We start from the raw sequence: 55,485 nt of genomic DNA, 5'->3' as shown, positions 1-55,485 counted from the left end.
CGGCACGCAACGGTTCCGGGGCCGCTACCCGGGCGGCCCGGCCGTCGCCGCGCTCGACGAAGGTGAATACTCCTGCGGCCGGGTCGAAGCTCAGCGTGTCGTTGCCGAACATCTCCCCGATGCGCCCGGAGAGCATCAGCTCCTCACCGACGGTGTCCACCAGCGTGCCCGCCGGATCCATCAGCCACACCCGGTCGGCCACCCGCAGGGCCAACTCCAGGTCGTGGGTGCTCAGCACCACCGCCAGCTGCTGGTCGCGGGCCAGCGCGCGCAACAGCCCGAACAGTGCGGCGCGCGAGGACACGTCCAGGAAGGCGGTCGGCTCGTCGAGGATCAGCAGACCGGGCTGTTGAGCCAAGGCCCGGGCGGTCAGGACGCGCTGGCATTCCCCGTCGGACAGTTCCACGGCCGGCCGTGCCGCCAGATGCCGGGCGCCCGTGGCCGTCAGCGCCCAGTCGATGATCTCCTCGTCGGAGGGGCGCAGCCGGGCGCCCAAACCCAGGTGCGGGATGCGCCCCAGCCCGACCAGCTCCCGCGCCGAGAGCAGGCCCGGATCGATCCGCTCGGTCAGCACCACCGCGACCCGTCGGGCCAGCTCGTCGCGGGGCAGCGCGGTCAGGTCGGTGCCGTCCAGCAGTATGCGGCCGCCGAGCGCGGGCTGCAGCCCGGCCAGGGTGCGGATCAGGGTTGACTTGCCCGCGCCGTTGGGTCCGATCAGCACGGTCAGCTCGCCGCGGCGGGCTTGGGCGGCCAGTCCGGCCGCCACTGTCACCTTCCGGCGCCGGTGCCGGTAGCCGATCGCCAGGTCGGCGAGCTCGACGGCGGGTGCCATGAGGGTTGGGTTCCTGACGGCTGGGGTCATGACGGCACCCCCGAGCCGCGGCGGGCGCGCAGCAGCACGGTGATCACCACCGGCGCACCTACCAGCGCGGTGACCGCGTTGATCGGGATGACCAGATCGCTGGCGGGCACCTGGCTGACGATGCCGCAGCCCAGCGCTGCGACCGCACCCAGCAACATCACCGCCGGGACCACCACCCGGTGATCGGAGGTGCCCACCACGATGCGGGCCATGTGCGGCACCACCAGCCCCAGGAAGGCGATCGGCCCGCAGAACGCGGTCGTCACTCCCGCCAGCAGCGACGCCGAGGCGACCGTGATCACCCGGGCCCGGTGCACGTTGATGCCCATCGTGGCGGCGTAGCTCTCGCCGAGCAGCAGGGCATTGAGCGGCCGGACCGTGACCGCCGCGGTCACCAGGCCCACGGCCACCAGCGGCAGCAGCAACCGCAGATCGGCCCAGCCGGTTCCGGCGAAGCTGCCCAGACCCCACAGCAGGTACTGCTGCACCCGCTGCGGATCGGAGTACACCATCGCCAGGCTCACCAGGGCGGTGCTGGCCGCACCTAACATCACCCCGATCAGCAGCAGCGTCGCCGCCGACCGGGTCCAGCGCGACAGCGTCAGCACCAGCGTGAGCATTGCCGCCGCACCCAGGGCCGCCGCGCTGACCTCCGCGGCACGGCCGGCGCCGGCCGCGCCGGTGCTGAAACCGGCACCCGCCGCCCCACCGAGCAGCACCACCAGCGCCACGCCGAGGCTGGCGCCGGAGCTGACTCCGAGGATGTAGGGATCGGCCAGGGTGTTGCGGAACAGGGTCTGCAGTTGCAGGCCGGCGACCCCGAGCGCGGCCCCGGCGGCCAGCGCGGTGAGCACCCGCGGCAGCCGCATGCTCGAGACGATCACCTGCCAGCGCGGATCGGAGGGTTCGGCGCCCAGCAGCACTCGCACGGTGTCGGCCACCGGAACCCGCACCGGCCCGAGCACCAGACCGAGCAGGGCCAGGATCAACACCGCGACCGCCAGCCCGGCCAGGATCAGTGCGGTACGCGCCTTCACCGCGGCACCTGCCGGAAGAACTCGAACGCCTGGTCTGGGGCCAGCTCGGGATGCAGGATCGCGACCAGGTCGCCGAGCAGCAGATCCGGTCGGGCCGTACCGCGCTCCCAATACAGGTTGCCGCCGGCGGGGGTCATCGCCTTGGTCGCCGACCACACCTGGCCGGTGCGGACCGCCGCCAGCTCGCCGTAGCGGCTGTCGCGGCCGACCGCGTCGTCGAGGGTCTTCCAGTCGTCGGTCACCAGCCACAGCGGCACGGTCCCGGCGCGGGCGTAGACCGACTCGAAATTCAGCTGGCGGTTCTCGGCGCCGGTGTCGGCCAGCCACGGGTAGGTACCGCCGGCGTCGGCCACCAGGCGCCCCGAGTAGCTGGCGCCGGTGGGCATGGACCAGCTGCCCGAATACATGGTGCCGACCAGGACGTCGACGGGCTTGGCCGACGCGGCCCGGGCGGCCAGCGCGTGATAGCGGTTGCGGATGGATTCGAAAGCCTGCCCGGCCTGGCGTTCGGTGCCGGTGAGCGCGGCGAACACCTTGATCCACTCGGCCCGGCCCAGTGGCGTGGCTTCCAGCCATTCGGCGTCGGCGACCACGGGCAGGCCGGCCTCGCGCAGCTTGGGGTAGCCGGGATCGTCCATGCCCTGGGTGACCAGCACGTCGGGACCGGCGCGCAGCACGCTCTCGATGTTGAGCTGCCCGCCCGACGCGTAGCCGACGATCTGGCCGGCGTCGATACGACTGCGGATTGCCGCGTCGGCCACGGCGGCCGGGCTCGCCACCCCGGTGACCACGTCGGCCTGGCCGAGTTCGGTGATCATCGCCAGATGGGTGGTCGAGCCCGAATAGAGGCTGTGCACCGGGACCGTGATCCGTTGGGCGTGGGCCAGCTCGCCGGTCAGCTCCGGCGCCGGCGCACCGCAGCGCACCAGCACATACGACACCGGCTTGCCACCCAGGTAGGGCCGTTTGACGGTCAGGATCTGGTGGCTGCCCCGGTATTCGATCTCGAAGTTGGTGGCCTCGGACAGCGTCGACTTGTCCGGAAAGTAGTCGGCGGCCGGGTCGAAGTCGGTGATGCAGCCGGCACGCGCATCCGGTGTGCGGGAGGCGGGTTCGCCGGAGCAGCCGGCCAACGACAGCGCCGTGGCCAGCACGGTGGCCAGTGCCAGCAACAGCGCAGGGACTACCCGCAGCGCACGGGACATGGGCGTGCATCAGCTTCCTCGGGGTACACCGCCCCGGTTCGCAGGACGCGATGACGTGAGTCTCCTGGCTCTCGGATCACTGCTCGCCTCGCCTTCCAGCCCCACTGATGCGGGCCGTGGCTGATGAGGGTCACTCCCCGATGACAGTGGCGGGACCGCGCCGGACTTCCACCGGCTTCCTCACTGTGTTGTCATCGCCTTACCGGCGACATTCTCGCATGCCGTGCTGCGTTAGGCTGGCCGCCGTCTCGTGGCGTCAGGAACCCGGTGGAAATCCGGGGCGGTTCCGCCACTGTGAGGGCCTTGCCGGCCTGTTAGCCAGATACGGCCACGAGACGTCCGACGACGAGGGGCGAGAACCCCGAGGAGGCCCCTGATGCCTGAGGCACGCCGTATCGCCTTGCTGTCCACATCCGACACCGATCTGCTGTCCGCGCGGGCCAGCGGCGCGGCCTACCGGCTGGGCAACCCGGCGCGCCACGACATCGAACCGCTGCTCGAGGGCGCCGATGTGGTGGTGCTGCGAATCCTCGGGTCGTCCGCGGAGATCGCCGACGAGCTGAAGCTGCTGCGCGCAACCGGCCTGCCGCTGGTGGTGCTCGGCGGGGAGCGATCACCCAACGCCGAGTTGATGGAGTGCTCCACGGTCCCGATCGGGCTGGCCGCCCAAGCCCACGCCTATCTCGCCGAGGGCGGACCGGCCAACCTGGCCCAGCTGCACGCGTTCCTGTGCGACACGGTGCTGCTCACCGGCGAGGGCTTCGACGAACCGGCGGTGATCCCCGAGTGGGGCTATGGGAAGCGGGAGACGGTCGAGGCGCCCGAGGCGGTTCGGGTCGGGGTGCTGTACTACCGGGCCCACGAAGTCAGCGGCAACGCCGGTTTTGCGCATGCCCTGGCCGACGCCATCGATGCCACCGGCCGGGGTGTCGGGGTGCCGATCTTCGCCGCGTCGCTCCGCAACGCCCCCGACGAACTGTTCGCCGCGCTCGGGGAGCTCGACGCGGTGGTGGTCTGCATGCTGGCGGCAGGCGGGGCGATGAACGCCACCGCCGGCGTGAGCGCCGGCGACGACGACGGCGCGTGGGACATCGAACAGATCGCCGCGCTGGACATCCCGGTGTTTCAGGGACTGTGTCTGGCCTCGTCGCGGGCGGATTGGGAGGCCAACGACGACGGCGTCACCCCGCTGGATTCGGCGACGCAGATCGCCATCCCGGAGTTCGACGGCCGGATCATCACGGTGCCGTTCTCCTTCAAGGAGATCGACGACGACGGGCTGCCGCACTACGCCGCCGACCCCGAGCGCTGCGCCCGGGTGGCCGGTGTGGCGGTGAATCACGCTGTGCTGCGCCGTATCCCGAATGCGCAGAAGCGGCTGGCGCTGGTGCTGTCGGCGTACCCCACCAAGCATTCCCGGGTCGGCAACGCCGTCGGCCTGGACACCCCGGTGTCGGCGGTGCGGCTGCTGCACCGGCTGGCCGACGAGGGTTATGACGTCGGGGACGGGTTCGGGGTGCTGGGTGTCGAGGACGAGACGCAGGCCGGGGATCGGCTGATCCACACCCTGATCGAAGCCGGCGGCCAGGACGAGGACTGGCTGTCTGCCACGCAGCTGGCCGGCGCGCAGGTGCGGGTCACCGCGCAGCAGTACGCCGAGTGGACCGCCGAGCTGCCCGACGAGCTGCGCGACGCCATGACCACGGCGTGGGGCGCGGCGCCGGGCAAGTTGTTCGTCAACGATGACGGCGAGATCGTGCTGGCGGCACTGCAGTCCGGCAACGTCGTGCTGATGATCCAGCCGCCCCGCGGGTTCGGGGAGAACCCGGTGGCGATCTACCACGACCCGGAGCTGCCGCCGAGCCATCACTACCTGGCCGCATACCGTTGGCTGGACAGGAGTTTCGGCGCGCACGCGGTGATCCATCTGGGCAAGCACGGTTCGATGGAATGGTTGCCGGGCAAGACCGCGGCGCTGTCTGCCGCCTGCGCCACCGACGCCATGATCGCCGACCTGCCGCTGATCTACCCGTTCCTGGTCAACGACCCCGGCGAGGGCGCTCAGGCCAAACGCCGGGCGCACGCCACCATCGTCGACCACCTGATCCCGCCGATGGCCCGCGCGGAGTCCTACGGGGACATCGCGCGGTTGGAGCAGCTGCTCGACGAGTACGGCAACATCGCGACGATGGACCCGGCCAAGCTGCCGGCGATCCGCGGCGAGATCTGGAATCTGATGCGGGCCGCGGAGATGCACCGCGACCTGGGGCTGGACGAGCGGCCCGAGGACGAGGAGTTCGACGACTTCCTGCTGCACGTCGACGGTTGGCTCTGTGAGATCAAGGATGCCCAGATCCGCGATGGGCTGCACGTGCTCGGTGGGGCCCCGGTCGGCCCGGAGCGGGTGAACCTGGTGCTGGCGATCCTGCGCGCCCCGCAGGTGTGGGGCGGGGTGGATCACGCGGTGCCCGGGCTGCGCGCTGCGCTGGGGCTGAAGGAGGACGCCCCGGCAGCCGTGGTGGACGAGATCGAGGGCCGCGCGCGCGAGCTGGTCGAGGCCATGGAAGCCGCCGGCTGGGAGGCCGCAGTCGCCGACACGCTGCATCCCGAACCCGAGGTGTGCCGGGTGCTGAGATTCGCTGCCACCGAGGTGGTTCCGCGCCTGGCCGGCACGGCGGCCGAGCTGGACTCGGTGCTGCACGCGCTGGCCGGTGGGTTCGTGCGGCCGGGGCCGTCCGGGTCGCCGCTGCGCGGCTTGGTCAACGTGTTGCCCACCGGACGCAACTTCTACACCGTCGACCCTCGCGCGGTGCCGTCCCGGCTGGCGTGGCAGACCGGCCAGGCGATGGCCGATTCGCTGTTGCGGCGCTACCTCGACGACACCGGCGGCTACCCGGAGTCGGTGGGCCTGTCGGTGTGGGGAACCTCGGCGATGCGCACCTCCGGGGACGATGTCGCCGAGGTGCTGGCTCTGCTCGGGGTGCGGCCCGACTGGGACGAGGCTTCCCGGCGGGTGTCGGGGCTCGAGGTCATCGCGCTCGAAGAGCTCGGCCGGCCCAGAATCGATGTGACGGTGCGGATCTCAGGCTTCTTCCGGGACGCCTTCCCACACGTGGTGACGATGCTCGACGACGCGGTGCAGATGGTGGCGGTGCTCGACGAACCCGATGAGCGCAACTTCGTGGCCGCGCACGCCCGCGCCGACCTGGCCTCCCACGGTGACCTGCGCCGGGCCACCACCCGGGTATTCGGGTCGGCGCCCGGTTCCTATGGTGCCGGGATCCTGCAGGTGATCGAATCCGGAACCTGGCGTGACGACAAGGACCTGGCCGAGGTCTACACCACCTGGGGCGGATTCGCCTACGGCCGCGGGCTGGACGGCGCCGCGGCCCCGGACGACATGCGCACTAACTACCGTCGGATCAAGGTGGCCGCCAAGAACATCGACACCCGCGAGCACGACATCGCAGATTCCGACGACTACTTCGTCTACCACGGCGGCATGATCGCGACGGTACGCGCGCTCACCGGGGCCGACCCGAAAGCCTATGTGGGCGACTCGACGTCACCGGATGCCGTCCGCACCCGCACGCTGGCCGAAGAGACCGCTCGGGTGTTTCGGGCCCGGGTGGTCAACCCGCGCTGGATCTCCGCGATGCGCCGGCACGGTTACAAGGGCGCCTTCGAACTGGCCGCCACCGTCGACTACCTGTTCGGGTTCGACGCCACCGCGGGCGTGGTGCACGACTGGATGTACGAGAAGCTGGCAGCCGAGTACGTCCTGGACCCGCAAACCCGCGAGTTCCTCGACAAGTCCAACCCGTGGGCGCTGCACGGCATCGTGGAGCGACTGCAGGAGGCCGCCGACCGGGGCCTGTGGGAGCAACCCGACCCGGCGACCCTGGCGGCGTTGCGGCAGGCTTACCTGGACGTTGAAGGCGACCTGGAGGACCGGTGATGACTGTGCGGGTCCGGATCCTCGGCGTCGGGATGGGACCCCAGCACGTCACGCCCGAGGTGGCCGACGCCCTGCGGTCGGCCGACTACGTGCTGGCCCCGGATAAGGGCGCTGATGACGGACTGCTGGCGCTGCGGCGCGACATCGTCGACACCCACGCGCCCTCGGTCCCGATCGTCACGGTCACCGACCCGCCCCGCGACCGCTCACCGGAGCTGACCGGGACGGATTATGTGCGGGCGGTGGCCGACTGGCATGCGGCCCGCGCCGCGCGCTACGCCGAGGTGCTGCGGGAGCGTGGCGGTGTGGCCGCCTTCCTGGTCTGGGGCGATCCGGCGCTGTACGACTCGACGATCCGCATCGTGGAGCAGGTGAAAGCCCTTGGGGTGGAACTGGATTGCGATGTGCTGCCCGGGATCAGCGCCCCGCATCTGCTGGCCGCCCGGCACCGGATCGTGCTGCATGAGGTGGGCCGGCCGGTGCATATCACCACCGGGCGACGGCTCGCGCAGGCCGTTGCCGCCGGGCAGGACAACATCGTCGCGATGCTCAACCCGGACGGACTCGATCTCTCCGAGGTGGCCGACTGGACCATCTGGTGGGGCGCCAACCTCGGGGCGGCGGGGGAGCGGTTGGTCAGTGGCCGGGTTTCTGACGTCGTCGACGAGATCGGGGCAGCCCGCCGTGCGGCCAAGGCCGACGCGGGCTGGGTGATGGATGTGCTGCTGGTGCGGCGGCCCTGATGGCGGGGCTGCTGATCGCCGGAACCACCAGCGACGCCGGTAAGACGGTGGTGGCCACCGGGGTGTGCCGGGCGCTGGCCCGGCGCGGCGTGCGGGTGGCGCCGTACAAGGCGCAGAACATGTCCAACAATTCGATGGTGGTCGCCGGCGCGGACGGCTCGATGGCTGAAATCGGTCGGGCGCAATGGATTCAGGCCCGCGCCGCGCGGGTCGATCCGGAGCCGGCGATGAACCCGGTGCTGCTCAAGCCCGGCAGCGACCAGCGCAGCCACGTCGTGCTGATGGGCCGGCCGTGGGGGACGCTGTCGTCGTCGAACTGGATGCAGGGGCGGCAGGAGTTGGCCCGCAGCGCGCACGAAGCCTACGACGACCTGGCCGGTCGCTACGACGTGATCGTCGCCGAGGGTGCGGGCAGCCCGACCGAGATCAATCTGCGGGCCGGTGATTACGTGAACATGGGCTTGGCGCGCCACGCCGGCCTGCCGGTGGTCGTGGTCGGTGACGTCGACCGCGGCGGGGTGTTCGCGGCGTTCTTCGGCACCGTCGCGCTGCTTTCGGCCGAGGATCAGGCATTGGTGGCGGGGTTCATGGTGAACAAGTTCCGCGGGCAGCAGCGGTTGCTGGCGCCGGGCCTGGCCGACCTGGAGCGGCTCACCGGCCGGCGGGTGTTCGGGACCCTGCCGTGGCATCCGGAGCTGTGGCTGGACTCCGAGGACGCCCTCGATCTGGACGGCAGGCGCTCGGTGCGCAGCGGGGCGCGGCGGGCCGCGGTGGTCCGGCTGCCGCGGATCAGCAACTTCACCGACCTCGACGCACTCGGATTGGAACCGGATCTGGACGTCGTGTTCGTCTCCGATCCGCGGGGGGTTTCCGACGCCGATCTGGTGGTGCTGCCCGGAACCCGTTCCACCATCAGCGATCTGGCCTGGCTGCGCTCGCGGGGGATCGATGCTGCCATCGCGGCGCACGCCGCCGCGGGCAAGCCGGTACTGGGGATCTGCGGGGGCTTCCAGATGCTGGGCCGGGTGATCCGCGATCCCGAAGGGGTCGAGGGCGCGCCCGGCGAGGTGACCGGTCTGGGCCTGCTGGATGTTGAAACATGTTTTGCCGCAGATAAAGTACTGCGGCTGACCGATGGCGGATACGAGATACACCACGGTCGGACCGCCCCGGGCGACCGTGTCGACGAGTTTCCCGGAGGTGCTCGTGCCGGTCAGGTGTTCGGCACCATGAGACATGGATATCTGGAAGACGACGCGCTGCGTGCGGCGTTTTTGCGCGGCACCCTGGGGCTGGCACCGTCGGGCGTGTCATTCCCTGCCGCCCGGGAGCGCCGACTCGACATGCTGGGTGATCTGATCGAAGAGCACCTGGACGTCGACGCCCTGCTGGAGTTGGCGCACGGCGGGCCGCCGCCGGGCCTGCCGTTTCTGGCACCGGGGGCACCGTGACGCGTCTGCTGCTGCTCGGCGGAACCGCGGAAGCGCGAGCCCTGGCCGACCGGCTGGTCGCCGCCGGTGTCGACGTCACGACCTCGCTCGCCGGCCGGGTCGCCGATCCACGGCTGCCCGTCGGAGCGGTGCGGATCGGCGGCTTCGGGGGAATCGACGGTCTGCGTGCGGCATTGGCCGACTACGACGCCGTCGTGGATGCCACCCACCCGTTCGCGACGACCATGTCGGCCAACGCGGCCGCGGCCTGCGCCGCCACCGGCCGCCCGTTGTTGCGGTTGGAGCGGACCGGCTGGGCGGAGCGGGCCGGGCCGTCCTGGCATTGGGCCGACTCACACGACCAGGCCGGGCAGATCGCGGCCCGGCTGGGCCGGCGGCCGGTGCTGACCATCGGACGTCAACAGTTGGCGGCCTACCTTCCGGCGCTGGCCGAGGCGGCGGTGCTGGCCCGCGTCGTCGAGGCGCCATCGATCACGTTGCCGCGCAACTGGACTGTGATCAGGGACCGCGGACCCTACGCGTTGCCGGGCGAACTCGCACTGCTGCGCGATCACCGCGCCGACGTCGTCGTCACCAAGGACTCCGGGGGCGAATACACCTGGCCGAAGATGGTGGCCGCCGGAGAACTCGGCCTGCCGGTGGTCATCGTGCGCCGCCCGGCCCGGCCAGCGGGCGTGACAACGGTGTACGACGTCGAACAGGCGCTGGCCTGGGTGCTAACCGGTGACTGAATAGACCTGCAGGGCGGCACCGGCAGCCAGCAGCGCGACAACCTTGACCACTTCCAGTCCGGCGTAGGCGTAGTGAGCCGTCGAGCGCTCGGCCATCCCGCCGGCCGGGGTGGCCTCCGCGGCCAGCACCGCATCCGAGCGGCGACGCAGCCTCGGCCGGACGAACAACAGTTGGGCGGTCAACACCGCCACCGCGACGCCGATCGCCGCCAGCGCCGCCGGCCCCGGGGGATCGGCGGCGACCGCGAGCACCACCACCGTCGCCAGCACGATCTCGACCGCGTTCAGGGCCCGGAACACCAGGCGGCCGATGCCCAAACCCAACGGGATGGTGATCCCCGGCGCCCGGAACTTCAACGGCGCCTCCAAGAACGAGATCGCCAGCACCATACCCATCCAGGCGAAGACCACCGCCGCTGCGAGAGCACCCATACCGCACCTCCAGAGTTATCTGTGTCCGTCGGTTGCAGGTAACGTATCTGTGTCATGCGGTAACAGACAAGAGTCTTTGGTCGGTAATCCTGGCCACACGCCGTCGGGCAGACTGGCAGGCGTGATTGTGGAACATGGAGTGCTACCCATCCGGCCGGGCAGCGAAGCCGATTTCGAAGCAGCGTTCGCCAAGGCGCGGCCGTTGATCTCCGCGCAGCCTGGATTCCTGGGGATTTCGATGTCGCGCTCGGTCGAGTCGCCGAACCTATACCTGCTGCTGGTGCAGTGGGAGAGCGTCGAGGCGCACACCGAGGGATTCCGGAAGTCGCCCGAATTCGAGCAGTGGCGAGGCCTGTTGCACGGTTTCTACGAATCCCCGCCGGTGATCGAGCACTTCGTGGGCATCGACTAGGGAGATGGTCAGCCGTGGACGCGAAGCGAACCCTGGAGTTCAACGCCCGCAACATCGCTGAGTTCCGCAGCAGTGGCGGGAAGCTGGGCGGCCGGTTCGACGGAGCGCCGGTCCTGCTGCTGACCACCATCGGGGCCAAGTCAGGGCAGCCGCGCACCAGCCCGATGATGTATCTGCCCGAGGGAGAACGGATCATCGTGTTCGCCTCCAATGAGGGCAAGGACAACCACCCGAGCTGGTACTACAACCTGCGGGCCAACCCCTCGGCGACCGTCGAGATCGGCACCGAGACCTTCCCCGTCACCGCCACCGAGGTCACCGGCGCCGAACACGACCGGCTCTACGCGATCCAGGCCGAGCGCTACCCCGGCTTCGCCGCCTACCGGGAGCGGACCGAGCGGGTCATCCCGGTCGTGGAGCTGATTCGAAGCGAAGCCTGACCGGCATCCCGGTGCTAGGTCACTTCGTCATCGGGTAGGTCGGGGTCGGTTTCTAGGAGTCCTTGGGGTTGTGGACTTTATCTGATGCAGAGCGTCACGGTGCACAGCACCTCCATGCCCACGCCAACGCTGAGGCCAGACGGCGCACGTACATGGGCTTGTTTGCGGGTTCCCACTGCCTGATTCGGTTGGGGTGAGGCGCGAACAGCAGCAACGGCGCCCCCGCAGCTTCGAGCCGTTGTGCCTGTCGGGCACTCGGCGTTGTGAACGGCCACCGCAACTCCACCGCGCCGGGATAAATCGACCGCAACGCTTTTTCGGCGTGCTTTCCCAGGCCGATCACCAAAGATGGCGACACGATATCCAGCTCATCGCGCAGGTGAGGTAGGTGGGTGGCGATCTCGCGCGCCGTCGGCGGACGGTGGTCGGGCAGATGGCAGTGGACAGCATTAGTGATGAATACGCGGTCGGGGGACAAGTCGACAGCTTCCAGGGCAGCGTCGATCAGCTTGCCCGACCCCTCGGTGAACGGCCTAGCGCCAACACATTTTGGGGCTGGGGCCTGCCCTACAAGCGCCACCGGCGAGACAACTGAGCCGTAACCCGCTACCGCCGCGGTGATGCCGGGATCGTTCGCCGAGCATTCGTCGCACGCCAAAATTCGGCGTCGCCGCGCTGCCATGCGCCGTTTGCGGCTGGCGAAGTCGGCTGAGTCAATCATGGCCACACCGTCTCCCATGACTGCATCATGGCCGATGCACACGGGTCGGCGCGTGTGTTTGCCGACGAATCGGTGGCTGACCGCATAGCTTCGCAGCCGTGGCTCGACGTGCCTACGCTCACGACGCGGTTGTTTTGATGCACCCCGGCGGCAGTCCGAACGCACCCGGAGGAGCCATCACCAAAGCGCTCTGCGGGAGCTGGGATCACCCGTCGCCGTGCGCACCTGTGGGTTGGACCGCAACTGGGGATAACGCGCCGGCGCGGTCAGTCCCGAATGTGCACCAGCCGGTAGGGGCGTTCCATGTACGTCGCGTCCGGAGCGGCGAAGCCGAACTGCTCGTACAGCCCGTGCGCGTCGGCAGTGTGCAGCGTCCACCGAAAATCCCGGCCGGGGCCCTCGTCGATCATCACCCGCAACAATCTCTTGCCGATCTCCTGGCCGCGCTGCGTACGGGCGACGTAGACGTCAGCCAGGTAGGCGAAAGCGGCGCCGTCGGAGACCGCGCGGCAGAAGCCGACCATCGCCCCGTCGTCGGCCCGGTAAGCGCCCACCACCCGCCACGCTCCGTCGAGTTGTCGGTCGAACATGGCGCGGGTGCGGTACTTCGCCCAATAGGTGTGCTCGGTGAGCTCGGCCCAGAGCCAGTCCCGGTCCACCCGCGCACCGTCCGTCGAGAAATTGACACCGTCGAGAGTCGGCACGCCTACCTCCTCATGTCCCGTATCAGACAGCACGCCACCGCAGTGAGCATGGCACCGTCGCCCACCCGCCGCGCCAGCCGTGTCGTCCGCGGAACATCGGACGGCACCGGCGCCCGACCGTAGCCCATCCGTGCCCGGTCCTCGCGCCGATTCCCGTAATAGGTGTTGACTCCACCGAGCTGCACACCCAGCGCTCCGGCGAACGCGGCCTCGACCGCCCCGGCATTGGGACTGGGATGGTGCCGGGCGTCGCGGTGCCACGCACGCAATGCGCCGGCAGGGTCGGGGCCCAATACGGCGGCCAGAACCCCGCTCAACCGGGAGGCGGGCAATCCCAGGGCGTCATCCAATCGAGCTGCGGCCCAGCCGAACCGGCTGTAGCGGGCGTTGCGGTGGCCGATCATCGCGTCCAGAGTGTTGGCGGCGCGATGCGCCACCAGGCCCGGAACCCCGGCCACCGCCCCCCACGCCAAGGATGCCACCACCGCGTCCGAGGTGTTCTCCGCCACGGATTCGACTACGGCGCGGGCGATCTCGTCCGGACCCAGCGCGACGGTGTCACGCCCGACCAGATTGCGCACCCGCGACCGCGCCGACTCGAGGTCATCTGCGGCGAGGAAGGCGTGCACCGCGTCGGCTTCGCGTTCCAGGGAGCGGCCTCCGAGCACCGCCCAGGTGGTCACGGCGGTCAACACAGTGCGCATCAACGGGTTTCGGGTGACGCGTTCGGCGGCATACGCCAGCCCGGTGGCCCCGCCGATCAACACCAGGACATGGGCGGCACCGTTCGCCCGGCTGTCGCGGTAGATCCGGTGCTCCAACGCCGTCGCGCAGGCCCCGAATCCGGCGACCGGGTGCCCTCGCCGCGGGTCACCCCAGGCGCGGTCGGCGGCGTATCCGAGCAGCAGTCCGAACGCCCGCGCCGGTATCACCGAAGCATCCGGTCAAGGGCGCACAGCAGTTGGTCGGTGACCTCCGGTGGGCGGACCGCGATCCGCACCCAGCTGTCATCCAGACCCGGAAAGGTGTCAGCGCGCCGCACCGCAATACCGTTCGCACGCAACGCTGTATGCACCCCGACGCCGACCCGGGCCAAGATATAGGGCGCTAAACCGGCGACGAACGGCACTCCGCGCGCGGCGAGAGCCTCACCCAGATTGTCGCGCCATGACGCCAGTTGCCTGGCGCGGAGCTCACTTTCGCGCACGGCCCGCTGGTCCGAGCAGGCCAGCATGGCGGCCAGCGCCGGAGCCGACACCGACCAGGGAACCTGCAGTCTCGCTGCCTCAGCGAGCAATGCGGGATCGCCGAGCAGATATCCCGCGCGAACCCCGGGAATCGACCAATGCTTGGTCAGGCTACGGCTCACCAGCAGACCCGGATGTCGCGCCCCGGAAAGGGTTTCCGGCTCACCCGGGATCGCGTCGAGGAACGCTTCGTCGACCAGCACCATCCGGCCGGGCCGCAGCAGCCGGCGCAGCGTATCGGCGGGATGCAGCACCCCGGTGGGGTTGGTCGGATTGCCGACGACGACCAGGTCGGCGTCCTCGGGCACCGCGTCGGGGTGCAGTGCGAAACCGTCGTCGGCCCGGCACAGCACCGTGCCGACGGGGTGACCGGCGGCCGTCAGCGCGGCATGCGGACCGGTGTACTGCGGGTGCACCACCACCGGCAATCGCCACCGGCGCAGCCGGGCCACCAGGTCGAAGGCCTCCGAGGCGCCGGCGGTGGGCAGCACTTCCTCGGGTGAAAGGCCGTGTCGGGCGGCCAGGGCGGTACGGGCCGCGGACGCCTCCGGGTAGGACACCGCGTCATCCAGGGACGCGTGCAGGGCGTCGTCCAGCCAGTCCGGGCGCGGCCCGGCGTAGACGTTGACCGCGAAATCCAGCAGTCCCGGCGCCGTCTCGGCGTCGCCGTGATGGTGCAGGTCGTCGCGCGTAAAGCCGCGTACGGCATCGGCGAAACGCTGTGCCAGCCGGGGGTATCCGGCCCAGTGGGTGTGCAGGTAGGAGGCATGCAGGCTGCGTCCCGCGATGCCGTCCGGGCCGTCGGGCAGCTGCCATGCGGCATCGACCGGGTTGTCGAAAACGACTTGGGTGCGGTGGAATTCATGCGCCGTCACCCGATCGCCGGCCCGCGCCAGCAGGTTGTCGGCCGGCGCGGTGGCCTCCCGGTAGCCCAGCGTCAGGCGCGGCGTCATCGCTGCCGAACCCGGCAGCGCGCCCACCCCGGCCACGTCATCGACACTGCGGCACAGATACGCCAGCCCGCCACATTCGGCGACGGTCGGCACCCCAGCCGCGATCGCCGCCCGCAGCGCACCCAACAGCGCGGTGTTGGCGGCCAGCTCGGCGGCGTAGACCTCCGGGAAACCGCCGCCCAGATAGATGCCGGCGGTACCGGCCGGCAGGTGCACGTCGGTGAGCGGGTCGAAGCACACCACCTCACAGCCGGCAGCGCGCAACAGCTCGAAAGTCTCGGTGTAGCCGAACGTGAAGGCCCGCCCGCCGGCGACGGCCACCACCGGGCGGGGCCCCGAAGCGGCACCCACCTCAGCGGCCGGATCCCAGGCGCACCCGGTCAAGGCAGGTGCCTGCCTCGCAATGGCCGCTACCGCATCCAGATCCACATGCTGCTCGATGAGCTGGGCCAGCCGCGCCGGCACGGCAGCGGACTCCTCCCGCTCGGCTGCCGGCACCAGCCCGAGATGCCGGGACGGCGTCCGCACGCCCGCATCACGCGGCAACACCCCCAGCACCGGAATACCGTTGGAGCGCAACGCGTTAACAACCTCGTCGGCGTGCCGGGCACTGCCGGCCTGGTTCAGCACCACCCCGGCGATCCGCACCGCCGGGTCGAACCCCGCCAGGCCCGCCACCACCGCCGCGTGCGTACGGGAGGCATGCGAGATGTCGATGACCAGCACCACCGGGCTCTCCGTCAACGCCGCGACATGGGCGGTGGAGGCCTCACCGTCACAGCCGAGGCGGCCGTCGAAAAGCCCCATCACGCCTTCGATCACAGCGATATCCGCACCCGCAGCACCGTGCAGTAGCAGCGGAACGATCCGATCTGCGCCGACCAGGTACGGATCCAGGTTGCGGGCCGGCCGGCCGGTGGCCAGCGCGTGATAGCCGGGGTCGATGTAGTCCGGACCGACCTTGTGCCCGCTGACCTGGAGGCCGCGGCTGGCCAGGGCCGCCATCAGCCCGACCGCCACCGTGGTCTTGCCGTGCCCGGATGCGGGTGCGGCGATGACGACCCGGGGAAGCTCTACCATTCGATGCCGCGCTGGCCCTTCTGGCCGGCGTCCATCGGATGCTTGATCTTGGTCATCTCGGTGACCAGGTCGGCGATCTCGATCAGCCGTGGATGGGCACGCCGGCCGGTGACGACGACGTGCTGGTGGCCCGGCCGGTTGGCCAAGGTCTCCACCACGTCGTCGACATCCACCCAGCCCCAATCCATCGGGTAGGTGAACTCGTCGAGCACATAGAGATCGTGGGTCTGCGCCGCCAGCCGCTCCTTGATCTGAGCCCAGCCCTCGGCGGCGTCACCGGCGTGATCCTCGACACCGCCGGACTTACGGCTCCACGACCAGCCTGAGCCCATCTTGTGCCACTGGACCGGGCCGCCCTCGCCGGTCTCGGCGTGCAGGGCGCCAAGGTGCTCCAGCACGGCCTGTTCGCCGACCCGCCATTTGGCGGACTTCACGAACTGGAAGACTCCGATGTCGAAGCCCTGGTTCCAGCCGCGCAGCGCGGTCCCGAACGCGGCGGTGGACTTGCCCTTGCCGTCGCCGGTGTGCACCATCAGCAGCGGCCGGTTGCGGCGCTGCCGGGTGGTGAGGTTGTCGTCGGGCACGGTCAACGGTTGTCCCTGCGGCATCAGGCGGCTCCTCTTCCGGTGGCGTCGCGGACGACGCCGGTCAGCGCCTCGGCACTCACCTGTGGCAGCGGGACGTACTCGGCCCGCAGGTGCTCGGCCAGGGTGTGCGCCAAGCCGAGTCGCATCCGGCCGCTCTCGCAATCCACCACCACCGACGAAAATCCCTGCCCGGCAAGCTGAACGGCCACCCGACGGGATCGCTCGACCGGATCGGCGCCGGCGGTGGCCCGGCCGTCGGTCAGCACCACCAACAGGGGGCGGCAGGCCGGGTCGCGCAGCCGCTCCCGGCGAATCACCTCGGCGGCCTCAAGCAGTCCCTCGGCCAGCGGGGTGCGGCCACCAGCGGGCAGCCCGTCGAGCCGGACGGCGGCGATCTCCACCGACCCGGTCGCGGGCAACACCACCTCCGCACCGGTATCGCGGAATGTCACCACTGCGACCCGGTCCCGGCGGCGGTAGGCGTCGAGCAGCAGGGACAGGATCGCGGTCTTGACGTGGCGCATCCGCTCCGCGGCGGCCATCGACCCGGAGGTGTCGACGACGAACAACACCAGGTTGGCCTCCCGGCCCTCCCGGACGGCGCGACGAAGATCGTTCGCTGCCAGGATCATCCGGCCCTGCGCCCGGCCCCGGGCGCCCTGGTGCGGTGCGGCGGCCCGCAGCGTCTCGAACAGGTGCAGGCCCCCGGCGGTGTTCGCAGCGGTGGCACCCACCCGGCGTCCGGAACTGGTGCGGGCCCTGCTGCGCCGGCCGGTACGTCCGGCGCCCACGCCGTGGACGGTGAAAAGCTTTGCCCGGTAAGGGACGTCGGCGCCGACGGTCGAGGTGGAGCCGGGCTCAGCCGGTGCCGGACGGCTCTGTTCTCCAGGTGGCGGCGCGGCGTTGCCGCCGTCCGGCGGGCCGTCGGGATCGGGTTCCGGATCGGGATCGGAGCCGGAGTCCTCCGGTGGCAGCAGATCGTCGAGTTCGCTCTCGTCGAGGCCCGGGGCGTCGAACGGCTTTCGCCGCCGCCGATGCGGCAGCGCCAGCCGGGCGGCTACCCGCAGATCCTCCAGGGTGACCGCATCGCGCCCCTGCCACGCCGCGTGCGCGACCGCGGTGCGGGCACAGACGATGTCGCCGCGCAGGCCGTCCACGTCGAAGGCCGCGCAGATCTCGCCGATCTTCACCAGCGCGGCATCGGTGAGCTCCACCTGCGGCAGCAGTTGCTGGGCGTGACGGATCCGGGCCCGCAGCCGGTCTTCGGCCGCGGCGTACTCGCGCACAAAGGCTTCCGGGTCCGCGTCGAAGGCCAGCCGGCGGCGCACCGCTTCAGCGCGCAACGCCGGGTCACGCGGCGCGGAGACCTCGACGGTCAGCCCGAACCGGTCGAGCAGCTGCGGGCGCAGTTCGCCCTCCTCGGGATTCATCGTCCCGACGATCACGAAACGCGCGGCGTGGGTCACCGAGACCGAGTCCCGCTCCACGGTCAGCCGCCCCATCGCGGCGGCGTCCAGCAGCAGGTCCACCAGATGGTCGGCGAGCAGGTTCACCTCGTCGACGTAGAGGATGCCGCGGTTGGCGCGGGCCAACAGCCCGGGCTCGAAGTCGACGGCCCCGGCGCTCAGCGCCCGCTCCAGGTGGATGGATCCCACCACCCGGTCCTCGGTGGCGCCCACAGGCAGCTCCACCAGCCGCACCGGGCGGGTCTCGACGCCGGCGTCGCTGGGGAACGGGCCGTCGGGGGAGAGCGGGTGCGCCTCAGCGGGATCAGAGGAGAACCGGTCGCCGGCCACCACGTCGATGGGTGGCAGCACCTGGGCGAGTGCCCGGACCAGCGTCGATTTGGCGGTGCCCTTTTCGCCGCGGATGAGCACCCCGCCGATACCGGGGGAGATCGTGCTCAGGACAAGCGCCAGCGCCATGTCGTCGAGGCCGCCCGGAGCGTCCGGGTCGCCGCCGAGGACGGCGGGGAAGGGATACAGCTGTTGCATTGAGGCTCCGCTCGTGTGGCCAACACCTGTGTTGGCGACGCGAAGCCGGTATTCGGACTGACCGGGGCACGTGAAACGCGCCGCGGAACACCGTAGCGGGCCTGCGTCGGAGTCACACCGACTTCCCTGGCACTTCGCGCCGATACCCTAACACCCATGGCGTACGACGCCGAGGAGACCGAAAGGATCAGAGGACCCGTGAATGCACCCGAAGCAGACCTGACCGGATGGGTCGCGGCGCCGTTCACCGGCGGCGCGTTCACCCACGACGTGTACCGCAAGGGCGAGGGCCCCGGGGTGGTGCTGATCCCGGAGATCCCCGGAATACATCCCGCGGTGCTCGGATTGGGAAATCACTTGGTGGACAACGGATTCACTGTGGCGATTCCGTCGTTGTTCGGCCAGCCGGGCAGGGCGATCACCCCCGGCTATGCGCTGGCCACCATCGCCCGCGCCTGCGTGACCCGGGAGTTCGCCGCGTTCGCCACCGACAAGCAGCGACCGGTCACCCAGTTCCTGCGGGCGCTGGCCCGCGACCTCAACGAGAAGACCCCGGGCAAGGGCGTCGGGGTGATCGGCCAGTGCTTCACCGGTGGTTTCGCGCTGGCCGCCGCCGTCGACGACGCCGTGCTGGCCCCGGTGCTCAGCCAACCGTCCGTGCCGATTCCGCTCACGCTCAAACGACGGCGCGACCCCGGGCTCTCTGAGGTCGAGTTGGGGGTGATCGCCGACCGGGCCGCCAACGACGGGCTGTGCGCGCTGGGTCTGCGGTTCAGCGAGGACAAGATGGCCCCCGGTGAGCGCTTCGCGACGCTGAAGTCCCGGCTCGGGGACGCGTTCGAGGTGATCGAGATCGACTCCTCGCGGGGCAATCCGGACGGCCTGTCCCGGATGGCGCACTCGGTGCTCACCGACCAGGTCCGCGAGGTCGACGGCCACCCCGCCTACGAGGCGCGCAAACGGGTGGTGCAGTTCCTCACCGAACGCCTGACCTAGCGGTGCCCACCACGGAACGCATCGTGATCGTCGGCATCGGAGCCGACGGCTGGGGCGGGCTGACCGAGCCGGCGCGTGCGGCGGTCGCATTCGCCGAGGTGGTGATCGGTGGGGCTCGGCATCTGGAGTCGCTGCCGGACGTGGACGGGCAGCGGCGGCTGGCCTGGCCCTCCCCGCTGCGCGCCGGGCTGCCTGCGCTGTTCGAACGCCTGGCGGGACAGCGGATCGTGGCGCTGGCCTCCGGTGATCCGCTGCTCAGCGGTATCGGTGCCACGCTGATCGAGATGTTTGGCGCCGAGCGGGTCAGTGTGTTGCCGGCGGTCTCCTCGGTGTCGCTGGCCCGCGCCAGGCTGGGCTGGCCGGCGGAGTCCGTCGCGGTGGTCAGCGTGGTGGGCCGCGACGTGCACGCGGTGCTGCGCGAGTTGGCTCCGGCCCGGCGGGTGTTGGTGTTGTCGTCGGACGAAACCACCCCGGCCCAGCTGGCGGCTCTGCTGACCGAGCGCGGCTACGGGGCGAGCCGGATGACGGTGCTGGGCGATCTGGGCGGCGCGGCCGAATCCCGGTTGGAGACCACCGCGGCAACCTTTGCCGGTTCGGTCCCGAAGCTCAATATCGTCGCACTGGAACTCGCCGGCCCGCTGCTGGCCGGCTGGGCCGCCGGCCTGCCGGACGACGCCTACGACCACGACGGGCAGTTGACCAAGCGTGATCTGCGGGCTGCCGCGCTGGCGCGCCTGACCCCGGCGCCCGGCCAGCTGCTGTGGGATGTCGGGGCGGGCGCCGGCTCGGTAGGCATCGAGTGGATGCGGGCCCACCCGGCCTGCCGGGCCATTGCCGTCGAGGCGAATCAGGCTCGGGCGCGGCGAATCTCGGACAACGCCCGCAACCTCGGCGTGCCGGCGCTGCAGGTGGTCTGCGGCGCGGCCCCGCAGGCGCTCGCGGACCTGCCGCCGCCGGATGCGGTGTTCATCGGCGGCGGGTTGACGACGGACGGGATGCTGGCGGCCTGCCTGACGGCTCTGGCGCCGGGCGGCCGGTTGGTGGCCCACGGCGTGACGATGGAAACCGAGGCGCTGCTGGTGGCGGCCTACCGCGAACACGGCGGCGAGCTGACCCGCATCCACGTCGAACACGCCGCTCCGCTCGGCTCCTTCACCGGCTGGACGCCGGGCCGGGCGGTCACCCAGTGGGCGCTAATCCTGCCCTGAGCGGTCCCGCGCCGGGTCGTAGAGATGACTCTCCCCGGCACACGGATCGGGCAGCTCGGCGACGGCCCGGCCGACCAGAATCACCGCGGCCGACCGCAGGCCGGCGGCCTCGACGGCATCGGCGATGTCGGCGACCGTTCCGCGCAGCACCAACTCCTCGGGTTGCGACGCACGGTAGACCACCGCGGCGGGGCAGTCCGGGCCGTACTCGGGCGCCAGTTCGGCCATCAGCTCCCGGATCCGGGTGATCGCCAGGTGCAGCACCAACGTGGCTCGCGTCGCGGCGAACGCCGACAGTGCTTCGCGCTGCGGCATCGCGGTGGAGGCGGCTTGAACCCGGGTCAACACCACCGATTGCGTCAGCAGGGGCACGGTGAGCTCACGGCCGAGCAGCGCGGCAGCCGCTGCGTACGCGGGCACTCCGGGTGTGATGTCCCACGGCACCCCGGCGGCGTCCAGCCGGCGGGTCTGCTCGGACACCGCGCTGTACAGCGACGGATCCCCGGAGACCAGCCGCACCACCGCCCGGCCCGCCCGATACGCGGCGACCAGTCGATCCACGATCGCATCCAGGTCCATTCCGGCGGTGTCGACGAGTTCGGCTTCCCTCGAGCAGTGGGCGAGCACCTGCGGGTCGAGGTAGCTGCCCGGGTAGAGCACCACGTCGGCGCCGGCCAGCAGCCGGGCGGCCCGCACCGTCAGCAGATCCGCCGCGCCCGGCCCGGCGCCGACGAACCGGACCGCTAGCGCACCCATCGCGGCGTCCACACCCGTCCACCCGTCACCCGCGTCGACGAGGCTCCTACCAGCACAAGGCATTTCATGTCGATGGTGTCGGTGTCGAGCTCGCCCAGGGTGGTCACGGTCAGTGCCTCGGCATCCCGGCCGATGTCGCGGCCGACCACCACCACCGTCTGCGGGTCGCGGTGCTCCAGCAGCACTTTGCGGGCCAGCGCGATCTGGTCGGGGCGGGCGCGCGAGGCCGGGTTGTAGATCGCCAGCACCAGGTCGGCGTCGGCGATCGCCCGCAGCCGGGACTCGATCACCTCCCACGGCTTGAGCCGGTCCGACAGGCTCAGCACCGCGAAGTCGGCGCCGATGGGGGCGCCGGCGGCCGCGGCCACCGCCTGGACCGCGGACACTCCCGGGAGTACGCGCACCGAAATGCCCTGATATCGCGCATCTTCGGCCGCCTCGAATACTGCTGAGGCCATCCCGAACACCCCGGCATCCCCGCCGGAGACCACCGCCACCTTCTCGCCGCGCGCCGCCAGATCCAGGGCGAACCGGGCCCGGTCCAGCTCGACGGTGTTGCCTGAGGAGTGCCGCTGTAGGCCTGCCCGCTGCGGAACCCGGGCCAGGTAGGGCCCGTAGCCCACCACGTGATCCACCTGTGCCAGCGCCGCGGCGGCCTCGGCGGTCAACCAGCCGTCGGGCCCGGGCCCCAGTCCGATCACCAGCAGCTCGGTGGGCTCGGCAACGGGCTCGACGGCCGTCGGGGCCGGGTGGGCCGATGTGCGGGAACGCTGCCCATTGCGGGAGTCCCCGTCGACCACGATCAGCGACAGATAGGGCACGTCATCGGCCTCGGTCATGTCGGCCACCGGCAGCCACCGCTGCTGCGGATGACTCGCCCGCTCCACGTAGTACGCGTGCTCCAGCCGCCCGGCCGCGGCCAGCGCGCGGCGCACGGTGGGGAAGGTGCGGCCGAGCTTCATGATGATGGCGCCGTCGGTATCGGCCAGCCGCATCGCCAGCTCGTGCTCGCCCAAGGTGCCCGGCAGCACAGTCAGCACATCGGTCTGACGCACCAGCGGCATCCCGAGCGCGGCGGTGGCGGCGCTGAATGCCGGGACGCCGGGAATGATCTCGGTGTCGAAGCGGGTGGACAGCCGATCGTGCATGTACATGAACGAGCCGTAGAACAGCGGATCACCTTCGGTCAGCAGCGCCACCGTGCGGCCCGCGGTCAGATGGGCGGTCAACCTTGAAGCCGAGGCCTCGTAGAAGTCGGCCAGCGCTCCGGCATAGCCGCCGGGGTGATCGGTGACCCCGGTGGTCACCGGGTAGCGCAGCTCCTCCTCAAGGACACCGGGGCGGATCAGGTCGGCGGCGATGGTGCGCGCATACGACGCCTTGTTCACCCCGGCGTGGTAGGCCACCACGTCGGCGTCGGCGATGATCCGGGCCGCTTTGCGGGTGATCAGTTCGGGGTCGCCGGGGCCCAGGCCCACCCCGTAGAACTTGCCGGTCATTCGGTATCCGAGGCTAGGGCGTTGAGTGCCGAGGAGGTGATCGCCGAGCCGCCGCGTCGGCCGCGCACGGTCACGAACGGGATGTCGATGCCGTGGTCGGAGTGCAGCGCGGCCAACGCCGCCTTGGACTCGGCGGCGCCGATGAAACCCACAGGGCAGCCGACGATCACCGCCGGGCGTGGCCCGCCGTCGAGGATCAGCTCCAGCAGATGGAACAGCGCGGTGGGGGCGTTGCCGATCGCGACGACGGCGCCGGCCAACTCCGGTTCCCACAGGGAGACCGCCGCCGCCGAACGGGTGGTGCCCCAGTCGGCGGCCAGCGCCGGAACCCGTTCGTCGCGAAGATGGCAACGCACCTCGTTGCCGGCGGGCAACCGGCCGGCGGTCACCCCGACCGCCACCATCCGGGCATCGCAGAGGATGGGCGCGCCGCCGTCGAGTGCGGCCCGCCCGGCCGGCACCGCGTCGGGGTGGATCAACAAGTCCTTGGCGATGCCGGTCTGCCCGGCGCCGTGGATCATCCGCACCGCCAGGCGCTCGGCGTTTGCCGGAATATGCGACAGGTCCGATTCCCGGCGAATGGTGGCGAACGATTCGACGTAGATGGCCGCGCCGTCGTCGATGTAGTCGTAGTGCCGGGATGGGCGCGTGGGCCTGGTCACCGATTCGCCTCCTGGGCCTGGGGGATGAAGACACCCTGCCATGGCGTCACCACGAGCTCGGTGTGCTCCAGCAGCGACCGCGCGTGGTCCGGCGTGAGCACCCCGTCGGGCACGTGCAGGTGGGTGCCGCCGGGCACGCTGCCAAACGGTAACGGACCCGATGGGGCCGGGACGCGCGGGTCGGCCGCAACGGCGGGCCGAAGTGGGCGGGCCAGTTCGTGAACATGCCACGGCGCGTCCGGCCGTTCGCCGCGCGCCTCCTGAAACGCACCCGCCAGCTCGGCAAGCCGGCCTGCGGCGTCGGCGACAGTGACCACGTCGCCCCAGTGCTCGCCGAGCCGCAACTGCGCCTGCTCGCCCGACAGCGCCACCAGACCGGCGTCGGCCGCCCGGTTCAGCAGGTCTCCGCGGCCGTCGTCGAGGACGAATAGGAATCGGCCGGGCAGTCGGGTAAGTCTCGGGTCAGCGCAGAGCAGCGCGTCCAGCTGGGCCGCCACCGGGCGCAGGTCGGCTCTGCCGCCGGCATGGCCGGTCTGTGGGGAGACCAGGATGTTGCGGACCAGCTCGTGGGTGCGCGACGGCAGCAGCCCGGTCGACTCGATTGCGGCCAGGGCCTCGGGGGTGAGCGCTCCGCGGTGCCCGGGCAGCCCGCGCAGCTGGAGGTTCGCCCGCTTGGTCAGGTAGATCGAGCCGTCCGCGAAATCGGCGCTGACCTGCAGTAATCGGGCCAGCGCCGGGGTCGGTAGTCGGCCGCCGACCAGGCGCAGCCGCACCAGCAGCCCGTCTTCGGCCGACCAGGGTCGCAGCACGCCCGGACACCGGTCGGCGCGGGTGCGCGGCTCGCTGATCACCGGTCGATTCTCACACCGCCTCGATTTCGGCGCGGAAACTGCCGCTGAGCGAGCAGAACCGCGCCGAAATCACGCGCCGGTCAGCGCGGCCACCGCAGGATCGAACATGGTGGCCTTGATCGCGCCCAGCGTGCCCGAGTCCTTGCCGGCCAGCGGCCGAAGGAACTCGGTCGCGGCCGGGGTGACCGCGCCCTCGCCGGCGGTGGCGTCCACGATGCCGATCTGCTGCGCGTCCACCCCGCCGAACCTGCGGCCCGTCGTCATCGACGCCACCTGGGCCTGCGGGGTGAGCTTGGCCTGGATCAGCGCGGCCATGCCGGGGGTGAACGGGATCCGGATGTCGATCTCGGGGAAACAGAAGAAGCCGCGGTCGGCGCGCATCACCCGGAAGTCATGGGCGATCGCCAGCATCGCGCCGGCGCCGAAGGCGTGGCCGACGACGGCCGCCGCGGTCGGGATCGGCAGTGTCAACATCCGCGCCAGCAGAGCGTGCACCCGCCCGACGTACCAGTCGGTGCGGTCGCCGTGGGCCATCAGCCAATCCAGGTCCAGGCCGTTGGTGTAGAACTTGCCGCCCGCGGTGGTCACCAGGCCGTGTGCACCGGCGGCCAGCACCTCGTCGAGCACCCGGTTGATCTCGTCGAGAAAGTCCGGGGAGAACCGGTTTTCGTCGTCGCCGAGGTCCAGTACGGCGATCTTGTCGTCATAGGTCAGGTTCACTGCGATGGTTCCTTTCTCGGGGTTGGTCCGACCGCCAGCACGGCGCGTACCGCCGCGTGCAGATGGGCGTGGGCGCGTGCGCTGCCCAACCGGTTCCGGTTGAGCACGATCGCGGTGGGCAGGTCGACGATGCAGGTGGTGATGGTATCGACCGCGGCGGTGTCGCGGCGCTGCCACAGCGCCTCGGCCAGCCGGACGAGCAGGCCGACCAGTTCGGCGTCGACACGACGCAGCTGCTCGGCCAGGTCGGGCGGCAGGTCGGTGTCGAGCAGTTCGTCGCGCGGGATCGCCAGCAGCAGCTTGGCCGCCTCCGGGTGGTCTTCGGCGAACGTCACTGGGGCGTCGGCGGCGGCGACCACAGCCTCGACGGCCTCGTCCGGTCCGGACGCGGTGTCCACCAGTGCGCCCTGCACCGCCAGAAAGCGTCGGGCGGCCCGCAGCCAGGCGGCGGCCATCAGCCCGGCCCGGGAGCCGAAGCCGTGGTACACCGCACCGTTGGAGGCCCCGGTGGCCTCTCCGACGGCGCGGATGGTCACCGCGGCGGGGCCGGCCCCCGCGGCCAGCGACTCGACGGCGTCCAACACCCGGTCGGGGTCGTACACGCGCGGGCGGGGCATGGCCGACACCGTAACAGAGCGCCCGCTCTGTTACCAGGTGCGCCGGTCGCGGCCCCGGCGTGACAGGATCGAGCGATCATGAGCACCAACCCTTCACGTCCCGTCGTATTCTCCGGCGTCCAGCCCACCTCGGCGTCGCTGCACCTCGGCAACGCTCTGGGGGCGATTACCCATTGGGCGGAGCTGCAGGACGATCACGACGCACTGTTCTGCGTCGTCGACATGCACGCCATCACCGTCCCGGGCTGGGACCCCGAGACGCTGCGCCGCAGCACCCTGGTGACGGCCGCGCAGTACCTTGCCCTGGGGATCGACCCGGCCCGCAGCGCGATCTTCGTGCAGAGCCACGTTCCGGCGCACGCCGAACTGGCTTGGGTGCTGGGCTGTTTCACCGGTTTCGGGCAGGCCTCGCGGATGACTCAGTTCAAGGACAAGTCGGCCAGGCACGGCTCGGACTCCACCACCGTGGGGCTGTTCACCTACCCGGTGCTGATGGCCGCCGATGTGCTGCTCTACGACACCGATGTGGTGCCGGTGGGCGAAGACCAGCGCCAGCATCTGGAACTGGCGCGCGACGTCGCGCAGCGGTTCAACGCGCGGTTCCCGGACACCTTCGTGGTGCCGGAGCCGATGATCCCCAAGGCCACCGCCAAGATCTACGACCTGGCCGATCCGACGTCCAAGATGAGCAAGTCGGCGGCCACCGATGCCGGGCTGATCAGCCTGCTCGACGATCCGGCGCGCAGCGCCAAGAAGATTCGCTCGGCGGTCACCGACTCCGAACGCGAGATCCGCTACGACCCCGAGTCCAAGCCGGGGGTGTCCAACCTGCTGACCATCCAGTCCGCGATCACCGGTGAAAGCATCGACAAGCTGGTGGACGGCTATGCCGGGCGCGGCTACGGCGACCTGAAGAAGGAGACCGCCGAGGCGGTCGCGGACTTCGTCACCCCGATCAAGGCCCGGGTGGACGAACTGCTCGCCGACCCGGCCGAGCTGCAGGCGGTGCTGGCGGCCGGGGCGGAGCGAGCCCGTGCGGTGGCCGCCAAAACCATCGAGCGGGTGTACGACCGGGTGGGATTCCTTCCGCCGCCGGCATGAGCAAGGCCGCGAGCGACCCCTCCAAGCCGGGCATCATCGACCGGCTGCGGTCGCGCTATGGCTGGTTCGATCACGTGGTGCGGGCGCAGGAGCGCTACGACGACCGCCAGGGCAACTTCTTCGCCGCCGGGATGAGCTACTACACCATTTTCGCGCTGTTCCCACTGGCGATGGTCGGCTTCTCCGTCGGCGGCTTCCTGCTGTCTCGGCGGCCCGAGGTGCTCGACGAGATCGAGCGCCGGATCAAGCATGCGATTCCCGGTGAGTTCGGCAACGAGCTGATCACCTTGATGGACACCGCGATCGCCTCGCGCGCCTCGGTGGGGCTGATCGGCCTGGCCACCGCCGGCTGGGTGGGCCTGACCTGGATGGCCAACCTGCGCGAGGCCCTGTCTCAGATGTGGGAAACCCGTTCGGACAAGCAGGGTTTCGTATCGGCCAAGCTGTCGGATCTGCTTGCGATGGTGGCGGCGTTCGGCGCCATGCTGGCAACCATCGCGCTGACGGCCCTGGCCGACCCGAAGCTGATGCGAAGCGTCCTGCGCTGGCTGGGGGTACCCGACTTCACACTGCTGGGCGGGCTGCTGCGGGTCGCATCGCTGACGATGGCGGCCGGGGTGTCCTGGCTGCTGTTCACCTGGATGATCGCCCGCCTGCCCCGGGAGTCGGTGAGCTTCGACAGTGCGATGGAGGCCGGCGCGATCGCCGCGGTGGGCTACGAACTGTTCAAGCAGGCGGGTTCGGTTTATCTGCAGTCGGTGGTCAACGGCCCGGCCGGGGCGGTGTTCGGGCCGGTCCTGGGCCTGCTGGTGTTCGCCTACATCACCACCCGGCTCATTCTGTTCGCCACCGCGTGGGCGGCGACGTCGGCGGAGAACTTGCGCACGGACTGACGCCCGGTTGGGTCAGTCCTCCTTGTGTGCGGTCACCAGGAAGCCGGGCATCTGGCCGATGGTGGCGTACAGCGGTGCCGGCCGGACCTCCTCGACCCGCCAGCATGTCGAAACCGTTTCGCGCAGCTGTGCTTCGGTGAACTGGGTGGGCGTGGGACCGTCATGGTCGGTGAAGGCGCCAACACCGAAGGCCAGGACGTAGAACGTCGCGCCGGGAGCCGCGGCACGGTGCATTGCCCGCACATAGTCCTCCCGCCGTTCGGCGGGCAGGGCGTGCAGCAGCCCGCTGTCGAAGATGGTGGAGAACCGGCCGTCGTAGCCCGTCAGTGCGGTGATGTCGGCTGCGGCGAACGTCGCGGTGGTCAGACCGCGCTCGGCAGCGGCAGCGGTGGCGGCCGCGACCGCGGTGGGGGACAGATCGATGCCGACGACGGTGTGGCCGCGCTCGGCCAGCGCCAGGGAGAGTTCGGCGTGGCCGCACCCCGCGTCGAGCACGTCGTCGCCGACGGTGCCCGGCTGCTCGATCAGCGCCGCGTATTCCGGCTGCGGTGCACCGATGTTCCACGCGGGGGCCTGCGGGTGCCGGTAGGCCTGGTCCCAGTCGATCTTGTGCGTCATGGTGTGTTCGTTTCATCGTCGGTGACGTCGCGGGCGGTGGTGCCCGGTGAGTCCAGGCCCCAGGCCACGATCCGCCGCGGGGTGATCCGGATGATGTCGCCGGACAGGCCGCCTTCGGTGCTGCCCGCCCCCGGCAGTGCGGTGCCGATGCCGCGGATCTCGATGCCGCGGGCTGTCGGCGGCTGCACCGAGATCACGGTGTCGACGATGAACGCCACCTGTGGGTCTCGGATAACGTTGCGCCACTTCTGGGTTCGTGACAGTGCGTGACCGACGATGTCGATGGTGGTTCCGTCCGGACCGAGGTGGACACCGACCGGTCTGATCTGTGGATCGCCGGCGGGTCCGATGGTGGCCAGGCGCCCGATCGACTGCTCACGCAGGTAGGCGGATTCGGCGGGGGTGAATGTCACGGTCACACCTCTCCTTCATTGCGCAGGCGGTGACGGAGCCGGGTGAAGATGCGCTCGACGCAGGCCAGTTCGTCGGCGTCGAGATCGTCGAGGAACAGCTCGCGAACTGAAGCGGCCTGCTTGGGCATGGCCTGCTGCAGGGTCTGGAGCCCAGAGGCGGTGAGCACGGCGCGGTAGCCCCGCCGGTCGTCGGGTGCCGATTCGCGTACCGTCAGCCCCCGCTTGGTCATCGAGTCGATCTGGTAGGTGATCCGGCTGCGGGAGAAGGCCATCCGATCGGCGAGCTCGCTCATGCGCATGCGATGTTCCGGAGCGCCGGCCAGCAGCATGAGCAGGTTGTAGTCGATCAGGGTGAGGCCGGTCTGCTCGCGCAACAGTTCGTCGAGCCGGGCCTCGAGCCGGATGCTGCTCTCGATGTAGGCGCCCCAGGCCCGCGCCTGCGGGTGGGACAGTGTGGCGGTCATCGGGTACCTCATCTCTAGAGGGCGGTCATACGTGTTTGAATCAATGACGGCCGTGGAGGTCAATCTGCCTGCTAAACGCTGGCATTGACACCATCATATCCACGTATCACTAGGTAATACAAATTTGAACTATATGGCCGGACCTGGCCGTGTATCAGCCATGCGTGGGGATACGGTTTCTTACTTCTCGGCCCGCACCGGGTAACGGCTCATGATTGATACCCGGTTGAACGCGTTGATCGTGATCGCCGACCAGATCAACAGCGAAACCTGATCGTCGGTGAGGTGCTCGCGCAGCAGCGTGTACTCGTCGTCGTCCAGGTGGGTGTCGGAGATCCACGTGACGGTTTCGGCGATCTCGAGCGCGGCCCGTTCGGTATCGGAGAACAACTGCGTGTCTCGCCAGGCCGGCAGCACCGCAATCCGCTGCACGGTGTCGCCGGTCTCCAGCAGTGCCTTGCTGTGCATGTTCAGGCAGAAAGCGCACCCATTGATCTGGGACACCCGCAGATTCACCAGCTCCAGGACGGTCCGCGACAACCCGGCGTCTTCGGCGCGTGCCCGCACCTCGGCTGCGGCGTCAAGGTAGGCCCGGTAGACCGAGGCTGACTGCTTGTTGACTGGTACCCGAGTCACGGTCAGTTGTGTTCTGCGCGAATCGCGGCGTCGGTCTGGTCGGTGACCGGGTCGACCAGGTCCGCGTATTCCGGGTGCTTGTTGATGTAGCCCTCCACGAACGAACACGTCGGCACGATGCGTTTACCGGCGGTGCGGGTGTCCTCCAGGGCTGCGCCGATGAGCGCGGTGGCCAGACCGCGTCCGCCGAAGGCCTTCTCGATCACGGTGTGGTGGAAGATCCGTTGCTCGCCGGTGTCGACATAATCTGCGAATCCCGCCTTTTCGCCGTCGACGGTGATCTGGTACTGCCCGTCGTCATGGATGACGGTCGGTTCGCTCATGGTTCTCCTTCACCTCAGCCACGCGCCGCGGCGCATCACACGCTCCACCTGCAGGTCGGCGTTCATCACCACCAGGTTAGCCACGGACCCGGCGGCTAAAACCCCGGCGCCGTTCAGTCCGAGCGTGCGGGCCGGGGTCGAGGAGGTCATTCGCACCGCCGCGGCCAGCGCCGCGTCAGTGTCTATCTGGCCGCCGAGCAGGCGCACCGCGGCGGTGAACAGCCGGTCCATGGTGGCGGTGCTGCCGGCGATGGTGGCCGTGCCGCGCAGCCGGGCCACGCCGTCGGCGACGTCGACGGCGAGCCCGCCCAGGGCGAATGCGCCGTCGCCGGCTCCGGCCGCGGCCATCGCGTCGGTGACCAACGCGACCCGATCCGGGCCGGCGGTCGCCACCACGTGCCGGATCACCGCGGGGTGCAGGTGCACGCCGTCGGCGATCAGCTCGACGGTCACCCGGGGGTCGGCCAGCAGCGCGGGAACCGGTCCCGGCTCACGATGATGCAGTGCCCGCATCGCGTTGAACAGATGTGTTCCCACGGTCGCGCCGGCGTCGATCGCGGCCTGCGTCTGATCATAACCGGCGTCGGTATGGCCCACGGCCACAACGATTCCCGCATCGACCAGCCGCCGGATGATCGCCACCGCGTCGGGCAGCTCGGGTGCCAGGGTGACCATCCGGATGGCACCGTCGCCGGCGTCCAGCAGCGCATCGACCTCGGCTGCCTCGGGGGCGCGCAGCCAGGCGCTGTCGTGTGCGCCGCAATGCAGCCGGCTCAACCACGGCCCCTCCAGGTGGATGCCGTCCACCACACCGCGCCGGGTTGCCGCGGCCAGGGTGCGCACCTGGGTCAGCAGCGCCTGCGGCGCAGCGGTCACCAGGCTGGCCAGCCCTGCCGTGGTGCCGTGGCGGGCGTGCAGTGCCGCGGCGCGGTCGATGGCCTCCGAGGAGGCCCCAGCGGAGTCGGCATAGGACACGCCGCCACCGCCGTGCACGTGCATGTCGACAAAGCCGGGAACCAGCACGCCGGCACCGAAATCGGTGTCGGCCCCGACCGGTGGCACTCCGGCACCGCAGTCGGCGATCCGCCCGTCGGCCACCGACACCCACCCGGGCCGGTGGACTCGGCCGTCGAGCACGACGGCGCCGGCGGTGATCACGGGCATGCCGACGCGCCGATCTCGGGAGCCACGGTGTCATCGGCGGGCCAGCGTCCGCCGTTCTCCCAGAAGTGCCGGATGTCCTCCAGCTGGCGGCCCTTGGTCTCCGGGGCGTAGCGGTACACGAAGGCCAGGCTGAGTAGGGCCAATGCGCCGAACACCGCGAACGTTCCGGCGCCGCCCAGCGAGGTGAGCATGGTCAGGAACACCGCGGCGACCACCGCGTTGGCCACCAGATCCGAGGTCAGCATCGCCGAGGATCCCATCGACCGCAGCCGGGCCGGCAGGGCCTCGCCGGCGTATACCCACACCAGCGAGCCGAACCCGAACGTGTAACCGACGGTGAACAGCAGCACCCCGCCGAACTTGACCGCCGCCAGCGCGTCGCCGAACGCATCGCCGAAGGCGAACACCGCGATGAGCAGCGCGTTCGCGGCGACCATCGCCGTGATCCCGGACAGCAGGATGGGACGGCGGCCCACCCGGTCGATCAGCGCCAGTGAGACGAACATCGCCGCCAGCGCGGCGACCTGCACCAGTGCCGGCAGGACGAGCAGCGCGAAATCGCCGTGGAAGCCCATCATTTCGAACAGCCGGGGACTGTAGTAGACGATCGCGTTGATCCCGGTGATCTGGATGAAGAAACCCAGGGTCACCACGAACAACGTCGCCCGCAGATACGGCGGCCGCAGCATCTCGCGCAGCACCCCGACGCCGCCCTGCTGTTCTTCCCGCAGGGTGCGGGCGATCTCGGCGAGTTCCCGCTGTGCGTCGGCGCCCGGTTCGATCCGGCGCAGGGCGCGGTAGGCGTCCTCCTCGCGGCCCTTGAGCAGGTACCAGCGTGCGGTGTCGGGGATGCGGGCCAGCAGCAGTGTCACCAGCACGGCAGGCACCGCGGCCAGGCCCAGCATCGCCCGCCAGTTGCCGGTGCCGGCCAGCAGGTAGGCGCACAGGTAGCCGGCGATGATCCCGACTACGGTGGCAACCCCGTAGGTGACCAACAGGCGGCCGCGGGCCGCGGCCGGCGCCGACTCGGCCACGAACACCGGGACGACCACCACCGACACCCCGATGGTGACGCCGAGCAGCAGCCGCGCCACGGTCAGCATCGGCATCGACGTCGACGCCGCCCCCAACAAGGCGAAGACCGCGTAGCCGAGGGCCACCGAGACCATCGAGCGCTTGCGGCCGATCGTGTTGGCCAGCCAGCCGCCTCCCGCGGCGCCGGCGATCTCGCCGATCACCGTCGCGGTGGCCACCAGCTCCTGCTGGCTGTTGGTCAGCCCGAAGTCATGCTCGATGAACAGCAGGGCACCGGCGATATTGGACAGGTCGTAGCCGTAGATGACGCCGACGCTGGCCGCGGCCACACCGACCAGCAACGCCAACGGCGAGGAGCGGCGCAGTTCCCCGATTCGGCCCATCTAGGTCACCGTAGGTGATGCCTCGGACTATCGGGCTATCGAATGCCCGAGTTGTGGTGGTCGGCCAGGGTGGCGTACCAGTAGGTGAGCGCGGCGGCGGCGAATTCGACGGCGCACGCCGCGGTGAAGGCCGGGTGCGGCATGCCGACGTCGGCCATCGACATCAGCCGGGAGACCCCGAGCAGCACCATGGTGGCGGCCAGCAGGCGCACCGCTCCGGCCGGGATCGGCGAGCGCCGAAACGCCTCGAGGTAGCCGACACCGAAGCCGATCAGCAGGGCGCCGGCCGCCCGGCTCTCACTGTCCACGGTCGCGTTGACGGCCTGGCCGTCCGGAATGGAATCCAGCGAGAACGCCATCCGGCTGATCCCCAGCCCGATCAGCAGCAGCCCGGTGAACCAGCCGAAGATCCGCAGTGCCCTGATCACCATGCCGAACCCCCTCCGGGGCGGCGGTTCACCGCCCGTGCACCCATGATCAGCCCGAACACGATGATTGCGCCAAAGATGCCCACTCCGACCCGCACCGGCACCGTGTCGTCGGACGGGGCCAACATCATGGCCTGGGGGTTGGGGGCGTCGGCCGGAGCGCGGGGTGCCACCAGCGCCGGGTCCGGCTCGATCAGGGTCCCGACCCGGGTGCCGGGCGGGGTGGCGAAGCCGTAGTCGAGCAGGTGGGCGGCCTGCTCCCACGGGGGGATCGGCTGGCGGGAACCGCGCAGCAGCACTGCCACCAGCCGGCGCCCGTCGCGGGTGGCGGCGCCGACGAACGTCTGCCCGGCGTCGTCGGTGTAGCCGGTCTTGCCGCCCAGCGCGCCCGGGTAGTTGTAGAGCAGCTGGTTGTCGTTCTCCAGCGGGTAGCCCGGCACGTCGCCGTAGCCGGGGAAGTCGAAGGTGCGGGTCGCGACGATGTTCGCGAACGCCGGGTTGTTCCAGGCGTAGCGGTAGAACAGGGCCATGTCGTAGGCCGAGGTGCTCATGCCCGGGCCGTCCAGCCCGGACGGGGTGGCGGCGCGGGTGTCGCGGCCGCCCAACCTGGCGGCCAGGGTGTTGATCTTCTCCAGGGCCACATTCATGCCGCCCAGCTGCTGGGCCAGGGCGTGCGCGGCGTCGTTGCCCGATCCCATCAGCAGTCCGTGCAGCAGCTGGTCGACGGTGAAGTAGCCGCCGGGTCCGACGCCGACCCGGGTGCCTTCGGCGTTGGCGTCCTCCTGGGTGCCGGGGACGACCTTGTTCGGGTCCAGCTCGTTCAGCGCAGCCATCGCGGTCAGCACCTTGATCACGCTGGCGGGCCGGTGCCGGCCGTGCGGGTCGCGGGCGGCGATCACCGCGCCGCTGTCCAGGTCGGCCACCAGCCACGCCTCCGCGGAGACATCACCGGGCACCGGCGGGGTGTCGGGGGCGGCGACGATCCCACAGCCGGCTAGCGCCTCGCCGCCGACCGGAGTGGCCGGCACCGCCAGCGGCATCGGCGGATCGCCGGCCTCCGGCACCTCCGAGGCGTCCACGGCGGGAGGGGTGCTGACCCGGTACGGGCAGCCGACCGTGCCCGCGCCCAGGCCGGGCGTGGGTTCGGCGGTTGCGGCGGGGGCGGCCAACAAGCCGAGCGTCAGCAAGCCGGCGGCGGTGCGTGCAAGGAACATTGTCCGACCACGGTAGGGCAGCGACACCTCGATCTCGGGTAGCCACGCTGTGACTGGTGGGACGGAAGTTACAGCAGGAGGCTACAGCCGGAAGTAAGCCAGACCCGGCCCGGCGATCCGGCCCATCCACAACCGGCCGTCGGCCTCGACCACGCCGGTCGCCAGCCCGAACCCGGGGTGCTCGGTGCGGAACTGGGTCAGCACCCGCCCGTCGTCGGCGTCGAAACCGACCACCCACACCACCGATGTCGGGTCCGGCAGCCAGCGGTAGGGCAGCAGCCGCCACAACAGCCTGCGCAGCACCGGCGCGCGGGGGCTCAGCCAGTCGGACAGGGCATTGCGGTCCGAGACCATCGCCACCCAAATCCGGCCGTCGCCCCCGGTGGAGATGTTGTCGGGATGACCGGGCAACTCGTCGGCCAGCGGGGTGATCGAACCGCGGTGGGGCCCGGTCAGCCAGAACTTGGACAATCGGCGTCCGGTGCTCTCGGCGAACACCACCGCCGATTCGTCGGCAGTCAGCGTCACACCGTTGGCGAAGTGCAGGCCCGTCGCCAGCACACTCACCTCGCCGTCCGGGCGCCGCTGCATCAGGGACCCGCTGCCGCGGGCCTCGATCACCGAGGCCTTGTAATGCTCATAGCGGAACCGGTCGGTGGACTCGGTGAAATAGATTGTGCCGTCGGTGGATTCGACCGCGTTGGAACAGAATGCCAACGGCCGTCCGGCCACCTCCGCGACCAGGGTCTCTAGCTGATCGGTCTTCGGGTCGAAGCGCAGCAGGCCACGGTGGCTGTCGCAGATCAGCAGCCTGCCGTCGCCGGTGAAGGCCAGCCCCAGCGGGCGCCCGCCGGTGTCGGTCACCACTCGCGGCGTGCCCCCTACCGGGTCGACCGCGACGATGCGCCCATCCTCGACGCCGGTCCAGATGCTGCCGTCGGCGGCGACGACCACGTCCTCGGGGGCGGTGCCTGGGATCTCGACCAGCGTCAGTGCCGGCGTGGGATCCGGCGGCGGCAGCGGCCGTGACGGCGGGGGTTGCCAGCGGACCGGGTCGATGCGGGGCTTGCGGCTCATCCCGACGACTCTAGGGTCGCAGAAGATGCCTCGGCGGGCCTCGCCAGGAATTAGCCTCAGGCAATGAGGGGTGACGACAAATCCCGCGCCCTGCTGTGGCACGGCGTCTTCCTGTTCCTGCTGGGCCTGCTCACCGGTCTGGTGACCGGGGCGATGAACAACCCGCGGATGGGGTTGTCCGCGCACCTGCAAGGCGTACTGAACGGGTTGTTCCTGCTGGCGCTCGGCCTGCTCTGGGGCCGGCTGCGGCTCGCCGCGCGCTGGCTGACCATGCTGTTCTGGTTGGCGCTCTACGGTACGTACGTGAACTGGGCCAGCACGCTCGCGGCAGCGATCTTCGGCACCAGCCGGACCACTCCGATCGCGGGCGCCGGCCACCACGCCGCAGCGTGGCAGGAGAATCTTGTCGACGCCGGTCTGTACAGCTTGAGCGTCGTGATGCTGGCGGTCTGCGTCATCGCGCTGGTGGGCCTGCGGCCGGGGGCCGACCGGACGCACTGAGCGATCCCCGCGCCTAGGCTGGTTTGCAATGACGGCGGCAGTGGATGACTTCGAGGCGTTGCGACCTCACCTGCTGGCGGTGGCCTACCGGCTCACCGGCGTGTTCGCAGACGCCGAGGACATCGTGCAGGACGCCTGGCTGCGTTTCGACGCCGCCGAGCGTGAACGCATCCTCGACCCGCGGGCCTGGCTGACGACGGTGGTGAGCCGGCTCGGTCTGGATCGGCTGCGCTCGGCGGCGCGGCGGCGCGAATCCTATTTCGGTGAGTGGTTGCCCGAGCCGGTGGTGACCGGCGTCGGCGAGGCCGACCCGTTGTCGGCGGTCGTGGCCGGCGAAGACGCCCGCTTCGCCGCGATGGTGGTGCTGGAGCGGCTGACTCCCGACCAGCGGGTGGCCTTCGTCCTGCACGACGGTTTCGCGGTGCCGTTCGGCGAGGTGGCCGGTGTGCTGAACACCAGCGAAGCCGCCGCGCGACAGCTGGCCTCCCGCGCCCGCAAGGCGATCACGGCCGATCCGGCGCCGCGGCCCGATCCCCGCCACGATGAGGCGGTCGGGTCGCTGATGGCCGCGATAGCCTCCGGTGACCTGGCGGCCGTGGTGGAGCTGCTGCATCCCGACGTGACCTTCACCGGCGACGCGAATCGCCGGGCGCCGACCGCCCTGCGGGTCATCCACGGGCCGGAGAAGGTGGCCCGGTTCCTGCTCGGTCTGGCGCGCCGCTACGGCCCGACCCTGATCACCGCGAACCAGCTGGCACTGGTCAACGGCGAACTCGGCGCCTACACGCCCGGTGCACCCGGTGCGAACGGGTTCCCCGAGCTGATGCCGCGCGTCACCGCGATGACGGTGCGCGACGGGCGGGTCGTCGCCATCTGGGACATCGCCAACCCGGACAAATTCAGCGGGTCACCGCTTCGCCCTGCGAGCAGATCGGAGAATACGCATGCCCGGTAGCACCGCGGAGAAAATGGGAGCCTTGATGTTCCGCGCGATGGACAAGATGCGTCACCGCGCCGCCTTCGACATCGGAGCCCCCACCGGTACGGATTTCACCGGCTTCGAGAAATCCCGTCAGATTGTGCTGGTGACGTTCAAACGTTCGGGTGAAGCGATGCCGAGCCCGATCAACCACGGCGTGGCGGACGGAAAGCTCTACGTCCGCACCGACCCGTCCACCGGCAAGGTCAAACGGATCCGCAACAACCCGAACGTCGTGGTGGTCCGCAGCAGCCTCCGCGGCAAACCCGAGGGAAACCCGGTGGCAGGAGTCGCCAGGATCCTGCCCGAGTCCGAGCACGCGCGCGCCGAGCGGGCGATCGCCGCCAACTGGAGTCTGCCGATGCGGCTCTTCGAGCGCGGCCTGGACAAGGGCAGCGCGGCTGCCGGAATCCAGATCGCTTATATCGAGGTCACTCCGGCCCCGTAGCCGTCGCCCACGGCACCCGGCAGGCGTCCCCGGAACTGAAACCCTGCTCGGTGATGCCCAGCGCCGAGTACATCCGGGCCCGCATGTTCTCGATCCCGATCTGATAGGTCAGTTCGATGACGCCGTCGTCGCCGAAGCGCCGGCGGAGATCGGCGACCTGCTCATCGGTGACGGTGTGCGGGTCGGCGGTGACGGCATCGGCGTAGGCGACGGCGGCCCGCTCGTCGTCGGTGAAGCGGGGCGAGGTCGCATACTCATCGATCTCCTTGAGGCGCTCGACGTCCAGGCCCTCCAGCCGGGACAGCATGGCCCCGAAGTCCACGCACCACGAACATCCGATGGTGCGGGCGGTCCAGAAGACCGCCAGGTCGCGCACCCCGGCGGGCAGCTTGCGGGATGCGGACTGCAGCAGGCCTTCGTGCACGGCGTTGGCCACCAGCAGTCGTGGATGATGAGCGGCGACGGCGAACGGCTCCGGCACCTCACCGAAGCGGCGCTTGGTGTAGCGGTACATGGCCCGCACCAGCGGGTTCGCCTTCTTGGGGGACAGCGGTTCGATTCGTGTTGTGGTCATACCCGTTAGACGAGCGGGCCCGGGAAAGTGTGACAAGCCCACTGATTCCCGCGAGCGTGCGTGTTTGCGCAGCGACGCGCCGCTACGGCTGTACAACTGTGCACGCTCGCCACCAAGGAGCGCCGGCCTCAGATCAGGAACGGCACCAACGCCTTGCGGTCGGTCGGGTAGTCGACGAACTTCTCCTGGTACCACCGGTGCGTGCCCAGCGCCCGGGGGATCAGGTTGCCGGCGGTGATCAGCAGGATGGCGACGCCGGGCAGCGCCCAGGTCAGCACGGCAAAGCCGGTCCACGCGATCATCTCGCCCAGGTAGGCCGGGCTGGTGACGAACCGGAAGCCGCCGCCGAACGGAATCCGGTACTCGGCCCCGCCGGGATTGTTCTTGTCGCGCAGGTTGCGCACGATCGACTCGGAGTTGACCAGCAGGGCGAACCCGCACAGATAGATCGCCAGGCCCACCAGGAATCGGGGATCGGTCAACCAGTCGGTGCCGTACCGGCCGAAGTAGTCGTGGCTGAACAGTGCTCCGTTGAGGTAGCCGTGCATGGACGTGACGAGCATGCCCATCACCACCACCGAGATGTTGAAGGTGCTGCGCTTGCCGGGCACCTGGCGGATTGCCAGCGGGAAGAACCAGCCGCGATTGGCGTAGTGCAGCGCCCAGATGCCGGCCAGCACCAGCGACGTCGGGTCGAAACGAGCCGGTCCGCTCAGGTAGGCGACCAGGAACACCACGGTCGCCGGGATCTCCATCAGCCACCAGCCGAACTTCGGGTTCAGGTTCAAGCCGAGCTTCGTCGTCGAGAACCGGCCGTACGAGCTCTGTCCGAAGAAGCCGCCGATGATCACGAACGCCGCGAAGGCGAACGCGGCGGTCAGGACGGTGTCGTAGACGGTGTTGCCGGTGTACCAGTGCATCTCAGTGTCCTATCACGCCGGGCTCGCGGCGTGTCGGCGGGCAGACACGCACGCTGGCCCCAATGGGGGGCAGGCAGATCAGCGAGCGAACATCAGCGCCCGCTTGACCTCCTGGATCGCCTTGGTGATCTCGATGCCGCGCGGGCAGGCATCCGTGCAGTTGAACGTGGTGCGGCAGCGCCACACCCCGTCGACCTCGTTGAGGATGTCGAGACGCTCGGCGGCCGCCTCGTCGCGGCTGTCGAAGATGAACCGGTGGGCGTTGACGATCGCGGCCGGGCCGAAATACGAACCCTCACTCCAGTACACCGGGCAGCTGGTGGTGCAGATGGCGCACAGAATGCACTTGGTGGTGTCGTCGTAGCGGTGCCGGTCGGTCTGGCTCTGGATGCGCTCACGGGTGGGGTGGTTGCCGGTGGTGATCAGGTACGGCTTGATCGCCTTGTAGGCGTCCATGAACGGTTCCATGTTGACCACGAGGTCTTTTTCCACCGGAAGCCCGCGCAGCGGCTCGATGGTCAGTGTCAGTTCCTTGCCCGGCTTCTTGGGCAGGATGTCGCGCATCAGCAGCTTGCAGGCCAGCTTGTTGTTGCCGTTGACCCGCACCCCGTCGGACCCGCACACGCCGTGCGCACAGGACCGGCGGAAGGTCAGCGTGCCGTCCAGATAGCTCTTGACGTAGATCAGCAGGTTGAGCAACCGGTCGGTGGGCAGGGCAGGCACCCGGAAGCTCTGCCAGCCGTCGGTGGCCGCATAGGCGTCGGGGTTCTCCGGGTTGTACCGGGCGATCTTGAGCGTGACCATCTGCGCGCCCTCGGGGACCGGGGGCAGCGGCGGGTCACCGGCCGGTGCGGCGTCGACCAGCGCGGCCGCAGCCGTGCTTGTCGATGGCCCCGGCGAGCAGCATCCACCCTCTGACGAGCAGCACCCGGAGTCAGCTGAGGAGGACATCAGTACTTCCGTTCCTTCGGTTCGTAGCGGGTCTGCACCACCGGCTTGTAGTCCAGCCGGATGTCGGCGATCAGGTCGGGTCCCTGCTTGTAAGCCATGGTGTGGCGCATGTAGTTGACGTCGTCGCGGTTGGGGTAGTCCTCGCGGGCGTGCCCGCCGCGGGACTCCTGGCGATTCAGCGCGCCCAGCACGGTGACCTCGGCCAGCTCCAGCAGGAAGCCCAGCTCGATCGCCTCCAGCAGGTCGGAGTTGAAGCGTTTGCCCTTGTCGTGCACGGTGATTCGGGCGTAGCGCTCCTTCAGCGCGTGGATGTCGCTCAGCGCCTGCTTGAGGGTCTTCTCGGTGCGGAACACCGCGGCGTTGTTGTCCATCGACTGCTGCAGGGCGCCGCGGATGTCGGCGACGCGCTCATTGCCGTGCTCGGAGAGGATATTGGCGACCCAGTCGACGACGGCCTGCGCCGGGTTCTCCGGCAGCTCGACGAACTCGTGCCCGGCGGCGTACTCGGCGGCCGCGATACCGGCCCGGCGGCCGAACACGTTGATGTCCAGCAGCGAGTTGGTGCCCAGCCGGTTGGCGCCGTGCACCGACACGCAGGCGCACTCGCCGGCGGCGTAGAGGCCCGGAACCGTGTTGGTGTTGTCCCGCAACACCTGCCCGGTGACCGTGGTGGGGATACCGCCCATCACGTAGTGGCAGGGGGGGTACACCGGCACCAGTTCCTTGACCGGGTCCACGCCCAGGTAGGTGCGGGCGAACTCGGTGATGTCGGGAAGCTTGGCCTCCAGCACGTCTTCGCCCAGGTGGCGCACGTCGATGTAGACGTAGTCCTTGTTGGGCCCGGCGCCGCGGCCCTCCAGCACCTCGAGGACCATCGAGCGGGCCACGATGTCGCGCGGGGCCAGATCGACGATGGTCGGGGCGTAGCGCTCCATGAACCGCTCACCGTCGGCGTTGAGCAGCCGCCCGCCCTCGCCGCGGACGGCCTCCGAAATCAGGATGCCCAGGCCGGCCAATCCCGTCGGGTGGAACTGGTGGAACTCCATGTCCTCCAGCGGGAGTCCCTTGCGGAACACGACGCCCATACCGTCACCGGTCAGGGTATGGGCGTTGGAGGTGGTCTTGTACATCCGCCCGGAGCCGCCGGTGGCCAGCACGATCGCCTTGGCGTGAAAGACATGAATATCGCCTGTCGCCAACTCATAAGCCACCACGCCGGTGGCCACCGGACCGCTGGGGGTCTCGGTGAGCGCCAGGTCCAGCACGTAGAACTCGTTGAAGAACTCCACGCCGTGCTTGACGCAGTTCTGGTAGAGGGTCTGCAGGATCATGTGGCCGGTGCGGTCGGCGGCGTAGCACGCGCGGCGCACCGGGGCCTTGCCGTGGTCGCGGGTGTGACCGCCGAACCGGCGCTGATCGATCCGGCCTTCGGGCGTGCGGTTGAACGGCATGCCCATGTTCTCCAGGTCCAGCACCGCGTCGATGGCCTCCTTGGCCATGATCTCCACCGCGTCCTGGTCGGCCAGGTAGTCACCGCCCTTGACGGTGTCGAAGGTGTGCCACTCCCAGTTGTCGTCCTCGACGTTGGCCAGCGCGGCGCACATGCCGCCCTGGGCTGCGCCGGTGTGACTGCGCGTGGGGTAGAGCTTGGTCAGCACCGCGGTACGGGCCCGCGGCGCCGCCTCGACGGCCGCCCGCATCCCGGCGCCGCCGGCACCGACGATCACCACGTCGTATCGATGTTCTTGAATCACCGCGATATCACCCGTTCGCTACCGAAATCCGTCGTCAAGAAATGTTCGCGTCGAAGCTCAGCAGCACGTAGCTGCCCAGTGCCAGCGTGAAGATGATCGACACCGCCAGCAGCGTCATCAGCCAGAACCGGCTCCGCGAGCTGCGGGTGTAGTCGCCGATGATCGTGCGCAGGCCGTTGCCGCCGTGCAGTTCGGCCAGCCACAGCAGGCTCAGATCCCAGATCTGCCAGAACGGTGAGTGCCAGCGTTCCGCGACGTAGTTGAAGTCGATCCGGTAGACGCCGTTCTGCCACATCAGCATGACGAACAGGTGCCCGAGCACCAGGAAGATCAGGACGGCGCCGGAGAACCGCATGAACAGCCAGGTGTACTTCTCGAAGTTGGGCATCCCGTTGGACCGACGCGGCGCGCGCGGGTCGCCGAGGCTGGCCGGACGGTCGCGGTCGGCCCCGAGAACCGGGGCCACCGGGCCCCTGCTGTTTTGCAGGTCGAGTGTGCTCATAGGAACCGCTCCGCCATGTGCATGCCGATCCGTACCACCACCGGGACCATCACCACAAGCCAGATGGCGCCGACCGCCACCAGCATCTGGCGCTGCCACCGGCAGCCCTGCCACCAGAAGTCGATCAGGATCAGCCGGACACCGTTGAGGCCGTGGAACAGCACCGCGGCCACCAGGCCCAGCTCCATCAGGCCGACGAGCGGCGTCTTGTAGGTCGCGATCACCTCGGTGTAGGCCTGCGGGCTGACCCGCACCAGGGCCGTGTCCAGCACGTGTACGAACAGGAAGAAGAAGATGGTCGCACCGGTGATCCGGTGCAGCGCGAACGCCCACATTCCGGGGTCACCCTTGTACAGACTCTGTCGCCGGAGTCGCGTCCCCGGCGTCGCTGTATCGGCGGATGTCGCCGTCATCAGCGCCTCCAATTATCTGCAGCGGCCCGCTACGCCCGGCTCTGCCGCGCGTGCGTTCGCTCCGCAACGCCATCGCTGTCAATAAACCTCGGCTTGGACTCTAAACCCATCCACAGGGTCGAAACGACCACGCGGAAGTTACCGACGGGTAAGATCAGGCGCCGTCTACGCTGATTTTCGTTCGGAACGACGGGTTGGCGAGGTGATGCGGTGCGCTCAGATCGATGGGGGATCCGCTGAAATGTCCGACGAAATCCAATGGGATCTGTTGCGGCGCAAGGCAATTTCTGTGGCCGCCAACGCCTACGCGCCGTATTCGGGGCTGCGGGTCGGTGCCGCCGGGCTGACCGATGACGGGCGGGTCGTGGCCGGCTGCAATGTGGAAAATGTCTCATATGGCCTGAGCCTGTGCGCCGAGTGTGCGGTGGTCTGCGGGCTCTACGGCTCCGGTGGCGGCCGATTGGTGGCGCTGTCCTGCAGCAACGCCGACGGAGTCCTGCTGATGCCGTGCGGCCGGTGCCGCCAGGTGCTGCTGGAACACGGCGGTCCCGAGTTGCTCGTCGACCATCCGGCCGGTGCGCGGAGGCTGGGCGAGCTGCTGCCGGATGCCTTCGGACCCGATGCGCTGCCATGAGCACCCTGCCGCCCTTCGACGCGCCGACGCTGATCGCGGCCAAGCGCGACGGCCACCGGCTTCCCGACGCCGCGATCGACTGGCTGATCGACGGCTACACGCGCGGCGCCGTAGCCGAAGAGCAGATGGCGGCGTTGCTGATGGCGATCTACCTGCGCGGGATGGACGCGGAGGAAACCGTGCGCTGGACCGCGGCGATGATCGCCTCGGGGGAGCGGATGGACTTTTCCGACCTGCGGCGCAACGGCCGGCGGCTGAGCACCGTGGACAAGCACTCCACCGGCGGGGTGGGCGACAAGATCACCCTGCCGCTGGTCGCCGTGGTGGCCGCCTGCGGTGCCGCGGTGCCGAGCGCCTCGGGCCGCGGCCTGGGCCACACCGGCGGAACTCTGGACAAGCTGGAGTCGATCGCGGGCTTCGACGCGACGCTGTCCACGGCGCGGCTGCGTGAGCAGTTGGTCGGCGTCGGAGCGGCGATCTTCGCCGCTGGTGCCCTGGCGCCCGCCGACGCCAAGCTGTATGCGCTGCGCGACATCACCAGCACCGTGGAGTCGCTGCCGTTGATCGCCAGCTCGGTGATGAGCAAGAAACTCGCCGAAGGCGCCGGAGCCCTGGTCCTGGACGTCAAGGTCGGATCCGGCGCGTTCATGAAGTCCGCGCCGCAGGCCAGGGAGCTGGCCGAGATCATGGTCGGGCTGGGCGCGGCGCACGGGGTCCGGACCCGCGCACTGCTCACCGACATGAACACCCCGCTGGGATGCGCGGTCGGCAACGCGATCGAGGTCGCCGAGGCCCTTGAGGTCTTGGCCGGGGGTGGGCCGGCCGATGTGGTGGCGCTGACGGTGCGGCTGGCGCAGGAGATGCTGACGCTGGCCGGGTTGGACAAGCGTGATCCGGTGGCGACCTTATCCGACGGCACCGCGATGGACCGTTTCACCGCACTGGTCGCCGCCCAGGGCGGCGATCTGGGCGTGCCGCTGCCGGTGGCGGCCTGCGCCGAGACCGTCACCGCCGATCGGGGAGGCATCATGGGTGACATCGATGCGATGGCGGTGGCCAGGGCGGCGTGGCGGCTCGGTGCGGGCCGGTCCAGGCCGGGTGAACCGGTGCAGCACGCGGCCGGGGTACGGATCCACCGGCGGCCCGGTGAGCCGGTGGCGGCCGGTGAAACCCTGTTCACGCTCTACACCGACACCCGCGAACGGTTCGGACCGGCGTGCGCCGAGCTGGACGGCGGCTACCGCCTCCTGGGTGACGGCGACACACCGCCGGTCCCGCGCCCCCTGATCCTCGAAACGACCCCATGATGAAGCCATGACCACTTCGCTGAGCCTGGACGCGATCCGGCAGGTCCCCAAGGCCCTGCTGCACGACCACCTGGACGGTGGCCTGCGCCCGGCCACCGTGGTGGACATCGCCGGGCAGGTCGGCTACGACGGGCTGCCGACCGCCGACCCCGACGAGCTGGCGACCTGGTTTCGCACCCGCTCGCACAGCGGTTCGCTGGAGCGCTATCTGGAACCGTTCAGCCACACCGTGGCGGTGATGCAGACCCCCGAGGCGCTGCACCGCGTCGCGCGGGAATGCGTCGAGGATCTGGCCGCCGACTCGGTCGTCTACGCCGAGGTGCGCTTCGCGCCGGAACTGCACATCGAGGGCGGGCTGTCATTCGACGAGGTGACCGAAGCGGTGCTGGCCGGATTCGCGCAGGGGGAGCGCGACGCCGCCGCGGCCGGCCGGGAGATCACGGTGCGCTGCCTGGTCACCGCGATGCGTCACGCGGCGCTGTCGCGGGAGATCGCGGAGCTGGCCATCCGGTTCCGCGACAACGGCGTGGTCGGGTTCGACATCGCCGGCGCCGAGGCCGGTTACCCGCCGAGCCGGCACCTGGACGCGTTCGAGTACATGCGTGACCACAACGCCCGCTTCACCATCCACGCCGGCGAGGCGTTCGGGCTGCCCTCCATTCACGAGGCGATAGCCTTCTGCGGCGCGGACCGGCTGGGGCACGGGGTGCGGATCACCGACGACATCACCGTCGACGACGACGGGAAGGTGCGGCTGGGGAGGCTGGCGGCGATCCTGCGGGACAAGCGGGTTCCGCTGGAGTTGTGCCCGAGCTCCAATGTGCAGACCGGCGCGGTCGGCAGCATCGCCGAGCACCCGTTCGACCTGTTGGCCCGCGCCCGCCTGCGGGTGACGGTAAACACCGACAACCGGCTGATGAGCGACACCACCATGAGCAAGGAGATGTTGGTGCTGGCCGAGACGTTCGGCTACGGCTGGGCCGATCTGCAGCGGTTCACGGTGAACGCGATGAAGTCGGCGTTCATCCCGTTCGACCAGCGGGTCGAGATCATCGAGGAAGTGATCAAGCCGCAATACGCGGCCCTGATCGGCTGACCGTGTTGGCTGCAGCCCGCGGGCCCGCGAGGCTGCCCGAAACGGCCCGGGCGAAACGGCGAAGGCCGGACAATCGCGGTTGCGATTGCCCGGCCTTCGATGCGAGATCAGTGCTCGGCGACAGTGGCCTCTGCGTCGCCGGTCTTCCAGGTGACGACACCGTGCTCGAAGGTGCTCTGCTTGGCACCGTCAGCGTTGGTGGTCTCGTCGCTGGTCGGGTAGCCCAGCTTGCCCTGCGAACCGCCCAGCTCGTTCCACTTGTCGCGGATCTTGCCCCACACCACGTACGAACGGGTGGTGTGAACGATCACGCCGCCGTCGAACTGCTGGTAGATGCCGCCGTCGGGGTTCTTCTGCTCGGCGGCGATGGGCTCGCCCAGGTCCTGCTTGGCGGCCGCGTCCAGGGAGTCGAGCTTGGCCAGGATCGGACCGGAGACGGTGTACTCCTTGCCGTCGGCGCCGGTGATCACCGTGGAGCTGGCGGCCGCGCTTTCCTCGGTGGGGGAGGTGACTGCGGAAGAGATCACCGAGCTGGCCGAGGACGCAACCGAGCTGGCCGAACTCAAAGCCTCGCTGGTCTTCTCCTTGGTGGTGCTGCAACCCGTGCCGATCAGCGCAACCCCCAAAACTGCGGCGGATACTGCTGCGGCTCGTTGCGTTGCCTTGCGCATGTGTAGTCCTTTCGAATTGGAAGGGCCCCGCAAACCACACGGCCCGGCCAGATGTTATCGGGCCAGATGTTATCGGGGATATGACCACTCGGCAATGAAATCGGGCAAATAGCCGCCGCAATTCCGGTGAATTTCCGCAGCGCACCACCCGCCGACCTGCAAGACGCCCTGCGCGGCCTGACCGGCCGCGCAGTCGAGCCCGACTGAGAAAGCGTTACTCGCGCCGCAGCCGCAACTGCACGAACTGCTCGAGCTGTTCCCATTCCTTGACCGCGGGAGCGAACGGACGTTGCGGCTCGGTGACCGATTCCCGGTCGAGCACATAGCTCACCATCCGGCCCAGCGGACGGTCCGGCTTGAGGGTCTCGGCGACCACGCCGTCCTCGGCGTAGGTGCCCACATCCTGCAGGAACTCGACGGCCAGCTCGAGCTGCTCGCGGTCCACCGCGTCGGGCCCGTCGGTGAGGTCGTCGACCATCCCGGACAGCACATAGACGTTGTCGTCGGTGATGTCGATCGACAGTGAGCCGTCGTTGGCGGCGGTCCGGATGTCGTCGTAGGTGCTCAGGTCCGACAGGTCGTGGTCGTGCTCGTCGGCCAGGTAGCGGGCCAGGGCGCGTTCGGAACCGAACACACTGATCCGGCCGTTGCGGCCCAGGAACACCGGCGCGTCGCCGAGGTAGCAGCGCAGCGTGAAGTAGGTGCCGTTGTCGGTGATGACCCGGATCGGGTCGATACCGACTTTGGTCCAGAAGTCCGCATCGCTGCCGAGAACCACCCGGTCACCCGCGGCCCGCTCACCCGCGGCGGCGGCCGTTTCGTCGTCGCCGGTGTCGTTCGCGTCGGCGGCTTCGGGGTCGGCGGCGGCGTCGGATGCTTCGGTCTCCTCCGGTTCGGCCGGCGGGTCCTGGGCCAGCTCATCGGCCGCCCGAGATACCGCGGCGGCGTCGACGTCGGGGGTGGTGATGACCTCTTCGACCGCGGTCAACACGTTGCCCCAGCTGCGGCCGATGATCTCGGCGATGGTGTCCCACCGCTTGCGGCCGGCCCGGCCGGTGAAGTTGTCGACCCCGCCGGCCAGCCACCCCAGGTTGGGGTTGCCGTTGAAGAACTTCGTCACCGCAGGTAGGTCGCACACCGAGCCGATCGCCGAGACGACCTCCATCGCTTCGGCCAGCGACCGGACGGACTGCTTGGTCGGCTTCTGGGTCAGCAGTTCCTCGACCGCGATCAGGTCGTACTGGTGGCTGCGGCGCGGCTCGAGCTTGTGGGCGTTGGCCTCGACCAGCTTCTGCCAGCTCGGGTGATCGGCCAGGTCGTTGTCGGTGTTGGTCCGCACGAAGGCCACCAGATCGGCTGCGGTGGCGAAGGCGTAGAGGTCTTCGTCCTTGCCCAAAAACGCCTGCCACTCGTCACCGGAGTCGCGCCAGCTGGGCGCCCACAGGGTGTAGCGGTCACCAGCGGTCACCGCGAGGCGGATCGGTACGAGGTCAGCAGCCATGGCGCACAGAATAACGGCGGGGTCCGTCGCCCGACTCAAGGGCATCGGTACCTCGGCGGTTCCGCCGGTGAACAGGGCCCTGGAGTTCGGCCGCCGGGACGCTTCAGCGAAACGACAAGCCCGTCATCGCTTGCGTTTGACAACGTGCGTTTTCTCAATGAAGGTAAACACTGAATTGCGCCTTATAGATTAATGTGACGTTGTCAGGCGGATGCAAAGTCTCACCGGCAACATATTGAGATGACCTGGGAGGTCTGCGATGACGGATCGGCGAGTTCATCCGCTCGGGGCGACGCTGTTGGCCGCGCTGTGCACCGTCTTCCTGGCCCTGTCGTCGCTGCTGGGTCCGGCGCTGGCGTCCCGACTGGAGAAGTTGGTCGCCGACATCACCCTGCTGGCCGGCGAAGGCTGGATCATGACCGGCACCGGCCACGACGACCCGACGACCGCCGGCATCTACATGGACCTGGTCCGGGACTTCTATCTGCAACCGGTGACACCGTGGTTTGCCGGGCAGACCGAGTTCCCCGGCTACACGTTCGAGGGCCTGACCACCCCCAACCAGTTCTGCCCGATCGTCTGCCAGCCGCTGCCGGTCCCGCAGCTGAACTTCGCCGACTCGCTGGCGCAGGGTGCCGCCAACTTGGACGCCGCGATCCGCCCGCAGCTCGAGGCCGGCGACAGCGTCACGGTGTTCGGCTTCTCTCAGAGCGCGGTGGTCGCCACGCTGGCGATGCAAAGTCTGCTCGCCGATGCGCCGGGTGGCGAATACGACCCGCTGAACCTGCACTTCGTGCTGATCGGTGACCCGAACAGCGCGATCGGCGGCATCCTGAGCCGGCTGCACTTCGCCGACGGCCTGGACGGGGGCATGCAGCACATTCCGTTCCTGAACATCCCGCTGGGCATCGGCGCGGGCCCGACCGAGTTCTCGGCCAGCATCTACAGCACCGAATACGACGGGTGGTCCAACTTCCCGCAGGACCCCACCAACGTGGTGGCGGTGCTCAACGCGCTGATGGGAATCCTGGCGGTGCACAACGCCTACTTCAATGACAACCTCGCCAACGCGGTCGACCTCGGCTCGATCGGGTCCAACGACTTCTACATGCTGCCCACCGCGCAGTTGCCGATCCTCGGGCCCCTCTACGGACTGGGCGACTTCGGCAAGCTGGTCGGCGACGCGCTGGCACCTGTGCTGAAGGTGCTGATCGACTGGTCCTACGGCAACCCCGGTGCCCCGGACGCCGGGATCAGCGTCGGCGGTGTCGACCCGATCGGTGCGGCCGGGCCGTGGGCGGTCACCGCGACGGGTCATCTTTCGGAGGACACCGGTGTCGCCGGGTTCCTGCTGCGGATGGACCCGCTGCAGATGCTGGCCGGCCTGCAGTACGCCGGTGTGCAGAGCCTGACCAACACCATCAACAACCTGCTGGACTTCGCCGGGCAGGACCCGCTGTCGCAGTCGGTCGTCGACTCGCTGCTGGGCGGCTACAACTTCACGATCGAACTGGACCAGGCGCTGCTCAACGGGTGGCAGGAACTGGCCACCGAGTGGAACGTGCTCGACGTGCTGGGACCGGCCGCCATCTTCAACGGGGCGCCGCTGATCTCCGCCCAGCCGCTGCTGGACCTGGTCGGCTTGGGCTTCAGCCTCGTCAACTATCTCGACGCCTGACCCGATGTCGCACCGGCGCCCGCTGGGGGCAGTGCTGCTCTCGGCTGCGTCGGTGCTGGCGGTCACCACCGGGGTCGCTGCGCCGGGGTCCGGCCCGGCAGACCGGGCGGGCGTCGCGCTGTTGGGCAACCCAGGCTGGATCATGGGACCGACCAGCATCCCCGACCCCACGGTGGGCGGCTATATGGGCGCGGTGCTCGACCGGTTCCTGCAGCCCGCCTCGCCGTGGTTCACCGGGCAGCCGACGTTTCCCGGCTATCAGTTCGAGGGTCTGGTCACCCCCGAACAGTTCTGCCCGCTGGTGTGCCTGCCCCCACCGAACCCGTATCTGACCTTCGCTGAGTCGGTGGCCCGCGGCGTCGAGATCCTGCACAACGCGCTGGTACCGCAACTGCAAGCCGGCGACGACGTCACGGTGTTCGGCTACTCGCAGAGCGCCACCATCGCCACCCAGCTGATGATCAACCTGCTCGCCGAAGCGTCCGGCGGCGGTCATGACCCGGCCAACCTGGATTTCGTGCTGGTCGGCAACCCCAGCAGCCCGCTCGGCGGGATCCTGACCCGCTTCCCGGCCTACCCGCTGTTGAGCGACCAGCCGGTGCACCTGCCGTTCCTGGGCATCCCCCTGAGCATCGGGCCCACCCCGACCAGCGGGTTCGACACCGCCGTCTACACCGGCGAATACGACGGCCTGGCCAACTTTCCGCAGGACCCGTCCAACCTGCTGGCCATGCTCAACGCGCTGATCGGGACGGCGACGGTGCATTTCTCCTATGCCGACTTCGACAACCTCGCCGACACCGTCGATCTCGGCGCCATCGGGGACACCGACTTCTACCTGATCCCCCAGCAGCTGCCGATCCTGTGGCCGATCTACCAGCTCGGCGACATCGGCAAGGTCATCGGCGATGCCCTGGCGCCGGTGCTCAAACTCGTCATCGACTGGGGATACGGCAATCCGGGCAACCCGTTCGTCGGCGTCAACGGAACCGACGCCACCGGGCCGTGGGCGGTCACCGCGAGCGGCCAGTTGGCGGAGGGCTCCGGCGTCGCCGGGTTCTTGCTGCGGATGGATCCGCTGCAGATGCTGGCGGGCCTGCAATACGCCGGGGTGCGCAGCTTCGTCGACCCGGTCAACGACCTGCTGGGCTTCGCCGGACGCGATCCGTTGCCGGACTCGTTCGTCGATGCGCTGCTCGCCGGCTATCGCTTCACCAACGAGGTGGACGCCTATCTGCTGAGCGCGTGGAATGAGTTGGCCGTGTCGCTGGACGTTGTCGACTGGCTCGGTCCGGACGCCGTGTTCAACGGGGAGCCCTTGATCTCGCTGGCGCCGATGTTGGAGGCGGGCGCGGTGGTCTTCGAGATCCTCAACTTCCTCGGCGCATGACTCGTAGGGTCGCAGGCGTGGATGTGCGCGTCATCGATCACCCGCTGGCCGCGGCACGGTTGACCACCCTGCGCGACGAGCGCAGCGACAACGCGACATTCCGGTCGGCGCTGCGCGACCTGACCTGGATGCTGGTCTACGAGGCCACCCGCGAGGCGCCCCGCGAAGAGATCGAGGTGCGCACCCCGCTGGCCGCCACCGTCGGGGCGCGGCTGGCCGAACCACCGCTGCTGGTGCCGGTGCTGCGCGCCGGGCTGGGCATGGTCGACGCCGCACACGCGCTGATCCCGGAAGCCCAGGTCGGGTTCGTCGGCGTGGCACGCGACGAGGCCACCCACCTTCCGGTGCCGTATCTGGCATCGCTGCCGGCGGACCTGAGCGCCCGGCCGGTCATGGTCCTGGACCCCATGCTGGCCACCGGCGGGTCGCTGCTGCACACCGTCGGACTGCTGGCCGACCGCGGCGCAACCGAGATCACCGTGCTGTGCGTGGTGGCGGCCCCGGATGGCGTTGCGGCGCTGGCGAACGCCGATCCGAGGGTACGGCTGATCGCCGCCGCGGTCGATGACGGGCTGGACGAGAACGCCTATATCATTCCGGGCCTGGGCGACGCCGGTGACCGCCAGTACGGGCCGCGCTGATCCGGCTGCACCGTCCTCGCGGCTGCAGGCGGCGGGTTGGTATGCGGGCGCAAACCACCCCCGCGGGAAGCGCAGGATTGTCGCCGCTACCAGGCACGGACCGCGTCGGCGACGGCCGCGCAGACTCGCCAGGCCTCCGCGCGATCCCCGATCAGGTCATCCGAGGGTGCTCGGGCCACTTCCAGGTAGCACTTGAGCTTCGGTTCGGTGCCCGACGGACGCACCACAACCCGCACCGAGGTGCCATCGTGCTCGCCGGCGAACTCCAGCGCATCGGTAACCGGCCCGTTGCGGTGCAGCAGATCGGTTGCGGTCACGGTGAATCCGGCCAGCACGCCCGGCGGATCCGCGCGCAGCCGGCTCATCACCGCGGCGGCCTCGGCGGGGCTGGCGACCCGGCGGGACACCGAGTCGGTGACGTGTACACCGTGCCGGCGGGCCAACTCGTCGAGTGCGCCGGGAACCGAGCCGCCTCGATCACGCAGCGCCGCCACCAGGTCGCAGGCCAGCACCGCGGCGCTGATGCCGTCCTTGTCGCGCACCGCATCCGGGTCCACGCAGTAGCCGATCGCCTCCTCGTAGGCGTAGACCAGGGTGGCGCCGGGCAGGCTGGAATCGGCGCGCGCCAGCCACTTGAACCCGGTCAGCGTCTCCACATGACGGGCCCCGTAGCGCCGCGCGATGTCCACCAGCATCCGCGACGACACCACGGTGCTGGCCACCACGGCAGCCGCCGCCCGGCCCGCCGGAAGTCGTGACAGCAGATAGTCGCCCAACAGCCAGCCGGTTTCGTTGCCGGTCAGCATCCGCCAGCCATCCGGTCCGCAGATGCCGACTGCGCACCGGTCCGCGTCGGGATCCAGGGCGATCGCGACGTCGGCGTTGACGTCGGCGGCCAGCACCAGCAACGCGTCGGCGGCGCCGGGCTCTTCCGGATTGGGGAACGCCACCGTGGGAAAATCCGGATCCGGATCGAATTGGCTTGCCACGGTGTGGATGTCGGTGAAGCCCGCCGCATTCAGGGCCTCGACGGCCACCTTGCCGCCCACCCCGTGCAGCGGTGTCAGCGCCACCCGAACTTGACCGCGGTGCCGTCGCACGATCGCGGCGTGCCCGACATAGCGAGCCGCCAGCTCGTTGCCGGCCGGCGCGACGGGACGCCGTGCGATGGCATCGGCCGGGGGAGCCTCGGCCATGGCGGATTCGATCTCGGTGTCGATCGGCGAGACGATCTGCACCCCGCCGTCGAAGTACACCTTGTAACCGTTGTCGGAGGCCGGGTTGTGCGAGGCGGTGATCTGGACGCCTGCCGCCGCCCCGGTCTGGCGAACCGCGAAAGCCACCACCGGCGTGGGCAGCGGATCCGGCAAACGCAGCACCGAAAAGCCTGCCGCGGCAAGGACTTCGGCGGTCGCCATCGCGAAGACTTCCGAGCCGTGGCGCGCGTCGCGGCCGACCACCACGGTCGACCCCCGGTGCCCGTGCGCGGTGAGCACCCGGGCCACCGCCCAACTGGCACGCAGCACCACGGCGAGGTTCATCGCATCCGGCCCGGCGCGCACAGGTCCGCGCAGTCCGGCGGTGCCGAACCGCAGCGGCGCGGAGAACCTGGTGGCCAATTCGCCGGGGCTGCACGCGCTTAGCTCCGCGGCGGTCACGGGGTCGGGGTCGTGGGCGATCCACTCCTCGGGGGTCACGAGCTCATTGTGGCAACGTTGACTCTGCGGTCACGGCGGAGGTTACTCGATCTTTTCCACCCTCACCGCAGAGTGAACAGATCACAATCGCCTCACCACGTCGGCGAGCAGCGTGCCCATTCGGGCCGCCGACTCCCGGCCGGCGGCCAGCACCTCGGCGTGGCTGAGCGGCTCGCCGGTGATCCCGGCCGCCAGGTTGGTCACCAGCGACAGGCCAAGTACCTGGGCGCCGGCCGCCCGGGCGGCGATCGCCTCATGCACCGTCGACATTCCCGCCAGGTCGGCGCCCAGGGTGCGCAGCATCCGGATCTCGGCGGGGGTCTCGTACTGCGGTCCCGGCATCCCGGCGTAGACGCCTTCGGCCAGCGTGGGGTCGACCTGCCGGGCCAGCGCGCGCAACGCCGGGGTGTAGGCGTCGACCATGTCGACGAAGTGGGCGCCTTCCAGCGGCGAGCGGCCGGTCAGGTTCAGATGGTCGCTGATCAGCACCGGCTGGCCGATGTCGTAGCTGTCCCGCAGTCCTCCGGCGGCGTTGGTCAGCACCACGGTGTTAGCGCCGGCGGCGACGGCCGTGCGCACCGGGCGTACGACGTCGGCGAGGGGATGGCCCTCGTAGGCGTGGATCCGGCCGACCAGCACCAGCACCCGGTGGGTGCCGATGGGTATCGACACCAGCTCGCCGGTATGGCCCGCCGCGGTGGGCGCACTGAACCCGGGCAGGTCCGCCATCGGCACCGTCGCGGTCGGCGCGCCGAGGGCCGCCACCGCGGGCGCCCACCCGGAACCGAGCACGATCGCCACGTCATGGGCGTCGACGCCGGTTCGCCGGGCCAGGACCGCCGCCGCTTGGGTTGCGAGCGGAACCGTCACAGGCACTGAGCTTAGCCTCGCGCGGCGGTGGGATACTGCGTGAATGTCCTCAGCTCCCACGTCACCCGCCGTCGAGGCGTGGCTGGCTGCCAACACCGACGAGTTGGTGGCGTGGCGGCGGCATCTGCACCGCTACCCGGAGCTGAGCCGCCAGGAGTTCGCCACCACCCAATTCGTCGGCGAACGTCTTGCCGGCGCCGGTCTCAACCCCAAGGTGCTGCCCAGCGGGACCGGGCTGACCTGCGACTTCGGCCCGGAAAGTGGGCCTCGTATCGCGTTGCGGGCCGACATCGACGCCCTGCCGATGACCGAGCAGACCGGGGCGCCGTACGCCTCGCTGGTACCGGGAGTGACGCACGCCTGCGGGCATGACGCGCACACCGCGATCCTGCTGGGTGCGGCGCTGGCGCTGGCTTCGGCGCCGGAGCTGCCGGTCGGGGTGCGGCTGGTTTTCCAGGCCGCCGAGGAACTGATGCCGGGCGGAGCGATCGACGCGATCTCGGCGGGCGTGCTGAGCGGGGTCAGCCGGATCTTCGCGCTGCACTGCGATCCGCGGTTGCAGGTCGGTCGGGTGGCCACCATCCCGGGGCCCATCACGTCGGCCGCCGACACCATCGAGATCACCGTCAGCGGCCCCGGCGGGCACACCTCGCGGCCGCACCTGACCGCCGACCTGGTCTACGGGCTGGGCACGCTGATCACCGGGCTGCCCGCGGTGTTGTCCCGGCGCATCGACCCGCGCAACAGCACCGTGCTGGTGTGGGGGGCGGTCAATTCGGGCTCGGCGGCCAATGCGATACCGCAGGCCGGTCGGCTGGCCGGCACGGTGCGCACCGCCAGCCGGGACACCTGGGTGGTGATGCAGGGCATCGTCGAGGACGCGGTGGCCTCACTGTTGGAGCCGCTGGGCATCGAGCACACGCTGTACTACCACCGCGGAGTGCCGCCGGTGGTCAACGAGGCGGTGTCGACGCGGATGCTGACCCACGCCATCGAGGCCGTCGGCCCCGGAGTGCTGGCCGACACCCGGCAGTCCGGCGGCGGCGAGGATTTCTCCTGGTATCTGGAGGAGGTGCCCGGCGCGATGGGCCGCCTCGGCGTGTGGCCGGGCACCGGGCCGCAACGGGATCTGCACCAGCCGACGTTCGATCTCGACGAGCGGGCGCTGGCGATAGGGGTGCGGGTGATGGCCGGCCTGGTCGATCAGGCCGGCGGGCTCTAAGTTCGCTCGGGCGCCCGCGCGCTCGCGCGACCGCGCGAGCGAGCATTGCTCCTATGTCAAGCAGCGGCGGCGTGGGGTGTGTGGTGTCGTGACTTCTCGTCGGTGTGGAGGCGGTTGTAGA

The 55,485-nt window shown here is 69.8% G+C and carries 55 protein-coding genes, 1 pseudogene and 3 riboswitches (1 of these 59 only partly in view); of the genes and pseudogenes, 20 read left to right on the top strand and 36 right to left on the bottom strand.

The window, feature by feature from the left end; translation table 11 throughout:
- The 3 genes in view from AWC16_RS22435 to AWC16_RS22425 are tightly spaced (at most 26 nt apart) and all read right to left on the bottom strand, a layout consistent with a single transcriptional unit that may run on beyond the window.
- A protein-coding gene (locus AWC16_RS22435) for an ATP-binding cassette domain-containing protein (protein WP_085266924.1) crosses the window boundary here: on the bottom strand, nt 1–832 show its 5' end (the start). 905 nt of this gene lie to the left of the window's left edge; 832 of the gene's 1,737 nt are visible here — the first part of the coding sequence; the start codon lies at nt 830–832; its stop codon lies off the left edge, out of view.
- A 26-nt stretch (nt 833–858) separates the two neighbouring features.
- Entirely contained in the window at nt 859–1,899 is a 1,041-nt protein-coding gene (locus tag AWC16_RS22430) for a FecCD family ABC transporter permease (RefSeq protein WP_085266923.1), read from the bottom strand.
- Nucleotides 1,896–3,104: an ABC transporter substrate-binding protein gene (locus AWC16_RS22425; RefSeq protein ID WP_085266922.1), complete on the bottom strand. Its 1,209-nt coding sequence runs from the start codon at nt 3,102–3,104 to the stop codon at nt 1,896–1,898. Before AWC16_RS22425 ends, AWC16_RS22430 begins: the two co-directional genes overlap by 4 nt.
- Before the next feature lie 37 nt (nt 3,105–3,141).
- A riboswitch (cobalamin riboswitch) is annotated at nt 3,142–3,333 on the bottom strand.
- Between the two features lie 5 nt (nt 3,334–3,338).
- A riboswitch (cobalamin riboswitch) is annotated at nt 3,339–3,451 on the top strand.
- 29 nt (nt 3,452–3,480) lie between these two features.
- Between AWC16_RS22425 and cobN the strand changes: the two genes are divergently transcribed.
- Genes cobN through AWC16_RS22405 form a run of 4 tightly spaced genes read left to right on the top strand, consistent with a single transcriptional unit; the run spans nt 3,481 to nt 9,987 of the window.
- A complete protein-coding gene (gene cobN, locus AWC16_RS22420; RefSeq protein ID WP_085266921.1) occupies nt 3,481–7,062 on the top strand; it encodes a cobaltochelatase subunit CobN in 3,582 nt (1,193 codons plus the stop codon).
- Nucleotides 7,062–7,805 (top strand): precorrin-6A synthase (deacetylating), encoded by a 744-nt coding sequence (gene cobF, locus AWC16_RS22415; RefSeq protein WP_207572388.1) that lies wholly within the window; start codon nt 7,062–7,064, stop codon nt 7,803–7,805. The genes cobN and cobF overlap by 1 nt, the downstream gene beginning before the upstream one ends.
- Nucleotides 7,805–9,256 carry a cobyric acid synthase gene (locus AWC16_RS22410; protein ID WP_085266920.1) on the top strand — a complete coding sequence of 484 codons (1,452 nt, stop codon included), beginning with the start codon at nt 7,805–7,807 and terminating at the stop codon, nt 9,254–9,256. Before cobF ends, AWC16_RS22410 begins: the two co-directional genes overlap by 1 nt.
- On the top strand, nt 9,253–9,987 hold the full coding sequence (locus AWC16_RS22405; RefSeq protein ID WP_085266919.1) for a cobalt-precorrin-6A reductase: 735 nt from the start codon (nt 9,253–9,255) through the stop codon (nt 9,985–9,987). The genes AWC16_RS22410 and AWC16_RS22405 overlap by 4 nt, the downstream gene beginning before the upstream one ends.
- Here the strand turns inward: AWC16_RS22405 and AWC16_RS22400 are convergent.
- A complete protein-coding gene (locus AWC16_RS22400; protein WP_085266918.1) occupies nt 9,973–10,419 on the bottom strand; it encodes a hypothetical protein in 447 nt (148 codons plus the stop codon). The genes AWC16_RS22405 and AWC16_RS22400 overlap by 15 nt on opposite strands.
- Before the next feature lie 121 nt (nt 10,420–10,540).
- Between AWC16_RS22400 and AWC16_RS22395 the strand changes: the two genes are divergently transcribed.
- Nucleotides 10,541–10,831 carry an antibiotic biosynthesis monooxygenase family protein gene (locus AWC16_RS22395; RefSeq protein ID WP_085266917.1) on the top strand — a complete coding sequence of 97 codons (291 nt, stop codon included), beginning with the start codon at nt 10,541–10,543 and terminating at the stop codon, nt 10,829–10,831.
- A gap of 14 nt (nt 10,832–10,845) precedes the next feature.
- Nucleotides 10,846–11,271, top strand: coding sequence for a nitroreductase family deazaflavin-dependent oxidoreductase (locus tag AWC16_RS22390; protein ID WP_085266916.1), 426 nt, complete (start codon nt 10,846–10,848; stop codon nt 11,269–11,271).
- A 94-nt stretch (nt 11,272–11,365) separates the two neighbouring features.
- Here AWC16_RS22390 and AWC16_RS22385 read toward each other — a convergent pair whose 3' ends face one another.
- The 6 genes from AWC16_RS22385 to AWC16_RS22360 form a co-directional block, all read right to left on the bottom strand.
- A complete protein-coding gene (locus AWC16_RS22385) occupies nt 11,366–12,010 on the bottom strand; it encodes a uracil-DNA glycosylase family protein (RefSeq protein ID WP_085266915.1) in 645 nt (214 codons plus the stop codon).
- 248 nt (nt 12,011–12,258) lie between these two features.
- Nucleotides 12,259–12,696, bottom strand: a complete 438-nt coding sequence (locus AWC16_RS22380) for a GNAT family N-acetyltransferase (RefSeq protein ID WP_085266914.1) — start codon at nt 12,694–12,696, stop codon at nt 12,259–12,261.
- 2 nt (nt 12,697–12,698) lie between these two features.
- Complete coding sequence (locus AWC16_RS22375; RefSeq protein WP_085266913.1) at nt 12,699–13,628, bottom strand: cobalamin biosynthesis protein; 930 nt, start codon at nt 13,626–13,628, stop codon at nt 12,699–12,701.
- A complete protein-coding gene (locus tag AWC16_RS22370) occupies nt 13,625–15,976 on the bottom strand; it encodes a bifunctional hydrogenobyrinic acid a,c-diamide synthase/histidinol phosphate aminotransferase CobBC (RefSeq protein ID WP_085266912.1) in 2,352 nt (783 codons plus the stop codon). Before AWC16_RS22370 ends, AWC16_RS22375 begins: the two co-directional genes overlap by 4 nt.
- Nucleotides 15,970–16,584 carry a cob(I)yrinic acid a,c-diamide adenosyltransferase gene (cobO, locus tag AWC16_RS22365; RefSeq protein WP_085266911.1) on the bottom strand — a complete coding sequence of 205 codons (615 nt, stop codon included), beginning with the start codon at nt 16,582–16,584 and terminating at the stop codon, nt 15,970–15,972. Before cobO ends, AWC16_RS22370 begins: the two co-directional genes overlap by 7 nt.
- Nucleotides 16,584–18,557 carry a magnesium chelatase subunit D family protein gene (locus AWC16_RS22360; protein WP_085266910.1) on the bottom strand — a complete coding sequence of 658 codons (1,974 nt, stop codon included), beginning with the start codon at nt 18,555–18,557 and terminating at the stop codon, nt 16,584–16,586. The genes cobO and AWC16_RS22360 overlap by 1 nt, the downstream gene beginning before the upstream one ends.
- A 26-nt stretch (nt 18,558–18,583) precedes the next feature.
- A riboswitch (cobalamin riboswitch) is annotated at nt 18,584–18,709 on the bottom strand.
- 46 nt (nt 18,710–18,755) lie between these two features.
- Between AWC16_RS22360 and AWC16_RS22355 the strand changes: the two genes are divergently transcribed.
- Together AWC16_RS22355 and cbiE are read left to right on the top strand one after the other, a co-directional pair.
- Nucleotides 18,756–19,553: a dienelactone hydrolase family protein gene (locus tag AWC16_RS22355; RefSeq protein ID WP_085266934.1), complete on the top strand. Its 798-nt coding sequence runs from the start codon at nt 18,756–18,758 to the stop codon at nt 19,551–19,553.
- 2 nt (nt 19,554–19,555) lie between these two features.
- Nucleotides 19,556–20,761 carry a precorrin-6y C5,15-methyltransferase (decarboxylating) subunit CbiE gene (gene cbiE, locus AWC16_RS22350; RefSeq protein WP_085266909.1) on the top strand — a complete coding sequence of 402 codons (1,206 nt, stop codon included), beginning with the start codon at nt 19,556–19,558 and terminating at the stop codon, nt 20,759–20,761.
- Here the strand turns inward: cbiE and cobM are convergent.
- The 6 genes from cobM to AWC16_RS22320 form a co-directional block, all read right to left on the bottom strand.
- Nucleotides 20,747–21,517 carry a precorrin-4 C(11)-methyltransferase gene (gene cobM, locus AWC16_RS22345; RefSeq protein ID WP_085266933.1) on the bottom strand — a complete coding sequence of 257 codons (771 nt, stop codon included), beginning with the start codon at nt 21,515–21,517 and terminating at the stop codon, nt 20,747–20,749. The two genes, cbiE and cobM, sit on opposite strands and share 15 nt — an antisense overlap.
- Nucleotides 21,505–23,016 carry a precorrin-3B C(17)-methyltransferase gene (gene cobJ, locus AWC16_RS22340; RefSeq protein WP_085266908.1) on the bottom strand — a complete coding sequence of 504 codons (1,512 nt, stop codon included), beginning with the start codon at nt 23,014–23,016 and terminating at the stop codon, nt 21,505–21,507. Before cobJ ends, cobM begins: the two co-directional genes overlap by 13 nt.
- Nucleotides 23,013–23,720 carry a precorrin-8X methylmutase gene (locus AWC16_RS22335; RefSeq protein ID WP_207572387.1) on the bottom strand — a complete coding sequence of 236 codons (708 nt, stop codon included), beginning with the start codon at nt 23,718–23,720 and terminating at the stop codon, nt 23,013–23,015. Before AWC16_RS22335 ends, cobJ begins: the two co-directional genes overlap by 4 nt.
- Nucleotides 23,675–24,529: a nitrite reductase gene (locus tag AWC16_RS22330; protein WP_234812391.1), complete on the bottom strand. Its 855-nt coding sequence runs from the start codon at nt 24,527–24,529 to the stop codon at nt 23,675–23,677. The genes AWC16_RS22335 and AWC16_RS22330 overlap by 46 nt, the downstream gene beginning before the upstream one ends.
- Nucleotides 24,530–24,598: 69 nt before the next feature.
- A complete protein-coding gene (locus tag AWC16_RS22325) occupies nt 24,599–25,255 on the bottom strand; it encodes an enoyl-CoA hydratase-related protein (RefSeq protein ID WP_109561549.1) in 657 nt (218 codons plus the stop codon).
- Entirely contained in the window at nt 25,246–25,866 is a 621-nt protein-coding gene (locus AWC16_RS22320; protein ID WP_085266905.1) for a TetR/AcrR family transcriptional regulator, read from the bottom strand. Before AWC16_RS22320 ends, AWC16_RS22325 begins: the two co-directional genes overlap by 10 nt.
- Nucleotides 25,867–25,944: 78 nt before the next feature.
- On the opposite strand from AWC16_RS22320, the gene trpS reads away from it, so the two are divergent.
- The gene (gene trpS, locus AWC16_RS22315; protein WP_085266904.1) at nt 25,945–26,967 is read left to right on the top strand and encodes a tryptophan--tRNA ligase; all 1,023 of its coding nucleotides are present in this window, start codon (nt 25,945–25,947) and stop codon (nt 26,965–26,967) included.
- A complete protein-coding gene (yhjD, locus tag AWC16_RS22310) occupies nt 26,964–27,860 on the top strand; it encodes an inner membrane protein YhjD (RefSeq protein ID WP_085266903.1) in 897 nt (298 codons plus the stop codon). The genes trpS and yhjD overlap by 4 nt, the downstream gene beginning before the upstream one ends.
- A gap of 12 nt (nt 27,861–27,872) precedes the next feature.
- On the opposite strand, the gene AWC16_RS22305 is transcribed toward yhjD, so the two are convergent.
- The 10 genes from AWC16_RS22305 to AWC16_RS22260 all read right to left on the bottom strand — a co-directional run bounded on the left by AWC16_RS22305 (nt 27,873) and on the right by AWC16_RS22260 (nt 35,615).
- Entirely contained in the window at nt 27,873–28,478 is a 606-nt protein-coding gene (locus AWC16_RS22305; protein WP_085266902.1) for a class I SAM-dependent methyltransferase, read from the bottom strand.
- A complete protein-coding gene (locus tag AWC16_RS22300) occupies nt 28,475–28,891 on the bottom strand; it encodes a PPOX class F420-dependent oxidoreductase (protein ID WP_085266931.1) in 417 nt (138 codons plus the stop codon). Before AWC16_RS22300 ends, AWC16_RS22305 begins: the two co-directional genes overlap by 4 nt.
- A 2-nt stretch (nt 28,892–28,893) precedes the next feature.
- Nucleotides 28,894–29,355, bottom strand: coding sequence for a MarR family winged helix-turn-helix transcriptional regulator (locus AWC16_RS22295; protein WP_085266930.1), 462 nt, complete (start codon nt 29,353–29,355; stop codon nt 28,894–28,896).
- A gap of 180 nt (nt 29,356–29,535) precedes the next feature.
- The gene (locus AWC16_RS22290; RefSeq protein ID WP_085266929.1) at nt 29,536–29,997 is read right to left on the bottom strand and encodes a carboxymuconolactone decarboxylase family protein; all 462 of its coding nucleotides are present in this window, start codon (nt 29,995–29,997) and stop codon (nt 29,536–29,538) included.
- Nucleotides 29,994–30,314 (bottom strand): GNAT family N-acetyltransferase, encoded by a 321-nt coding sequence (locus AWC16_RS22285; RefSeq protein ID WP_085266901.1) that lies wholly within the window; start codon nt 30,312–30,314, stop codon nt 29,994–29,996. Before AWC16_RS22285 ends, AWC16_RS22290 begins: the two co-directional genes overlap by 4 nt.
- 9 nt (nt 30,315–30,323) lie before the next feature.
- Nucleotides 30,324–31,478, bottom strand: coding sequence for an N-acetylglucosamine-6-phosphate deacetylase (gene nagA / locus AWC16_RS22280; protein ID WP_085266900.1), 1,155 nt, complete (start codon nt 31,476–31,478; stop codon nt 30,324–30,326).
- On the bottom strand, nt 31,469–32,896 hold the full coding sequence (locus AWC16_RS22275) for a sugar porter family MFS transporter (RefSeq protein WP_085266899.1): 1,428 nt from the start codon (nt 32,894–32,896) through the stop codon (nt 31,469–31,471). Before AWC16_RS22275 ends, nagA begins: the two co-directional genes overlap by 10 nt.
- Before the next feature lie 35 nt (nt 32,897–32,931).
- A complete protein-coding gene (locus tag AWC16_RS22270; RefSeq protein WP_085266898.1) occupies nt 32,932–33,327 on the bottom strand; it encodes a DUF4345 domain-containing protein in 396 nt (131 codons plus the stop codon).
- Nucleotides 33,321–34,538 carry a D-alanyl-D-alanine carboxypeptidase family protein gene (locus AWC16_RS22265; protein WP_085266897.1) on the bottom strand — a complete coding sequence of 406 codons (1,218 nt, stop codon included), beginning with the start codon at nt 34,536–34,538 and terminating at the stop codon, nt 33,321–33,323. The genes AWC16_RS22270 and AWC16_RS22265 overlap by 7 nt, the downstream gene beginning before the upstream one ends.
- An 81-nt stretch (nt 34,539–34,619) precedes the next feature.
- The gene (locus AWC16_RS22260; protein ID WP_085266896.1) at nt 34,620–35,615 is read right to left on the bottom strand and encodes an SMP-30/gluconolactonase/LRE family protein; all 996 of its coding nucleotides are present in this window, start codon (nt 35,613–35,615) and stop codon (nt 34,620–34,622) included.
- A 63-nt stretch (nt 35,616–35,678) separates the two neighbouring features.
- Between AWC16_RS22260 and AWC16_RS22255 the strand changes: the two genes are divergently transcribed.
- The 3 genes from AWC16_RS22255 to AWC16_RS22245 are packed head-to-tail and all read left to right on the top strand — an operon-like array spanning nt 35,679 to nt 37,543.
- Nucleotides 35,679–36,116, top strand: coding sequence for a styrene oxide isomerase (locus AWC16_RS22255; protein WP_085266895.1), 438 nt, complete (start codon nt 35,679–35,681; stop codon nt 36,114–36,116).
- Nucleotides 36,117–36,144: 28 nt separating this feature from the next.
- The gene (locus AWC16_RS22250) at nt 36,145–37,071 is read left to right on the top strand and encodes a sigma-70 family RNA polymerase sigma factor (RefSeq protein WP_085266894.1); all 927 of its coding nucleotides are present in this window, start codon (nt 36,145–36,147) and stop codon (nt 37,069–37,071) included.
- Nucleotides 37,061–37,543 carry a PPOX class F420-dependent oxidoreductase gene (locus AWC16_RS22245; protein WP_085266893.1) on the top strand — a complete coding sequence of 161 codons (483 nt, stop codon included), beginning with the start codon at nt 37,061–37,063 and terminating at the stop codon, nt 37,541–37,543. Before AWC16_RS22250 ends, AWC16_RS22245 begins: the two co-directional genes overlap by 11 nt.
- On the opposite strand, the pseudogene AWC16_RS22240 reads toward AWC16_RS22245, so the two are convergent.
- The 6 genes and pseudogenes from AWC16_RS22240 to sdhC form a co-directional block, all read right to left on the bottom strand.
- Nucleotides 37,527–38,150, bottom strand: a pseudogene (locus tag AWC16_RS22240) (carboxymuconolactone decarboxylase family protein); the annotation flags it as partial. The gene AWC16_RS22245 and the pseudogene AWC16_RS22240 sit on opposite strands and share 17 nt — an antisense overlap.
- A gap of 95 nt (nt 38,151–38,245) precedes the next feature.
- Nucleotides 38,246–39,037: a phosphatidylethanolamine N-methyltransferase family domain-containing protein gene (locus tag AWC16_RS22235; RefSeq protein ID WP_085266891.1), complete on the bottom strand. Its 792-nt coding sequence runs from the start codon at nt 39,035–39,037 to the stop codon at nt 38,246–38,248.
- 78 nt (nt 39,038–39,115) lie between these two features.
- Nucleotides 39,116–39,988, bottom strand: a complete 873-nt coding sequence (locus AWC16_RS22230; RefSeq protein WP_234812390.1) for a succinate dehydrogenase iron-sulfur subunit — start codon at nt 39,986–39,988, stop codon at nt 39,116–39,118.
- Nucleotides 39,988–41,742, bottom strand: a complete 1,755-nt coding sequence (sdhA, locus tag AWC16_RS22225; RefSeq protein ID WP_085266890.1) for a succinate dehydrogenase flavoprotein subunit — start codon at nt 41,740–41,742, stop codon at nt 39,988–39,990. Before sdhA ends, AWC16_RS22230 begins: the two co-directional genes overlap by 1 nt.
- A gap of 34 nt (nt 41,743–41,776) precedes the next feature.
- On the bottom strand, nt 41,777–42,244 hold the full coding sequence (locus AWC16_RS22220) for a succinate dehydrogenase hydrophobic membrane anchor subunit (RefSeq protein WP_085266889.1): 468 nt from the start codon (nt 42,242–42,244) through the stop codon (nt 41,777–41,779).
- Complete coding sequence (gene sdhC, locus AWC16_RS22215; protein ID WP_409370670.1) at nt 42,241–42,660, bottom strand: succinate dehydrogenase, cytochrome b556 subunit; 420 nt, start codon at nt 42,658–42,660, stop codon at nt 42,241–42,243. The genes AWC16_RS22220 and sdhC overlap by 4 nt, the downstream gene beginning before the upstream one ends.
- Before the next feature lie 238 nt (nt 42,661–42,898).
- Between sdhC and AWC16_RS22210 the strand changes: the two genes are divergently transcribed.
- Genes AWC16_RS22210 through AWC16_RS22200 form a run of 3 tightly spaced genes read left to right on the top strand, consistent with a single transcriptional unit; the run spans nt 42,899 to nt 45,694 of the window.
- Nucleotides 42,899–43,291, top strand: a complete 393-nt coding sequence (locus AWC16_RS22210; RefSeq protein ID WP_085266887.1) for a cytidine deaminase — start codon at nt 42,899–42,901, stop codon at nt 43,289–43,291.
- Nucleotides 43,288–44,598 (top strand): thymidine phosphorylase, encoded by a 1,311-nt coding sequence (locus AWC16_RS22205; RefSeq protein WP_085266886.1) that lies wholly within the window; start codon nt 43,288–43,290, stop codon nt 44,596–44,598. The genes AWC16_RS22210 and AWC16_RS22205 overlap by 4 nt, the downstream gene beginning before the upstream one ends.
- A gap of 7 nt (nt 44,599–44,605) precedes the next feature.
- A complete protein-coding gene (locus AWC16_RS22200; RefSeq protein ID WP_085266885.1) occupies nt 44,606–45,694 on the top strand; it encodes an adenosine deaminase in 1,089 nt (362 codons plus the stop codon).
- Nucleotides 45,695–45,801: 107 nt separating this feature from the next.
- On the opposite strand, the gene AWC16_RS24775 is transcribed toward AWC16_RS22200, so the two are convergent.
- Together AWC16_RS24775 and satS are read right to left on the bottom strand one after the other, a co-directional pair.
- Nucleotides 45,802–46,365, bottom strand: a complete 564-nt coding sequence (locus AWC16_RS24775; RefSeq protein ID WP_207572386.1) for an LGFP repeat-containing protein — start codon at nt 46,363–46,365, stop codon at nt 45,802–45,804.
- Between the two features lie 214 nt (nt 46,366–46,579).
- Nucleotides 46,580–47,866 (bottom strand): protein export chaperone SatS, encoded by a 1,287-nt coding sequence (gene satS, locus AWC16_RS22190; protein ID WP_085266884.1) that lies wholly within the window; start codon nt 47,864–47,866, stop codon nt 46,580–46,582.
- Between the two features lie 259 nt (nt 47,867–48,125).
- On the opposite strand from satS, the gene AWC16_RS22185 reads away from it, so the two are divergent.
- From AWC16_RS22185 to upp, 3 genes are read left to right on the top strand one after another with little or no spacing between them, the layout of a single operon-like run.
- A complete protein-coding gene (locus AWC16_RS22185; RefSeq protein WP_085266883.1) occupies nt 48,126–49,544 on the top strand; it encodes a PE-PPE domain-containing protein in 1,419 nt (472 codons plus the stop codon).
- Between the two features lie 4 nt (nt 49,545–49,548).
- A complete protein-coding gene (locus tag AWC16_RS22180; RefSeq protein WP_085266882.1) occupies nt 49,549–50,934 on the top strand; it encodes a PE-PPE domain-containing protein in 1,386 nt (461 codons plus the stop codon).
- 17 nt (nt 50,935–50,951) lie between these two features.
- A complete protein-coding gene (upp, locus tag AWC16_RS22175; protein ID WP_085266881.1) occupies nt 50,952–51,575 on the top strand; it encodes a uracil phosphoribosyltransferase in 624 nt (207 codons plus the stop codon).
- Between the two features lie 86 nt (nt 51,576–51,661).
- Here the strand turns inward: upp and AWC16_RS22170 are convergent, their stop codons facing one another.
- Nucleotides 51,662–53,272 (bottom strand): phospho-sugar mutase, encoded by a 1,611-nt coding sequence (locus tag AWC16_RS22170; RefSeq protein ID WP_085266880.1) that lies wholly within the window; start codon nt 53,270–53,272, stop codon nt 51,662–51,664.
- Nucleotides 53,273–53,353: 81 nt separating this feature from the next.
- A complete protein-coding gene (locus AWC16_RS22165) occupies nt 53,354–54,142 on the bottom strand; it encodes a purine-nucleoside phosphorylase (RefSeq protein WP_085266879.1) in 789 nt (262 codons plus the stop codon).
- A 43-nt stretch (nt 54,143–54,185) separates the two neighbouring features.
- Here AWC16_RS22165 and AWC16_RS22160 point away from each other — a divergent pair, with 43 nt between their 5' ends.
- A complete protein-coding gene (locus AWC16_RS22160; RefSeq protein ID WP_085266878.1) occupies nt 54,186–55,364 on the top strand; it encodes an amidohydrolase in 1,179 nt (392 codons plus the stop codon).
- Nucleotides 55,365–55,485: the final 121 nt, after the last annotated feature.

It is taken from the genome of Mycolicibacter longobardus (assembly GCF_002102265.1).
GTDB lineage: Bacteria > Actinomycetota > Actinomycetes > Mycobacteriales > Mycobacteriaceae > Mycobacterium > Mycobacterium longobardum.
Note: the sequence above shows the minus strand (reverse complement) of the source record. Positions and strands in the feature narration are given on the sequence as shown.

What these genes read in the sequence shown, in the direction of transcription:
- AWC16_RS22285 (WP_085266901.1), bottom strand. Translation starts at nt 30,314, where the DNA reads ATGAGCGAACCGACCGTCATCCATGACGACGGGCAGTACCAGATCACC.
- AWC16_RS22295 (WP_085266930.1), bottom strand. Translation starts at nt 29,355, where the DNA reads ATGACCGCCACACTGTCCCACCCGCAGGCGCGGGCCTGGGGCGCCTAC.
- AWC16_RS22200 (WP_085266885.1), top strand. Translation starts at nt 44,606, where the DNA reads ATGACCACTTCGCTGAGCCTGGACGCGATCCGGCAGGTCCCCAAGGCC.
- AWC16_RS24775 (WP_207572386.1), bottom strand. Translation starts at nt 46,365, where the DNA reads ATGCGCAAGGCAACGCAACGAGCCGCAGCAGTATCCGCCGCAGTTTTG.
- AWC16_RS22425 (WP_085266922.1), bottom strand. Translation starts at nt 3,104, where the DNA reads ATGTCCCGTGCGCTGCGGGTAGTCCCTGCGCTGTTGCTGGCACTGGCC.
- cobO (WP_085266911.1), bottom strand. Translation starts at nt 16,584, where the DNA reads ATGCCGCAGGGACAACCGTTGACCGTGCCCGACGACAACCTCACCACC.
- cobN (WP_085266921.1), top strand. Translation starts at nt 3,481, where the DNA reads ATGCCTGAGGCACGCCGTATCGCCTTGCTGTCCACATCCGACACCGAT.
- AWC16_RS22305 (WP_085266902.1), bottom strand. Translation starts at nt 28,478, where the DNA reads ATGACGCACAAGATCGACTGGGACCAGGCCTACCGGCACCCGCAGGCC.
- AWC16_RS22265 (WP_085266897.1), bottom strand. Translation starts at nt 34,538, where the DNA reads ATGTTCCTTGCACGCACCGCCGCCGGCTTGCTGACGCTCGGCTTGTTG.
- AWC16_RS22370 (WP_085266912.1), bottom strand. Translation starts at nt 15,976, where the DNA reads ATGGTAGAGCTTCCCCGGGTCGTCATCGCCGCACCCGCATCCGGGCAC.
- AWC16_RS22235 (WP_085266891.1), bottom strand. Translation starts at nt 39,037, where the DNA reads ATGCACTGGTACACCGGCAACACCGTCTACGACACCGTCCTGACCGCC.
- AWC16_RS22245 (WP_085266893.1), top strand. Translation starts at nt 37,061, where the DNA reads ATGCCCGGTAGCACCGCGGAGAAAATGGGAGCCTTGATGTTCCGCGCG.
- AWC16_RS22180 (WP_085266882.1), top strand. Translation starts at nt 49,549, where the DNA reads ATGTCGCACCGGCGCCCGCTGGGGGCAGTGCTGCTCTCGGCTGCGTCG.
- cobF (WP_207572388.1), top strand. Translation starts at nt 7,062, where the DNA reads ATGACTGTGCGGGTCCGGATCCTCGGCGTCGGGATGGGACCCCAGCAC.
- AWC16_RS22260 (WP_085266896.1), bottom strand. Translation starts at nt 35,615, where the DNA reads ATGAGCCGCAAGCCCCGCATCGACCCGGTCCGCTGGCAACCCCCGCCG.
- AWC16_RS22220 (WP_085266889.1), bottom strand. Translation starts at nt 42,244, where the DNA reads ATGAGCACACTCGACCTGCAAAACAGCAGGGGCCCGGTGGCCCCGGTT.
- AWC16_RS22185 (WP_085266883.1), top strand. Translation starts at nt 48,126, where the DNA reads ATGACGGATCGGCGAGTTCATCCGCTCGGGGCGACGCTGTTGGCCGCG.
- AWC16_RS22335 (WP_207572387.1), bottom strand. Translation starts at nt 23,720, where the DNA reads ATGGCAGGGTGTCTTCATCCCCCAGGCCCAGGAGGCGAATCGGTGACC.
- AWC16_RS22360 (WP_085266910.1), bottom strand. Translation starts at nt 18,557, where the DNA reads ATGCAACAGCTGTATCCCTTCCCCGCCGTCCTCGGCGGCGACCCGGAC.
- AWC16_RS22250 (WP_085266894.1), top strand. Translation starts at nt 36,145, where the DNA reads ATGACGGCGGCAGTGGATGACTTCGAGGCGTTGCGACCTCACCTGCTG.
- AWC16_RS22160 (WP_085266878.1), top strand. Translation starts at nt 54,186, where the DNA reads ATGTCCTCAGCTCCCACGTCACCCGCCGTCGAGGCGTGGCTGGCTGCC.
- AWC16_RS22270 (WP_085266898.1), bottom strand. Translation starts at nt 33,327, where the DNA reads ATGGTGATCAGGGCACTGCGGATCTTCGGCTGGTTCACCGGGCTGCTG.
- AWC16_RS22385 (WP_085266915.1), bottom strand. Translation starts at nt 12,010, where the DNA reads ATGGGAGACGGTGTGGCCATGATTGACTCAGCCGACTTCGCCAGCCGC.
- cobM (WP_085266933.1), bottom strand. Translation starts at nt 21,517, where the DNA reads ATGGGTGCGCTAGCGGTCCGGTTCGTCGGCGCCGGGCCGGGCGCGGCG.
- trpS (WP_085266904.1), top strand. Translation starts at nt 25,945, where the DNA reads ATGAGCACCAACCCTTCACGTCCCGTCGTATTCTCCGGCGTCCAGCCC.
- nagA (WP_085266900.1), bottom strand. Translation starts at nt 31,478, where the DNA reads ATGCCCGTGATCACCGCCGGCGCCGTCGTGCTCGACGGCCGAGTCCAC.
- AWC16_RS22210 (WP_085266887.1), top strand. Translation starts at nt 42,899, where the DNA reads ATGTCCGACGAAATCCAATGGGATCTGTTGCGGCGCAAGGCAATTTCT.
- AWC16_RS22205 (WP_085266886.1), top strand. Translation starts at nt 43,288, where the DNA reads ATGAGCACCCTGCCGCCCTTCGACGCGCCGACGCTGATCGCGGCCAAG.
- cobJ (WP_085266908.1), bottom strand. Translation starts at nt 23,016, where the DNA reads ATGACCGGCAAGTTCTACGGGGTGGGCCTGGGCCCCGGCGACCCCGAA.
- AWC16_RS22320 (WP_085266905.1), bottom strand. Translation starts at nt 25,866, where the DNA reads ATGCCCCGCCCGCGCGTGTACGACCCCGACCGGGTGTTGGACGCCGTC.
- AWC16_RS22275 (WP_085266899.1), bottom strand. Translation starts at nt 32,896, where the DNA reads ATGGGCCGAATCGGGGAACTGCGCCGCTCCTCGCCGTTGGCGTTGCTG.
- AWC16_RS22230 (WP_234812390.1), bottom strand. Translation starts at nt 39,988, where the DNA reads ATGTCCTCCTCAGCTGACTCCGGGTGCTGCTCGTCAGAGGGTGGATGC.
- AWC16_RS22410 (WP_085266920.1), top strand. Translation starts at nt 7,805, where the DNA reads ATGGCGGGGCTGCTGATCGCCGGAACCACCAGCGACGCCGGTAAGACG.
- AWC16_RS22400 (WP_085266918.1), bottom strand. Translation starts at nt 10,419, where the DNA reads ATGGGTGCTCTCGCAGCGGCGGTGGTCTTCGCCTGGATGGGTATGGTG.
- AWC16_RS22255 (WP_085266895.1), top strand. Translation starts at nt 35,679, where the DNA reads ATGAGGGGTGACGACAAATCCCGCGCCCTGCTGTGGCACGGCGTCTTC.
- satS (WP_085266884.1), bottom strand. Translation starts at nt 47,866, where the DNA reads ATGGCTGCTGACCTCGTACCGATCCGCCTCGCGGTGACCGCTGGTGAC.
- yhjD (WP_085266903.1), top strand. Translation starts at nt 26,964, where the DNA reads ATGAGCAAGGCCGCGAGCGACCCCTCCAAGCCGGGCATCATCGACCGG.